Raw genomic sequence first — 57,671 nt, 5'->3', positions numbered from 1 at the left:
AATGTGCAACAACAGGTGGCAATATCTGTTGTTAAAACGCAGCCCGCTAAAATGCCGGGCTGCCACACTATTGTTGTCAACCCCACCAGCAAAATGTGTTTTGCCGCTGTGTTATGGCCGCAAAATCATTTTCACACTCAGCATGCCTTGTCTGGCGCGCTAAAGCATGCAGTAAAAGCTAGCAGCGTGACCCGTTAAATAGCATACAAACTGTGGGTTATTGCACATGAAAAATAGTAAAAACACTCCGGCACAGCGCTACACGCTATGGCCGTCTTTTTCCACTTTACTGGCACTTTGTTGCCTTGGTGCGCCGCACACGGCACTGGCAGATGTTACTAACCCTGTTATTGGTAACCTGTTGTTTGAGGACAACTTCAACACCTTTAATACGGCCACATGGAATGAAATTGAAGGCGATGGCTGCCAGGTCGGTTTATGTGGCTGGGGCAACCAGGAACTGCAGTGGTATAGCGCAGACAATCTGAGCATTGAAGATGTACCGGGCGAGCCGGGTAATAAAGCGCTGGTGTTGCAGGCGCGTAACGACGCTATAGGCGGCCGCGCTTTTAGTTCTGGCAAAATTGACAGTGAGCAAAAACTGGCCGTGCAGTACGGCATGATAGAGGTGCGTGTGCGGGTGCCGGATCTGGCCACCGGCTTATGGCCTGCCGCCTGGATGTTGGGCACCAGTACCGCCAGTTGGCCGGCCAAGGGCGAAATTGACATGATGGAAATGGGCCACAGTGCTCAGGGCAGGGCTGAGGCCGGCCACCCCGGTGCCGATATCAACAGCTATGTAGGTGCTAATGCGATTTTTTACGCTGATGCGGCTTGCGTACCTGAAAACCCAACCTGTGCCGCCATGACGGCCTGGCAAACCGACAACGCCTATGTAGCGGCCCAGCCACTGAGCAACCGCTTTGTAACTTACCGCACTTACTGGACAGACAGCCAGCTGCGTTTCACTGTCATAGATAACGGCGTTGAGTACGATATGTACGATGCGCCGATCAGCATTACCGAAGAATCCAGTGAACTACAACAACCTTTCTACCTGCTGTTTAATATGGCGGTAGGCGGCAATTTTACCGACGCCGCAACGAATGCTCAGGTTAGCGCACCCTTGCCGGCCAAAATGTATATCGATTATGTGCGGGTGTACCAGTTAAACGGTATGGGGCAGGTATTTAGCGGCAATGTTAACCCACCGGAAACGGGGAGCTTTGGCGTTTTTACTGATACCACCCCGACAACTAACCAACTGCAGGCTGGCGTCAGCTCGGATATTTATATCTGGAATCAGGCATCGGTAGTGGCGGGCAACACTGCACCACTGGAAGGCGGTAATGTGATTGCCTGGAACTATATCAGCCCGGGGCAATGGTTTGGTGGCGGCATTCAAACCCGTCAGGTACGCGATATGAGCAACTTTGCCAGCGGCAATATGACGTTCAGTATCAAAATTCCGGCTAATGTGGGCTTTAAAATTGGCATTGCCGACTCCTACACTAATGAAAACTGGCTGAATTTCCCTGCCAATCAAAGCCGCTATGGTTTGGTACGCAACGGTGAGTGGGGCGAAGTCAGTATTCCGGTAGCCGATTTACGTGGCGAGCTAATTGCGCTGCAGGCGTTAACCGGCATGTTTTATATTGCCAGTATCGATGGCCAGTTACCCGGCAGCAGCTTTGAATTTGCCATTGATGATATTGTCTGGCAAGGCGGCGGTGGCACAGCATTGGCCGACAGCGATGGTGATGGTGTACCTGACAACCTGGACCAATGCGCTAATACTGCCAGCGGCACAGTAGTAAACGCTAACGGTTGCCCGGTAGCTGCCGGGGCTTTTGGTGTAGCGCAAACCGGTGCTGACAGTGTGCGGTTTTTTGTTAACAGTACAGGCTGGGCGGATGTGCATCACCGCGTAAATAACGGCGGCCAGATTAATGTCGCCATGCAACAGGCAAGTGGAGTAAACAGCTATCAGGTGTCGGGTTTAGCACCCGGCACTGTGCTGACATACTTTTTTACCTACTGGGATACAGCAAATGGCTATGCCATTGATACGGCCGAGCAAAGTTTTACCTTGAGTGGTAATGGCGGTGGTAGTAACCCGGATCCGGGCGGGACGAACCCAGATCCGGGCCAGGACAGTGACGGCGACGGTGTGCCTGATGCGCTGGATAACTGCCCCGGCACACCGGCCGGTACGCCGGTCAATGCTAATGGCTGCCCGCTGACAGCACTGAATGTAGTGCCGCTGTATAATGCCGCGACAGCGCTGGAAAGCGCTATTCAGTATGATCGCGGCGATGCGCTGGTTACCCGTTTTTCTGATCGCGCCCGCGACAGACATGCCAAAGAAAACCATTTTCAGGCTTATGATCATTACCTGACGTTTTACTGGGAAGACAGAACTGCTGCCATTGAAATAGTCGATTACGTTGCCAAAGGCGGCAGCAGTATTCGGATGAATGTGGTGACGCAGAATAAACTGCATGATACCGAAGCAGAAAATCGCTGGTGGTATATCGGTATGAATACGCTGGCCGAGTTTTGCGGTAATGGTGTTATGAACATGGTAGACAACACCCATTACTGGAAAGAAGAAAGCTACAACTGCCGCGAAGGCCGGCCAATTCAGGTCGGCGATAAGCTGGAGTTTGAAGTCAGCCAGTTTCTCGATGGGTCCACGTTGCCGCGTGGCCGGGCTAACTATTACGGCACCACCTTTTTATATATTGTCGGCCAGGGCATAGTGCCGTGGGATGTTACCGACAAAGAGATTTTTCAGCCCGGCCGCTATTTACAGCGTGACTCTGTGCCGCTGCCTGCCAGCGCCCGTTTAGGCGGCGACACCACCTTGCATGTACAAATGACCGCCGAGCCAGACGGTCATTTTCAGCAAATGGCCACCAATTTAGGTTATGACAATGGTCAGCCTTTTGTACTGGGGCGGCGTTTGCACCACACCTCTTTTGTTGATGGCAGCCATGACGAAAACGCCGAAAACGGTATTTTTGCCGGCATGGCAGGGTTAGCCGGTTCGAACTATATCAACCAGCGCTGCTCCGGCTGCCATGTGCGTAATGGCCGGGCACCGGTTGGCGCTGTTGGCACGCCGCTGGACAAATGGGTATTTCGGGTGGGTAATGCTGAGGGTTTATCACATGCCGAATTAGGCCGGGTACTGCAGCCGCGGCGCAATGGCATCAGCAGCAATGAAAGTATGCCATCTATTGCTTCGTTTACTGAAAGTAACGGCCTGCGCACGGCCAACTACCAATTCAGCGGCACCGTGCCTGATACTTTCTCGGCCCGTATTGCGCCACAGTTAAACGGCATCGGCTTGCTGGAGGCCATACCTGAAGCGGCAATATTAGCGCTGGAAGATATTGATGATGCCAACGGCGATGGCATTTCCGGCCGCGCCCATCGCGTGATTGACCCGGTTACCGGTGAAGCGCGTTTAGGCCGCTTTGGTTATAAAGCGGCAACTGCCAGCGTAAGACATCAGGTAGCAGCAGCGCTTAATGCCGATATGGGCGTAATGACTACAATACTCCCAACGCCCGATTGCGGTGCCAACCAGAGTAACTGCGGCGGTGGGGCACCGCTGGCGGATCAGCATCTGGATAATCTGGTGAAGTACATCTCATTGCTGGGGGTTCGGCCGCAGCGTGATTACAACGACCCGCAGGTACTACAGGGTAAAGCCGTTTTCAATGCTACCGGCTGTAACGGTTGCCATATTGAGAGCTTTCAAACCAGCGAATATCACCCGCTGGCAGAGTTACGTAACCAGACTATCTATCCGTACACTGACTTGCTGCTGCATGATATGGGGCCGGGCCTGGCGGATAATTTAGCCGAAGGTGAGGCCGGCGGTTCAGAGTGGCGCACTGCACCACTGTGGGGCCTGGGGTTATCCGCCTGTGTTACCGGTGGGGTAGCCGGCAATGTAGGTTGGGACGCCTTTGGTTTGGATGGCCATGAATACTGCACACCAGACGCTAACTATTTGCACGATGGCCGCGCCCGCACTATTGATGAAGCCATTCGCTGGCACGGCGGTGAGGCAGAAATAAGCCGGGTGAACTACCAAAATCTGTCAGCAACAGACAGAGCAGCCTTACTGGCGTTTTTAAACAGTTTATAAGTAACAGCCGGCTACAGCCTAACGGCTGTCAGCCGGGTTTGCTCTGATACCTTGCCAGAAACAGCGCTATAGCTTCATCAATAATATGCGCCTGCTGTGCCGGGGTTTGTTGCTCCAGGCCAAACAGGCTGGGGTAAAACACAAAGGACTTTAGCTGGTAAATAAACTGCTTACCGGCAAAGGGGATATCGGCAATGTGAAGCACCCCGGCTGTGCAGGCGTCAGTTAAAAAGTTGTCTATATAGCGCTTGCAACCCAGGCTGCTATTGTTCATGTGTTGTGCCAGTTCCGGGCGTTGCATAACCTGCATAATGGCAATTTTAGCTACCCGCAAAAAAGCAGCAGAGCTAAGCAGCGCAACTTCATCTTGTGCTATACGGCGCAGCTGCTGCTCAATCGGTTGTGTAGCGTCAAAACGTACTTCGCCGCCCTCTGCCAGTTTGTCGAACATACGCTGCAGTATCGCCTGAAATAGCGCATCCTTAGTGGCGAAATGGTTGTATACCGTGCGTTTTGATACTTTAGCCTGCAGGGCCAGTTGGTCCATGCTGGTATGTTCCACACCGCTGCTGTGGAATAGTTCTTCTGCCGCATCAAGTATTTGCATGCGTTTTTTGTCAGTTAGTTTCATTGTTTTCGGCCTTGCATTAATGCAGCCATTGTAGCGCAGTACAGAAAAAACTGCACTAACCAGTTTACTTATGTGTTTTTGCATGTAAACTGCACGGTGTAGTTTATATATGGTGAGCTTATGCGCAAATTAATTAAACCACTAAGCTGGCTGCTGGGCAGCCTGGCACTGATAGGGGCAGGAATAGTGATGCTAAATACCAAGATCGTAGCAAACGTTGATGCAACAACGCTAACTGATGCCAGCCGGTATCAGCATGGTAAGTTTCATAATGTGCATGCCTTTGAACAACCGGGCTTACTGAAAACGCTGGAAATTACCAAACGTTATTTCACTGAGCCGGCAGTAGACAAAGTACCGGCGAAAACCATACCGCTATTGCCACTAAGCCGGCAGCAACTTGATGCCTTGCCGGACAATGACTTGCACTTTGTTAAGCTTGGGCATTCATCGGTACTGCTGAAAGTATATGGTGAATACTGGCTGCTGGACCCGGTATTTTCGCAGCGCGCGTCGCCGTTTTCTTTTTTAGGTCCGAAACGCTTTCACCAAACGCCAATCAGTATTGCTGAGCTGCCAGCCATTGCTAAAGTGCTGATCTCACATAACCACTATGATCATTTAGACAAAGCCAGCATTAAACAACTGGCGGCGAAAACCACGCAGTTTTTGGTGCCGCTGGGGGTAGAAACCGACTTACAAAAATGGGGCGTAGCAGCAGAGAAAATTCAGCGTTTTGACTGGTGGCAGGAGCAGGTCAGCGACAATGCGCTGATTGCCTTTACGCCAACGCAGCATTTCTCTGGCCGTGGTATTGGTGATGGCAATAATACGTTGTGGGGTTCCTGGGTAATTAAAACCCTGGCCGGTGCAGTGTATTTCAGTGGTGATTCCGGTTACTTTGATGGCTTTAAGCAAATAGGCAATAAATATGGCCCCTTTGATGTCAGCTTTATTGAAACCGGCGCTTACGATAACGACTGGGCGCATATTCATATGACGCCGGAGCAAAGCGTACAGGCCCACCTTGATGTAAAAGGCCAGGTTATGGTGCCGGTGCATAACGGCACTTTTGATTTAGCCTTTCATGCCTGGTATGAGCCACTTGAGCGGGTAAGTGCCGCCGCAGAACAAGCGGACACTGCATTGTTAACACCCGAGTTTGGCCGGGTGGTGTCTGTATCACAACTGCATAACACTGTGGCGCAAAACAGCTTTTGGTGGCGGGCGCTGATGCCACAGGCTGAACTGGCTGCTACCGGCGCTACTGCCGCGGCGGCACAATAAATCACGACCCGGCCGTTAAATGTATGCTTACCGGCCGGGCAATAGCGGTTTATCAACTTGCCCTGCGTTAAGATCCACACCCAGTGGCCATCTTTATGCTGCATGCGGCATTCCAGCTCATAATGCGCCAGTTCACCGTCAAAGTGCTGCTGTAACAGACGTTCAGAGCGTACTCTGTCACCGGCATACAGCCGTATGGCAGGATCGCCTGTCACCAGAGGGTTATTAGCAGATATAGCATCAATAAAAAAGCACCTGACATAACGTTAGGTGCTTTAGTATTCACTAACAAGTGTTAGATGTAATGCTTGTTATTTTGTTTAAACAGAATTAAACAGATTTTCTCTTACGACGAGCAGCAAAACCCATTAAGCCTAAAGCGAAAATAGCTAAAGAAGTTGGTTCAGCAACTGTAACCGCAGGAGCTGGAGAAGTTACTGTTGAAGAGAAGCTTTTTACATTAACGCTATCGTTTGTTAAACCTTGAGTAGAAAAGAACCACTCAGTCTCAGTTGTAATAAAATCAGCGTGTGTAACATTACCGATAATGTATAAGCCAGTAGAAGCACCTTGTGTACTATTTTGACGAATGCTTGTACCTGTAAAGGAAAATCCTTCTACAGTCCAAAGTTCAACGCCCACAATATTACTTAAAATTAAAGGGTTTTTTACGCTGAAAATAGAATCACTAGTGAAGTAATCTAAGTAATCGCCAGTAGCAAGAACGGGAAATAAAGTGCTGTTAAGGCTAAAATCAACTTGGGCAATTTCACCGTTTGCATTTAATGTAGTCTGACCAATACCAAACACATCAAAAGAGCCGTTAATACGTGTAATTGGTGTGGCGTTAGCTGTAGCAGTTATAAAAAGTAATAAACCAGCAGCAAACAATTTTTTTAACATGATATTTCCTTATTTCAATAATAATTAAAAAATTTAGTATGCATTCTTTAGTAAATGCTTTAGTTACATATAAAACATTGCTATGAATAGCGCTATATTAAAGCACTATATGTGCCATGTTTGTATGTTACTGTTTTTTTTATTTTTTTATTTTATTTTTCATTTTTGGGGTTGTAGCGTGTTATTTATATGAGAGTTATCTGTAAGAAAAACAGACGGTTAATTAACATACGATATCTAACGAATCCCCGCGAATAACGTAGATAAAACAATAGTTAGAATACGATCAGAGCTATTTTCAGGAAGTAGGGTAAAACGACAAGTCTTTAAAAATGGTGGCTCCGGCTGGGTGGCGCTAGTGTAGTAATAAAGCATAGCTTTATATGAGCAGAACGTGCAGCAGCTTTAGCTGCAAGGGGCAATAGTCCTCTGAGGGGTAACATGAAAGCGCAGCTTGAAATGGTGGCCCCAGCTGGACTCGAACCAGCGACCGATCGATTATGAGTCGAGCGCTCTAACCAACTGAGCTATGGGGCCATGTGAAACTGATTATATGGTTTTCAGGTGCATCCTATTTATATACCTATAGGAAACGGCTGGCAGTATAAGAAGTTTTCTCTGCTTTGTCATCCGGCTTGTGCCGGTTGAGACGATTAACTGCTGGTTTTTTAGACTGATAGAATAAAGGCGCCTGTCGGCGCCTTTATCTTTAGCATTAGCTTACTCGTCCAGGAAGCTTTTTAATACTTCTGAACGTGACGGGTGGCGCAGTTTACGCAGCGCTTTGGCTTCAATCTGACGGATCCGCTCGCGCGTTACGTCAAACTGTTTACCTACTTCTTCCAGCGTGTGGTCTGTATTCATATCAATACCAAAGCGCATCCGCAGTACCTTGGCTTCACGCGCCGTTAAACCGGCCAGCACTTCGTTGGTGGCGTTTTTCAGGCTTTCCATGGTGGCCGAATCCAGCGGTGATTCACCTGTGCTGTCTTCGATAAAGTCACCCAGATGCGAGTCTTCATCATCACCAATCGGCGTTTCCATTGAAATCGGCTCTTTGGCGATTTTCAGCACCTTGCGGATTTTATCTTCCGGCATTTGCATACGCTCGGATAATTCTTCCGGTGATGGCTCGCGGCCCATTTCCTGCAGCATCTGACGGGAAATACGGTTTAACTTGTTGATGGTTTCAATCATATGCACCGGAATACGGATGGTGCGGGCCTGATCCGCGATAGAGCGGGTAATGGCCTGCCGGATCCACCAGGTGGCGTAAGTAGAAAACTTGTAACCACGACGGTATTCAAACTTGTCTACTGCTTTCATCAAACCAATGTTACCTTCCTGAATTAAATCAAGGAACTGCAAACCACGGTTGGTGTATTTTTTCGCGATAGAGATAACCAGACGTAAGTTAGCTTCTACCATTTCTTTCTTGGCGCGGCGGGCTTTGGCTTCGCCAATCGACATACGACGGTTAATATCTTTAATTTTAAAGATACTTAAGCCGGTTTCTTCTTCAACTTTTTTCAGCTTTTCAATGCTGCGAACCAGTTCTTCCTGCATTTCCTGCAGTTTGGCAGAATAAGGTTTGTTAGCCGCAATTTCTGCTGATAACCAAGCAGTAGAAGTTTCAAAGCCGGTAAAGGCTTTAACGAAGTTTTTCTTCGGCATTTTGGCGTATTCAACGCAGTGCTTCATCACAATGCGTTCTTGCACCCGTACACGGTCCATCATTTCGCGCATGTTTTTAACCAGGCGATCGAACTGTTTTGGTACCAGACGGAAGCAGCGGAATACTTCGCTTAATTTTTCAATTTCTACTTTGGTGGTGGCGTGTTCACGGCCGTTTTTCACGATCGAGTTACGGGTAACGTCGTACTGGGTACGCAGTTCACCAAACTTCAGCCGCGCCATTTCCGGATCCGGGCCGCTATCGCCGTCGTCGGCATCAGCGTCGCCGTCTTCATCGTCATCGTCGCTGTCGTCATCGTCCAGCTTATCTTCTGGTACGTCTGAACCAATGTGGCTGCCAACGATAGGCGCCTCGTCGATATCATTCGGGTCAATAAAGGCGGTAACAATGTCGCTTAAGCGAATCTCTTCGGCTTCATATTTATCCCACTGTTCCAGCAGGTAAGTAATGGCTTCAGGATACTCGGCAACAGAGCTTTGTACTGTGTTGATGCCGTCTTCAATCCGCTTGGCAATGTCAATTTCGCCTTCGCGGGTCAGAAGCTCAACGGTGCCCATTTCACGCATGTACATCCGTACCGGGTCGGTAGTGCGGCCCAGTTCTTTGTCCACGCTGACTAAAGCTTGTGCCGCTTCTTCTACGGCGTCTTCATCTGTGGTGGCATCGGTCATGATCAGATCGTCGGCATCCGGTGCTGTTTCAAACACCTGGATCCCCATGTCATTGATCATGCGGATAATGTCTTCTATCTGATCTGAATCGATAATGTCTTGCGGCAGGTGATCATTCACCTCAGCAAAGGTAAGATAACCTTGCTCTTTACCTTTAATGATCAGGAGTTTTAGCTGCGACTGAGGATTTTGCTCCATAGAGACTTATCTTCCACCAATTTGATTAATGTAAAATTGCGAACTAGCGATTATAACAAAGCGCGGCTTTTCTAGCCAGCCGCATTAGTTCGCAAGCTTTGGTTTTTTGCTTTTCAGCGCTTGCAGCAGCAGTTTGTATTCGTGCCATTCGGCTTTACTCAGTTGCTGCAGTTTATCTTTTCGTTCCAGGGCTTCCAGCCGTTGTTGCAAATACTGATCTTCAATTGAGTGAAAAGTATCGACAAATTCCTGTGACAATTGTTCCGGCTCGATCTGGTGATCCCAAGCGGCCAGTGTCATTAAAATGCTGTGTTCGGGCAAATCGCGCCATTGTTCGATCAGCTGCGCCGTGGTTAAGTCCGGCTGTTGTTGCAGCCGTTGTTGCAGTGCCAGTAGCAGCCCAATACCCGGAATATTCGCTTCGCCAAGCTCTGGCGCATCCGGCATGACATTGGCTAAATTGGGGTACTGCAGCAATAAACCAATAGCACGGCGCATTGGTGTTATTTTCATCGCTGCCGGTTTTACCCGGTTTGATGCCCGGTTTACTGCCGCTTTTGTGCGCTCACGCGGCTTACCCAGCAGGTTAGCCAGTTTATCGCTTAAGCTGTCGCGGTAAAATTCGCTAGGTATTTGTTTAATTAGTTCTGCTGCTTTTACCGATAACGCTGATTTACCGGCATCAGTGGCCGGATCAAACTCCTGCACCAGATGCTCAAAAAAGTACTGGTTTAGCGGCATAGCGCTGGCAATACGTTGTAAAAACGCGTCTTTGCCTTCTTTTTGTACTAAAGAATCCGGGTCTTCGCCGTCTGGCAAAAACACGAAATTTAACTCTACGCCGTCTTTTAATTGCGGCAGGGCGCTTTGCAATGCACGCCAGGCGGCATCGCGACCGGCACGGTCACCGTCATAACAACACACTACCTTGGGCGTATAACGAAACAGCGTATGCATATGATCCGATGTAGTAGCTGTGCCCAAACAGGCTACGGCAAAGCGGATATCGTGCTCGGCCAGTGCTACTACATCCATATAACCTTCAACCACCAGTATTTGTTCCACATGGCCTGGTTGCTGGCGTACTTCATATAAGCCATACAGCTCGCGGCCTTTGTGAAACAGGCGGCTTTCCGGTGAATTTAAGTATTTCGGCGTGCCATCACCTAATACGCGACCACCAAAGGCAATAACCCGGCCGCGTTTGTCGCGGATAGGAAACATTAAGCGTTCGCGAAAGAAATCATACTCACGGCCGTTATCGTTGCGGTTTATCAACCGCAGTTCAAACAGCTGATCGCGTAGCGCTTTATGATTAGTCGGGCTTAAGCGTTTTAGCAGGTTATCCCAGCCGTCCGGCGCGTAACCAATGGCAAAATCGGCCAGGGTCTTGGAGCTTAAGCCGCGCTTTGCCACATATTGCTGCACCATACCGGCATTAGGGTGGCTTTGCAGCTGTTGCTGGTAAAACTCGGCCGCCTGCTGCATTAAATGGTAATCATCAGCCTGGGCGGCAGGGCGTTTGGGGCCGGCACCTTGCTCGCGTGGTACTTCCAGGTGGTGTTGCTGTGCCAATTCTTCAATGGCTTCAACAAATTCGAGTTGTTCAAACTCCATCATAAAGCTGATGGCATTACCGTGCGCACCGCAACCGAAGCAATGATAAAACTGCTTGTCGGGGCTAACAGTAAAAGAGGGCGACTTTTCGCTATGGAACGGGCAGCAGGCGGCGTAGTTTCTACCGGCTTTTTTCAGCGGTACGCGCTGGTCAATCAGTTCAACGATGTCGGTGCGGGCCAACAACTCGTCGATAAACTGTCTGGGGATTTGTCCTGCCACCTTTTTCCTTCGGCGTTATTCAGAAAAAGACAAACCGTGCCTTGCGGGCACGGTATGCAGATGTCAACTTTGCGCTGTTACGTCGGGCTTTATTTATGCTAATAAAGCATGCTGTTATTACAGCTGGGCTGGCAAACATAAGGCACAGCCAAAGCACCGGTGTCGCTAAGCAGGTACTATAAGCAGTTAATGCTTAGTACAGCTTGATGCGACGTGCGTTTTCGCGAGACAGCTTCTTAGCGTGACGCTTAACAGCTGCTGCTTTTTTACGCTTACGAATCCAGGTTGGCTTCTCGTAGAATTCTTTAGCGCGTACGTCAGCTAATACACCAGCTTTTTCGCATGAGCGCTTGAAACGACGTAATGCTACGTCAAACGGTTCGTTTTCTTTTACTTTAACAACAGGCATTAAATTCTCACCTCAGGGCCAAATTGGTTATCTGTGAACCAATACGATTAAAAATGGTGCGGCATTTTACGCAAAAAGACAGGGCGATGTAAAGCAGTTCTGCGATCTAAATCCGATCCTCTGGCTCTGAGTGAACTGAGCCGGTACAATGGCCGCCATTTTAGCCGATTTGAGACACAGATGCGAGTTTTAGGTATAGAAACATCCTGCGATGAAACCGGTATTGCCGTTTATGACGACAAGCTGGGGTTGTTAAGCCATGTACTGTACAGCCAGATCCCACTGCATGCCGATTACGGCGGTGTAGTGCCGGAGCTGGCCTCGCGCGATCATATCCGTAAAACCATACCGCTGATACAACAAGCGCTGCGCGAAGCCAATTGCGCTGCCGCCGATATTGATGGCGTAGCCTATACCGCAGGCCCGGGTTTAGCCGGTGCTTTGCTGGTAGGTGCGGCTATTGGCCGCTCTTTAGCAATGGCCTGGGGTAAGCCGGCACTGGCGGTGCATCATATGGAAGGCCATTTATTGGCACCGATGCTGGAAGCGAACCCGCCGCAGTTTCCGTTTCTGGCACTGTTGGTATCCGGTGGCCACACCCAGTTAGTGGCGGTAGAAGGTATTGGCCGCTACGAGCTGTTAGGTGAGTCTATTGATGATGCTGCAGGCGAGGCCTTTGATAAAACCGCCAAACTCATGGGGCTGGATTACCCCGGCGGCCCGTTGTTAGCTAAGCTGGCCGTGCAGGGCGACAGTAAAAAGTACAAGTTCCCGCGGCCAATGACAGACCGGCCGGGGCTCGATTTTAGCTTTAGCGGCTTAAAAACCTCAGCGGCGAACGTAATAGCCAAAGAAGGTAGCAGTGCGCAGGTGCAGGCTGATATCGCCGCATCGTTTCAGCAGGCTGTGGTAGATACCCTGGTAATTAAATGCGAGCGGGCGCTGGTGCAAACCGGTTATAAACGCCTGGTTATTGCCGGTGGTGTGAGTGCCAATACGTCGTTGCGTGAGCAATTAGCGCAGTTACTGAAACGCCATGGTGGCGAAGTGTTTTATCCGCGTAAAGAATTTTGCACCGACAATGGTGCCATGATAGCACTGGCCGGTTACTACCGTTTAGCGGCCGGGCAGCAGCAGGATTTAACAATTGGGGTAACACCGCGCTGGCCAATGCAGGAGTTGCCGGCAGTTTAAACGATGGTGTTAAGCCTGTAGTTTGGCTGAAGGTTGGAATCCCGATTTGGGCGCCACAGAGTGTCTGAGCGAACGCGCAAGCGGTAGCGAGTTGCTGTGGCGAGCCAAGGCGGGAGTTGCAACCGAAAGCGAACACTGAGTTGCCGTTAACTCACTCCTGAATCCGCTTGGACTTATCCCACACCTTACTTTCTTTGCCACGGTACAGCCGTACGATATTCTCGCGGTGGCGTATAATAATCAGAATACTAAGCATTAACACCGGCACGGTATACAACGGTTTAATAAACCAGGTAAAAATTGGTGCTAAGGTAACGGTTAAAATAGCCGCCAGCGATGAATAGCCACTGATTGCCACAATAATCAGCCAACTGGCGATCAGTAAACCGGCTAAATCCAGCCCGATAGGCATCATGGCACCAAAGGCTGTAGCCACAGCTTTACCACCCTGAAAACCAAAAAACAGCGGGAAAATATGCCCCAGGCAGGCACAGATCGCTATCAGCCCCAGATATAGTGGTTCTATTTGCAAAAAGTAGGAACCCCACACCGGAATAGTGCCTTTTAAAATATCAAACAGCAGCACCAGTACGGCTGGCAGCTTGCCGCCTAAACGTAGTACGTTGGTGGCGCCGGGGTTGCCGGAGCCATGTAAGCGGGGATCAGGTAAGCGAAACAGCTTGCTGACCAGCACTGCCGACGAAACGGAGCCACAAAGATAGGCTGCCAGCATCATAATTCCAATCAGCGGGGTCATTAAGGCGGTTCCTCAGCACCAGTTTTTACGTTAAGATTGCAGCCTGATTTAAGGCCAGCAGATTATAGGGTTTTCGCGGTTTTACCTATCCGACCAGCCTACCTGAAACGAGAAATAACGCAATGCGGATGTAACTGAATGGACATAGTTTTTATAAAACAGCTACAAGTAGATACCGTGATTGGCGTTTACGACTGGGAGAAAACCATTCAGCAACGCTTGTTGTTAGATTTGGAGCTGATGACTGATATCAGTAATGCAGCAAAGCAGGATGATATTCGCCAGACACTGGATTACGCCGTTATTGCCCAGCGTGTTATCGGTTTAATTACCGCCCAGCCACTGGAGCTGATTGAAACAGTAGCTGAGCGTGTGGCGCAATTGCTGCTAAATGAATTTGCTACCACTCAGGTTAAAGTGTCAGTGCAAAAGCCGGGCGCACTGGAGCAGGCAGAAACGGTTGGCGTTACTATAGTGCGGAGCCGCAGCTGATGGCGCGGATCTATATCAGTATCGGCAGCAATATCAATCGTAGTTATCATATTCAGGCAGCAGTCAGCGCACTTACGCAACACTTTGGCCCGCTTACGCTGTCATCAGTGTATGAAAGTGAGGCCGTTGGTTTTGCCGGTAGCGCTTTTTACAATATGGTTGTTGCGGTTAACACCACCTTATCTATAGCCGATTGCGTGGGCTTATTTAAGCAAATTGAAGACAGCTATGGCCGTGACAGAACGGCGGCAAAGTTCAGCGGCCGCTCGCTGGATCTGGATTTACTGACTTACGATGATGTGGTGTGTCAGCAACCGGTAGAGTTGCCTCGGGCAGAAATTACAGAAAATGCCTTTGTATTGTTGCCACTGGCTGAAATTGCACCTGATGTAATACACCCGCTTACCGGGCTCAGTTATAGTGAATTGTGGCAACAGTATTCGAAACAACAAAAATTATGGCCGGTGCCATTTAACTGGAGCAAGTAACTGTGAGTACAGTGGAAGTTATTATTCTGGCCATTATTCAGGGCCTGACCGAGTTTTTACCTATTTCCTCTTCTGCCCATCTTATCCTGCCATCAGCGATGTTTGGCTGGGAAGATCAGGGCCTGGTATTTGATGTCGCAGTACATGTCGGCACTTTACTGGCGGTAATGTTGTATTTTCGCCGTGATATCGCCAATTTAACCGTGGGCTGGGTGCAGTCATTGGGTGGTAAACACAGCACTGACAGCAAACTTGCCTGGTGGGTTATTCTGGCAACTATTCCGGCTGGTTTAGCCGGTTTGCTGGCCGCAGATTTAATAGAAACTTTCCTGCGCTCGCCTTATGTTATTGCTATTACCACTATAGTGTTTGGCCTGGCGCTTTGGCTGGCAGACGCGACAGCAAAGCAAATGCAAACTATGGAGCAGTTAACCTGGAAGCAGGCATTGCTGATTGGTATTGCTCAGGCATTGGCATTGATCCCGGGAACCTCACGTTCAGGCGTTACCATGACAGCGGCATTAATGCTGGGGTTGGACAGAGTCAGTGCTGCACGTTTTTCTTTTTTGCTGTCAATTCCCATTATTGTATTAAGTGGCGCTTATCAGGGTACTAAGTTGCTGGCTGAACCCACACACTACGATGTTACCGCTATTTTACTGGGCACAGGGTTGTCTTTTGCCAGTGCTTTTATCTGTATTCACCTGTTTTTAAAAGTGATAGAGCGCATGGGCATGCTGCCGTTTGTGATCTACCGGCTGATCCTGGGTGTGGTGTTACTGGCGGTGCTTAGCAGCACGGCGTAGGGTTGCACACAGCGTCTACGGCGCAGCGGTTTTAAGCTGCGCTTTCGCTGTTTTAATGGCATTTAAACGTGCCCGCTGTAAGCCTTGTTTAATGGCTTCACCCGTCAAGCCCTGCGCTATCAGGTGTTTGGCATTAACGCTGCGGGCAGCATCCGCTAATATAGTTAAGTAAGCCGCTTGCGGATATTCAGCCTGTTCAAAGCCGGTACGGCCGCGTAAGTCTGCGGTGCAGCACAGCAATATTGCCTCCAGCCGCTCTGGCTTGCGCCATAAATCTATTGCATCAAAAAGTTTTAATACCGTGCTGCTTTTCAGTTCGCGGGCGCGGTGCACCAGTTGATGATATTCACACACCAGCAGTGCCAGATCGCGGCAATCATTTGGTACCCGTAAACGTTCGCATAACTGCTTAATTAGCGGTAAACCGGTATGTTCATGGCCATGATGCGCCGGCCAGAGTTCAGGTTTGGTAACGCCTTTGCCCAAATCATGCACCAGCACAGCAAAACGGATATCCAGCCGCGGCGATAACACAGCGGCTTGCTGTAACACCATTAGGGTATGCACGCCGGTATCAATTTCCGGATGCCACTGAGGCGGTTGCGGTACGCCCCACAAAGCAGCCAGTTCCGGCATCAGTGCTTGCAGGGCGCCGGTGTCGTATAATAGCTGAAAATAGGCCTGTGGCGTTTGTTCGCTAAGCGCTTTGGCGGTTTCCTGCCATACCCGCTCGGGTGTCAGCGTAGTAAGCTCGCTGCTTAACTGCTGCATTAAAGTTTGTGTTTCGGTTGCAACGCTAAAGCCCAAATGGGCATAGCGGGCATAAAAGCGCGCTACCCGCAGTACGCGCAGTGGATCTTCGGCAAAAGCGTCTGATACATGGCGTAAGATTTTATGCTGAATGTCGTCGGCACCGCCAAAAGGGTCAACCAGGCTGCCGTCATCAGCCTGCGCAATGGCATTGATAGTGAGATCGCGGCGCAGTAAGTCTTGTTCCAGTGTCACATCGGGTGCGGCATATACGGTAAAGCCGGTATAGCCTTTACCGCTTTTCCGTTCAGTGCGGGCCAGGGCATGCTCTTCTTTAGTTTGCGGGTGCAAAAAAACCGGAAAGTCTTTGCCCACCTGCTGGTAGCCCAGCTCAAGCATTTGTTGGGGGGTAGCGCCCACCACTACCCAGTCCCGCTCGTGAAACGGGTAACCTAGAAGACTGTCACGTACTGCACCACCGACCAGATATCGTTGCACCGGCTTTCCTGTTGGCTGATTTTTTGCCATTATACCTGTCGTCTTTCAAAATGCACGGTCGCAACAAATGGCGGCGCCCTAACCAGCAGGAAGCAGTATGTATACCGGATTTTTCGGCTTAACCAGTGCCCCGTTTTCCATCGCGCCTAACCCGGAGTTTATGTATTTAAGCCCCCGCCATGCCGAAGCGCTGGCGCATCTACGTTTTGGTTTGGGCGAGGCCGGGGGGTTTGTGCTGCTTACCGGTGAAGTGGGTACCGGTAAAACCACGGTATCGCGCTGCTTATTACAGGAACTGGACGAGCGTGCCGAAGTGGCCTTTATTTTAAACCCGACCTTATCGGAGCTGGAGTTATTGGCAGCGATTTGTGATGAGCTGAAAATCCGCTATAAAAAAACCGATGCCAGTTTAAAACTGTTGGGCGATAAAATAAAAGCCCGCTTACTGAAAAACCATGAGGCCGGCAAACATACGTTGCTGATTATCGACGAGGCCCAGCATCTGCAACCGGCGGTGCTGGAGCAATTACGTTTGCTCACCAATCTCGAAACCAATACCCGCAAGTTGCTGCAGGTAATTTTAATTGGCCAGCCAGAGTTGCAGCTACTGTTAAAACGCAACGATTTGCGTCAGTTAGCCCAGCGCATTACCGCGCGCTATCACTTGTTACCGCTGAACCTGGATGAGGTAAGACATTATCTGAAATTCCGCCTGCAGGTTGCCGGGTGCAGCAGACCGGTATTCAGCGATGGTGCAGTAAAGCGTTTGTATCAGCTAAGCGGGGGTATACCGCGGTTAGTTAACCTGATGGCAGACAGGGCACTGCTTGGCGCCTACAGCCAGCAACAAGCTATCGTTAGTGATAAGCTGGTAAGCCGTGCTGCCGGTGAAATTTTGCCGCTGTCAGATCAGGTAGCCAAAGCGGCATTACCGCGCTGGTTCTGGCCTGTATTGGGCGTTTGCGCTATAGTGCTGGGCTTTAGCCTGGCACTGATTATTATGCCGTTGCTGCAAAGCCAATAAAGTGAAGTAGAGAAGCTTATGTCGATTTTAATGGAAGCACTGAAACAGCAGAATCAGCACACGCCCGTTGCTGCTGATAGCGGTGCTTTTTGGCGTAAGCTGGCCCTAATATTGGCGCTGCTACTGGCCGGTTGCGTGGGCGCTGCGGCCGCTTATTGGCTTATGCCACCGGCCCGGCCAGAACCTGTCCCGGCGGCAGACGCTGTTAGCCCGGCACAGCCAGTGAATATTTTTGCAGCACTGAGCGAGGCAGACAGTAAAGCTGCTGCCAGTGCAGCTGCAACGGCTATTGATAGCAAAATTACCCTGGCGATAAAACCGCTGCCAGAGCCGGTAAAGGAAGAATTTACTTCATTGCCGTCAGTGACAACCGTGACGGCAGGTACCGCAGCAGCAGAGCCACAACCCTTAGCTTTGCCTGAGCCGGAAATATCCGGTGAACTGCGCGACAAGTTTGCTTCTGCATTAAAAGCAACTGAAAACACCCGCGCCAACAACACTACACTGCGCAGCCACAATGCCCCGGCTACCGATATTCACAGCCTGGATGCACAGTTGCAGCAACAAATTCCCCCGCTGCGGTTTGATGCCCACGTTTATGCCACCAGCGTCAGCCAGCGCTGGGTTAAGGTAAATGGTAAAACCTTGCAGGAAGGGCAGTGGGTTACTGCGGATATCCGGATTAAAGAAATTACCCCACAGTATGTACTGTTAGAGCTGGGTACGCAGTTATTTAGTGTGGCAGCGTTAACTGAATGGCCTGCGGGCTGATTCAGATATAGTTTTTTACATCCAGGCCGAATTTCTTCAGATCAACGCAGCTGTCTATCTGCTCTTCCTGCTGGCGTGACAAGTCGAGGATTTTAGGCGGAATATGGTGTTGGTGCACACTGTGATAAAACACTTTGACCTTGGGTAATAACGGTTTTTTGGCGTTATTTTCCAGTACCAGCGCCAGCTTGCCGCTGCTCAGTTTAACTACTGATCCCGGTGGATAAATACCAATACATTTAATAAACAGTTGCAACAGTTCGGCATCCAGCTGATGGGGTGTGCGTTCCAATAACTGCCGGGATGCTGCCAGCGGGCCAAGTTTAGGTGCCAGTGATGCGGTCAGTTTCTCGTAAGCGTTAACTATTGCCAGCATCCGGCTGCCTTTTTCTATTTGCCGTGCGGCAATTTTTGGCACGCCGCTGCCATCCAGATGGGCACAATGCTGGCTGATCCATAACGACACTTCGCCAGCCAGTTTCGCCGTTTTCTGCAGGGCATTTAAACTGGCCGGAATTGCCAGATGATCTGCCATTTGCAGATAATCCGGGCTGATGGCTTTACCTATATCATGTAATAAGGCCGCTGTTATCAGTGACTGCACTTTATGTGACGGTAAGTTCAGGTAGCGCGCAAAAGCCGCCATATACACAGCACAGCTGATACTGTGTTGCAGTAAGCTGTCGCTTTGCTCTGCTATGCGGTTAAGGCACAGCAATACATCCTGATTACGGCTGATAGATTCTGCCAGCCCGGCACTGACTTCATGTACCAGTGTCAGATCAATGTGGTTGTCGCTACGCACAGCGTCCAGCATTTGACGTTGTACGCGCTGGGTTTGCAGCAGGGTTTTTTCTGCTCTAGGCCATTCATCGGCAAATAGTACCCGGGGGGCGAAGTCTTCTGCTGGGGCAATTGGCTCGGCAGGTGGTGTAGCGGGGGCAGTGGTTATCGCTTTTTCCGGGTCGATCAGTACTACTTTAACGCCTTTTTTCCGCAGTATTTCTATCGCTTGTCTGGTGCGAACCCAGCCTGCATGTTTGACGACAATATCACCTGACTGTTGTAATACCTGCACAACATAACTGCCCGGTTGTAAATCAGATATATTAACTTCCTGATATGCCATCTATTTTGTAGTCCAAAACCGCCCTTGAGCCCAGCCCGCCATTTTACCTTAAGTAACCTTAACTATAAATTAACAACGAGATGATTTGTCATAATATCGCGATAGCACAAGGTATACCATAGCATAAAGCCCGCAAATGCGGGCTTTATCGTTGTGACAAACTGTAACAGTTAGCCGATGTTGTCTGCCATTGTCATCAGAGACGCATTACCACCTGCCGCTGTAGTGTTAATGGTAATGGTTTTTTCCGTAACCAACCGCTGCAGTAAACGTGGTCCGGCAGGAGCTGTAATCAGCGGCAGTATAGCGCCGGCACGGCTGGCCAACAGCGCAGCACAGAGCGGTTTTACTGCACTGCTGACTTCTACCATAGCGCCCGCCAGATCCGGATGCGCCAGTAACGTAGTCAGGCAATCTAACCGCACCACTGCCAGCAGATGCTGTGGTAAACCGGCCTGCAGCAGTGCTTTAATGCAGGCTTCAGCTTCGGCCAGATCGGCTTCTTCCACTGCGGTAACCACAGCATTACCTGATGCCAGTGCAGTAATAATAGCCAGTAGCCAGTGGCTGAACGAACTGGTTTCATCACGCACCAGCGCCAGAATGCCGCGCGGGTCCAGTACCAGGGTATTGCTTTCGCCGGTTGGGCCGGGCAGAGCAATAGGCTTTTGCAGATCACGCTCAACCCGTTTTAGTTTTTGCTGGGCCAGTGTCAGTACTTGCTCTAAATCGGGTTCCAGCTTATTTACCACGGCATTAGATGCCAGTGATGCCAAAAACTGGCGTAGTACTGAGGTACGCTGGTTAATGTTCAGCAATGCCCATTGCTGTTGAGCCGCTGCTGCTGATGGCATAGCGTAAGCTACAGCACTGCTGGTGGTTTCACTTAGCAGGCGGTGTTGTTTTTGCTCGCTTAGCTCAGCACAGCTGACATCAGTGTTGTCCTTTACCAGCCGGGTTAAATACAAAGGGCCACCCGCTTTAGGGCCGGTACCGGATAAACCACGGCCGCCAAAAGGTTGCACGCCAACGACAGCACCGATCATATTGCGGTTTACATAAATATTGCCGGCTTTAATATCGCGGGCTACCCGGTTAGTAAATTGCTCAATACGGCTGTGTACGCCCATTGTCAGGCCATAGCCGGTAGCATTGATCTGGTTAATAATATTATCAACCTCGTCAGCTTTAAAGCGGATAATGTGTACTACCGGGCCGAACACTTCACGCTCTAACACGGTCAGGTCACTGATTTCATATAAACGCGGTGCAAAGAAGTAATGACGATCGCCTGCGGGAATAGCACACTCGTAATGTAAAGTGGCTTTGTCGGCTAAGTACTGCACATGGCTGTTTAACCGTTCATGCGCTTTAGCATCAATGACCGGGCCCAGATCAGTACTAAGCCACTGCGGGTCGCCCACATGCAGCTCTGCCATCGCGCCTTTTAGCATGGTGATAATTTTATCGGCCACGTCTTCCTGCAAAAACAGTACCCGCAGCGCCGAACAGCGCTGGCCGGCACTTTGGAAGCCGGAAGAAATCACATCGTCTACTACCTGCTCTGGCAGGGCAGTTGAGTCGACTATCATACAGTTCTGGCCGCCGGTTTCGGCAATCAGCGGCACCGGTTCGCCACCACGCTCAGCCAGTTTACGTGCTATCCAGCAACCGGTTTCAGTAGAACCGGTAAACATCACACCCTGAATGCGGCTGTCTGGCACTATGTGCTGGCCAACCTGGCTACCCGGCGCGATAACCAGTTGTACTACATGCTCTGGCATGCCGCACTGGCGCATAATGTCTACAGTACGTACTGCAATTAAACTGGTTTGTTCGGCAGGTTTAGCTACTACGGTATTTCCTACCACTATAGCGGCTGCAACCTGGCCTAAGAAAATCGCCAGCGGGAAATTCCACGGGCTGATACACAGAAATACGCCACGGGCTTGCTCGGGCTGGGCAAACAGCTCTTCAGCTCGGACAGCGTAATAACGGCAGAAGTCGATAGCTTCGCGCACTTCCGCCACACTGTCGCCCAGCGTTTTACCGGCTTCTTTTACACAAAGGGCCAGTAGTTCGTTGCGGTGTGTTTCCAATGCGTCAGCAATGCGGCGTAACAGTGCAGCGCGTTCAGTAATATCTGTTGCTGACCAGCTATGAAAGGCCGTTTCAGCATTGGCCAGAATTTGCTGCATCTTGTCTTTATCGGCATATTGCAGGTAGCCGATAGTTTCATCAAGCTGGGCCGGGTTAGTTACCGGCACGGCGTCAGGCTGCACCGGGATCTGCTTAACCGTTTCAAACCATTGGGTCATGGCCGCTTTTACCGCTTCCAATTGATCAATGTCGGTGAGATCCAAACCATTGGAGTTTTTGCGCTCTGTGCCATATAAATCTGCAGGCAGCGGAATTTGCTGGTTACGTTTTTGCTTCCAGCCGCGCACGGTTTCTACCGCGTCAGTTAGCAGTGATTCTACCGGAATAGTTTCATCAATAATGTTGTTAACAAAGGAGCTGTTAGCGCCATTTTCCAGCAAACGGCGTACTAAGTAAGCCAGCAAATCGGAGTGCTCGCCCACCGGGGCATAAATGCGGCACGGGATCTTATCTTTGATCACTATTTCGTCGTACAGCGCATCACCCATACCGTGCAGGCGCTGGAATTCAAAACCGCTGTAATCTTTGGTCATCTCCATAATAGTGGCCACAGTGTAGGCATTATGGGTGGCAAATTGCGGGTAAATGCTGTCGCGGTAGCTAAGCATTTTTTTCGCACAAGCCTGATAAGACACATCAGTAGACGGTTTACGGCTAAATACCGGGAAGTCACTAAAGCCTTCAAGCTGGCTGAGCTTGATTTCGGTATCCCAGTAGGCACCTTTAACCAGCCGCACCATCATTTTACGGCCAACTTTTAAGGTTAAATCGCGCAGCCATTCAATAACATGAATACCGCGCTTCTGGTAGGCCTGTACTGCCAGGCCGAAACCTTCCCAGTTACCCAAGGCCGGATCGCTGAATACTGCAGCAATAATATCCAGTGAAATATCCAGCCGGTCAGCTTCTTCGGCATCAATGGTAAAGCCAATATCATAGGCTTTAGCTGCCAGTGCCAGCTGTTTTACCCGTGGCACTAACTCTTCGATAACCCGGTCACGGTGGCTGAATTCATAACGCGGATGAATAGCCGACAGCTTTACCGAAATACCGGGGCTGTTAAACGGGCCGCGGCCTTTTGCTGCTTTGCCTATGGTATCAATAGCCCGCATATAACTGTCAAAATAGCGGTTAGCATCGTCCATAGTGCGGGCGCCTTCGCCCAGCATATCGTAAGAATAACGAAAACCTTTTGCTTCCATCTCAGACGCGCGTTCCAGCGCGGCGCCTATAGTGGTGCCCATAACAAACTGCGCGCCCATTATCTGCATGGCATAACGCACTGCCTGGCGGATCACCGGTTCGCCCAGGCGGCCGCAGGTACGCTTTAATAAGCCAAATTGTTGTTTTTTCTGCTCGTCAGAGTAGTTCACCAGCTTGCCGGTTAACAGCAAGCCCCAGGCCGAGGCGTTAACAAACAATGAGCTGCTGTTACCCAGATGCGAGCTCCAGTCACCTTGTGATAATTTGTCGCGGATAAGGCGGTCGGCGGTGGTTTTATCCGGTACACGCAGCAGCGCTTCGGCCAGACACATCAGCACCAGGCCTTCTTCGGTCGACAACGAAAACTCATTTAGCAGCGCATCCACACCACCTTTACCTACCTGAGCCTGGCGGATAGTCAGCACTAACTGGCGTGCCCGTTCCCAAGCCCGGCTGCGGGCATTAACACCAATGTCGGCCAGTGGTAGCAGGTAATCGAGTACCTTATCTTCATCAGCACGATAGAAGTCACGAATAGTTTGACGCAGCGGTTGGTTGGCAACCAGGGAACCGTTATACAACATGGCAGTTAGCTTCCTGACAAGAACAGAGAATGCGGCATTTTAGTGAAAAGTCTGCCGCATAGGGTGGTTATTTTTGCGGTTTAACCCTATATAATTCTGTAAACTTTAACTAAAACCAGAAAACTTACTGCTATGAATACACCTGTGAAGACAAAAGGGCTGGACCGGATTGATATCAGTATTCTGGATACACTGCAGCGCGACGGCCGTATAGCCAATGTTGATTTGGCAAAAAAAGTGAATTTAAGTGCCAGCCCTTGCATTGAACGGGTAAAACGGCTGGAAAAAGAAGGCTATATCGACGGCTTTGGCGCGCGGTTAAATGCTGCCAAGCTGGGTTTTGGTACGGCGGCTTTTATTCAGGTCACGCTGGACAGGACCACCAGCGAGGTGTTTGATAAATTCCGTGATGCGGTAGTACAAATTCCGCAGGTGGCCGAGTGTCATATGGTGGCGGGTGGTTTTGACTATTTGTTGAAACTGCGCCTGCCTAATATGGACGCCTATCGCAGCATACTATCATTAATTGTCGATTTACCCGGCGTGGCGCAAACGCATACCTACGTGGTGATAGAGCAGGTTAAGAGCGACACAGGTTTACCGCTTAAAGCAACAGATAGCCCGCCGTTAGCGGGCTAAACTAATAATAGTTACCAGCGCTCGCTGTTGCGGCGCTTGGGCATTAACAGTGGCAACAGTAAGCCAAAAATTAACCCTGCCAGCAGGATTAATGAACCCAGCACCATCGGTTTTTCCCAGATCGAGCTTTGGGTATTTTCCAGTTGCACTTTTAGTTGCTCGTAGGCGCGGTTGGCCTGCTCCAGTTGCTCGACGGCTTTTTGCCGCTCCGATACGGCTTCATTGAGCTGGCTGTTTAACTGATCCCGTTGTTGCTCCAGTGCATTCACTGTTTCGTTATATTGGGCATATTCAGCTTTAAGCTTTTCTAACTGGGTAACCAATCCTGGCGTGTAGGTAACATGTTCTTTTGGTAGCCAGCCGGTTTTACCGTCAACCTGAATTTCGGCATAGCCGGTGGCGCTGTCTTCCCGCAGAAAAGTAACACTCTGGCCAGCGTTAACGGTGCCTATGATACGGTACTGGTTGTTAGGGCCAGAATGCAAAAAGACAAATAAGGCATCACTGATAAATGCAGGCTTAGAGCCTTCTTGCGCACTGGCCTGAACGGAAAGCGCCACCAACCAGGCTGAAAATAATACCAGCAGGGTGCTTTTAATTAATCTGAACATAGGTATCCTGAGCTTATTTAAATGAAACCGCTTTGCAGCCAATATCTTGGATGATAGGGAGTTGTGCTGCAATTGACAAGGGTTAAAAGCAGCTGCGCGGCCTCTGGCCGTCAGTGCGACGCACAGAGTAACCAATGAGTACTGAACTTGAGCTGAAGTATCTGCTGCCGCCCGCCGGGCTCGGCAGTTTAGTGCAGTTGATTCCGCAACTGGGAGAGCTGCAGCATGCCGGGCATAACAGCTTATTAAATGCCTATTTTGATACTGCCGACAACTGGTTCCGCCGCCATGATATGGGGCTGCGTAGCCGGTTAAAGCAGGGACGTTATGAACAAACTATTAAGTTAGCAGGTAGTCAGCACGGCGCTATGCAAATGCGGCCGGAATATAATGTTCCCTGCGACGGCGTTGTGCCAAAGCTGGATGCTTTTCCTGCAGAAATCTGGCCAGAGCAGACCGATGTACCACAGTTACAGCAGCAATTGATCGAACTGTTCTGTACCGATTTTAACCGGCAGAGCTGGTTGCTGCGCTGTGCCGATGGCAGCGAAGTTGAACTGGCGTATGATCAGGGCGAAATTCGCGCCGGCAGCCACAGCCAGCCTATTGCCGAGCTGGAACTGGAGCTGATTAGCGGTAACGCCCTGCAGTTATTTGCACTGGCCAAAATCTTACTACAACAATTGCCACTGCGCACCGGCTGGCAGAGTAAAGCTGCGCGGGGATACAGCCTGCGTACGCAGCAACCACTGGCATTACCACAGCATGCGGGTACTACTTTACTGGCGCAAATCCGTGCGTTGCAGCAAGCTGAGGCAAGCTACGGGCAAACACAGCAGGCGGCAGCACTTAATATAGCCAGCCAGGCTTTAACTGCGTTGTCATTGTCTTTGGTCCAGCAAGCACAAATACCGCACTTAGCCGGGGAAGCCGCTGCTTTGGCTGACGCCGTGCTGCAAAATGCAGAAGTGTTTGGCTGGCGCCGTTACAATGAGTTACTGCTGGCTGTGTCTGAATATCTGTATCAAAGCGTGTAAAGCGGGGAGCATATGGCGGCTGAAACGGTGTTGCAAAGTTATCTAAACCAGATGTTAAGCCGGTTTGAACTTGACGGCCTTAATGCAGATGCACAGACAGTGTTGCGCAGGTTGTTAAGTGGCAGCAGTTTTATTGGCCGAACCTTGCAACAACAACCTGTATTGCTGGCCGAGCTGACCGACAGCACTATACTGTTGCAACAATTACAGCAGCCGGTGGTAGCACTGCCACAAGAGCAGATATTGGATGATGCCGCTGCTTTTGCCGCACTGCGCCGTTGCCGTAATGCGCAGCTATGCCGCATTCTTGCCGCTGATATGCTTAAATTGCAAACCGTTAGCCGCAGCCTGCAGTTGGTATCACAACTGGCAGATACCTTAATTAATGCCGCTTACCATTGGGCGTACCAGCAGTTGAGTTCGCAGTGGGGTACACCAAAGGATGAACACGGCAATGCTATGCCTTTACTGGTATTGGGCATGGGTAAGCTGGGTGGTGCTGAGCTGAACTTTTCGTCTGATATTGATCTTATTTTTACTTATCCGGCCAATGGTGAAACGTCGGGTGGGCGGCGCAGTTGTGAAAACCAGCAATTTTTTACCCGGCTGGGGCAAAAATTGATCGCTGCTTTGCATCAGGTGACGGCCGATGGCTTTGTTTATCGGGTAGATATGCGGCTGCGGCCTTTTGGTGACAGTGGCCCGCTTGCGCTGAGCTTTGCCGCCATGGAAGATTATTATCAGGAGCAAGGGCGCGAGTGGGAACGCTACGCCATGTTAAAAGCCCGTATTCTTAACCCCGACGGTTACTACAGTACCGAGTTGCAGCAGTTGCTTAAGCCTTTTATTTACCGGCGTTATATTGATTTTTCTGCCATTGAATCGCTGCGGCGGATGAAACAGCAAATTGAGCAGGAAAACCGCCGGCTGAACCGGCGCAACAATATTAAACTGGGTGTGGGAGGCATTCGCGAAGTTGAGTTTATTGTACAAACCCTGCAGTTAATCCGCGGTGGCCGGATCCCAGCGATGCAACAGCCGGCCTTATTAAAGGCGCTGCCGGTGCTGGCAGATGAAGAGGTATTAACCTGGCAACAGGTTACCGAACTGCAGGACGATTATTTGTTGCTGCGTACTGTAGAGCAAGCTTTGCAGGGTATTGATGATCAGCAAACCCAAACTTTACCGCAAGACGGGCTGACGCAGGCCCAGTTGCTGGTGTCTTTAGGGCTGGATAACTGGGAGCAGTTGCAACAACAGATCGACAGCGCTATGGCCAGAGTGCACCGGCAATTTAAACTGGTTATTGATAACGGTGAAGAGCTGGAGCAGCAGGAAATTACCCTGGGCCGGTTGATCTGGGACAGCGAACAACCGGCAGAAGAACTGGCAACTCAACTGGAATGGCTAACTGCACCGGACGCTATTGAACTGATTAATTTGTTGCAGCAATTTAAGCTGGATTGCCAAAAACGTAGTGTTGGCCCGCGTGGCCGTGATTTTCTGGCCAAGCTTATCCCATTGTTGTTGCATATGCTGCAACAGCAGCGCTCGTCGCCAACGGTGCTAAGCCGGGTATTAGGGGTATTCCGTCAGATTGTTACCCGTACCGCCTACCTTGAACTACTGTTTGAAAACCCGGCTGCCCTGCAGCAATTGGTACTGTTATGTACCCAAAGCGGTTGGCTGGCAGAGCAATTGTCGCGTTATCCTATGCTGCTGGACGAACTGATCGACCCGGCGCAGTTGTATCAGGTTGCTACTCAGGCCGATTACCAGGACCGGCTGCGCCAGCACATGCTGCGGGTGTCGTCTGATGATCTGGAACTGTTAATGGAAACCTTGCGTCAATATAAGCAAGCACAGCAATTACGCATTGCTGCGGCTGATATCAGCGGTGTGCTGCCGCTGATGAAAGTCAGCGATCATCTGACCTGGCTGGCAGAAGTATTGCTGGCGCAGGTGGTAGAGCTGGCCTGGCAGCAGATGACAGAACGCTATGGTGTGCCTGCCGGCCTAACCGACGGCGACAAAGGTTTTGCCGTCATTGCTTATGGCAAACTGGGCGGGCTGGAGCTGGGTTATGGCTCGGATCTGGATTTAGTTTTTGTGCATCAGTGCGATACGCAGCAAGCCACGTCGGGCGAGCGGGCCATTGACTCGCGCCAGTTTTATTTAAAGCTGGTACAACGGGTGCTGCACCTGTGTACCACCCGCACCAACAGCGGTGTGTTGTATGACATAGATACCCGGTTGCGGCCATCCGGGAACTCGGGGTTACTGGCGATCCATATTCAAACCTATGCCGAGTATATGCGCCAGGAAGCCTGGACCTGGGAGCATCAGGCGCTGGTGCGAGCGCGGGCTATTTATGGCAGCACTGCCATACGGCAGAAGTTTGAACATATCCGCCAGCAGATAGTAAGCCAACCACGTGATCTGGCTAAATTGCGTGAAGAAGTACTGCAAATGCGCGAAAAGTTGCGCCAGCATCATGGCGTAGCATCGGCAGATCCTAAACACAGCACAGGTGGGATCGTTGATCTGGAGTTTATCAGCCAGTATCTGGTGCTGGGCTATGCCGCGAAGCACGCGCAACTATACCGCTACAGCGACAATATCCGTATTCTGGATGCCGCAGCAGAATGTGGTTTATTACCACCACAACAAGTGCAGCAGTTGCAACAGGCTTATCAGTTATTACGTGGTGCGGGCCATCGCCAGACGTTGGCTCCGGCAACGTTGCCAGAACAAGACAGCCTGGCGCAGGCAAAGCAGACGGTAGAACAATGCTGGCGGCAGCTGTTTAATCAGCCTTAGGCTTAGTATTGGCCGGGATACAATGTTCGCTCAGGTGCTCATTGGCTTTGTCTGTGATAACAGCGGCCCGTTCGCGTGGGCAGTAAAAGCTGATTACCGGTGATTGAAAATCCGGCGCTATTGCCTGCGCTACCTGATACACGGTGTCAATAAGGCTGCTATCGACCTGAAAATACTGCTTTACCACATAATCGCGTGGCAAGGTCCAGAACAGCTCTATGTTTTCAGCTCTGGCATACTCGCTTAGTTTGGTTTTAACGGTGTCACCTTCACGAAACCGGCGGTCAATTACCTGGCCGCGCCAGTTTGGGGCGCCCGGCACCACCACTTTAGCCCGTTGTTGTAACTGCAGTGTCAGCTTATCGCTGGTGTCGGGCAGGTCTAACTTGAATTTAGATAATTCTCTGGCGCCATCTGCGATAGAGCCTCGGATTTTACTATAAAACTGGCTGAAGCCGTCAGCGGCCTGATTGACAGAGTCTTTACGGATCAAAAAATCTGGCTTGGTCATTAACAAATAGCCTATACCACCCAACACCAGCAGCAACACTATGCTACGAAACCAAAACCACATAATTCAGCTTCCTTTATACAATGACGGTGCATCAGGATCCGGTCGGGTTTTAAAACGCCGGTGTAACCACATATACTGCTCAGGCGCGCGCAGTACCACCTGCTCTACCCACTGATTTACCCGGGTAACATCAGCTTTATCATCGCCGGTAGGAAACGGTTCCAGCGCAGGTTGTACTTCTATTTCATAGCCCTGGCTGCCTGGCAGACGGCGGGTAATGACCGGTATTACAGCACAATTGGCAACATTGGCAAATAGCAAAGTACCGGTGGTTGACGCGGTATCCTTAACAGCAAAAAACGGCACAAATTCAGCTTTGGTGCGGCCATAATCCTGATCCGGCAGATAAAAACACACTTCGCCCTGATTCAGCGCCCGGATCAGGCCTTTTACATCGCGCTTGCCTATCATGTATTTATTGCTTTTGCTGCGGCCATGGTAGGTCAGGTAATCCAGCAAGGGGTTATTGTGAGGCCGGTAAAAACCAATACTGGGATGCGTCAGGCCAAAAGCCCGGCACACGCCTTCCAGGTGCAGGACATGGGGGGCAAGTAATAGCACACCTTTACCCTCAGCCCGCGCGGCAGCGATATGTTCATACCCTTTAAACAGGGCAATGCGGCGTATCCGCCATTGCGGCCACCACCAGCCAATCACGGTATCAAACAGTGCTCTGCCGGTTTCGGCAAAATTTCGTTTTACCAGCGCCACTTGCTCATCTGCCGGCATCTGAGGAAAGCACAATTCGATATTACGTAATGCCACCTTACGGCGTGATTTCAGTACTTTATACAACAAGCTGCCCAAGCCTGAACCTAATATCATTAACACCCGGTAAGGTAACCAGCTAAGCAGCCATAACAAAGCAGCACCGAACCAAATTAGCCAGTATTGCGGTAATAAAAAACGCCAGTTGAATCGCGGAGCCTGAACCACGCCATATCCTCAACAAAAAAATAATGCGCTATTGTAACGAAAATTGACGGCGGGAATAGTGAAAACTGGTAAGAGGTTCACCGCGGGCGCGGTGAACCTGAGTCAGATCAGTTAGTCAGAGCCTGATTAATACCTTGCAGATCTTGTTCTGACAGGTTACCAGCGGCTTGTTTCAGTGTAAGGATAGCAAGTACATAATTGTAGCGCGCACCTGACAGGTTACGACGGGCTTCAAACAGGTTACGAGTACTTAGCAGCACGTCTACTATGGTACGGGTACCTACTTCAAAACCGGCTTCAGTAGCATTTAATGCGCTTTCTGCTGAAATAACAGCTTGTTCCAGAGCACGGATAGTAGCGATATTGGCATTAATATCGTTAAATGAGCTACGCACCTGACGAACAGCAGTACGGTAGCTTTGTTCCAGATCCTGGCTGACAGCCACATAGTTAGCGCGTGCTACAGCAGTTTGTGCCGTAGTGCCACCACCGCTATATAGCGGTACACGCAAATTCAAGCCAATTTGCTTACTATCAAAGCGTGGTAAGTTACTGGTTTCTGTTACACCACCTATTGTCGTGTCTGAGGTCGAATCTGAGGTGCCATAAGATGCATCTAAACTTAATGTTGGATAGTGACCTGCTTTAGCATTATCAATATCGTTACTTGCTATCTCGAGCGCCAACTTATTGGCTTTCAAACTCAGGTTCATATCTTCAGCCAGTTTAACCCATTCGTCGGCAGTTGCTGGTGAAGGGGACTGAGTAGAAAATTTGTCGGTGTCAAGTGTAGCCAATTCTGCGTGATACTGTCCGGTGATTTCACGCAGAGCCTCACGAGCTGTTTCTAAAGTATTTTGAGCAGTGATTTCGCGCGCTACTGCACTGTCATATTGAGCCTGGGCTTCATGTACGTCAGTAATCGCCGTTAAGCCGACGGCGAAGCGCTGCTTGGTTTGTTCTAACTGACGCTCAATAGATCTTTTTTCAGCTTCGGCAAAGCCTAAATCATCCACAGCTTTAAGTACGTCGAAATAGCTTTGTGATACCCGTACAATTAACGCCTGCACTGTAGCATCCAGATTAGTCTGGCTTTGCATGGCTAATTTCTCTGCAGTATTCAGATTTTTCCAGTTGGTCCAATCAAAAATTGATTGTGATAACCCAACTTCAGCGCTCCAGCCTTTATTGTCCCTGTCGATAGGTGTCAGAGTTCCATCGATAAACTGCGCACTTTCTGCCATCGACTTGGAGTAGCCTGCGGTTAGATTTACCTGCGGTAACAATCTTGCTTTTGACACGTCAATACTATGTTTGGCTGCATCACGGGTAGCAACAGCTTTGAGCAATTGCGGATCTTTCTGAGTTGCCAGCTGATAAATTTCCTGCAGATCTGCTGCAGTGGCTTGCAGGCTTAGCAAACCGAAAGTGGAGGCTAACAAGGTGCTTATTAAGGTTTTTTTCATTTTTACCAATCCTGGCCAACTAAAAGGAAACTGCACGAATAATACTCTGTTACTGTAAACTAAGTAATCATTAAACCGTAAAGTTACACGCAAGAGTGTAACAGAATGTGAGTGCCGTTATGTCTAAATTCAACTTTGGCGAGTATCCATCATTTGGCCATCAGGATCTGGAGATTCTCGACAAAACCACGGTTTTTCAGGGTTTCTTCCGCTTAGAGCGTTATACCTTACGCCACAGGTTGTTTAACGGTAGCTGGAGCGGGCCGATTCAACGCGAAATTTTTGAGCGTGGTCATGCTGTGGTGGTGTTGCCTTACAATGCCCAAACAGATGAGCTGGTATTGATTGAACAAATTCGTGCCGGTGCTGCAGCTACCAGCCACAGCCCCTGGCTGCTGGAGGCGGTTGCCGGTATGATTGAACCCGGCGAGAGTGCGGAGCAGGTAGCAAAACGTGAAGCCCAGGAAGAAGCAGGGTTAACAATCGAAGAACTTTGGCCTATGCTTAGCTACTTATCCAGCCCGGGTGGCACCACCGAACGTATTCAGCTGTTTTTAGGCCGGATAACGCAACCGGTGCAAACCGGTGTATTCGGCCTGGCAGAAGAGCACGAAGATATTAAAGTGCATCTGGTACCGCGCACGGCCGCTATGCAGCTATTGGCTGAGCAAAAAATTGATAACGCTGCCAGTGTCATTGCTCTGCAATGGCTGGCACTTAATCTGAACAAAGTAAAACAAGCCTGGGGAGGCTAGGGTGTGGTTTAAACGCCAGAAATATGTACCAAAATTACCGGATTTTCTGGCACTGTGCGAACGTAACTATGCTCAGTTGAACCGCTATCTGGCTGAGGATACAAAAACAGGCCAGGCTACGGTCATTCAGGTCTCGGATCTGCATTGCTATCGTATTAGCGTTACTGATGTGGCGCGTTTTACTACCACATTACAAATTGAACTGACCGACGAGCGGGACCTTTATTTCCGCCCCAGCTTTGTGGTGCGGCTATACCATGATGCGCGGGTGGCTGAAGTGCTGGCCTGTCAGCAGATCAGTGGCTTTAAAGCCCGTTATGACTACCCTAATCTGGATATGCTGCTGCCGGACGAAAAACGTCAGATTAACCTGCTGCTGCGCGACTGGCTGAAATTATGTGCCGGCCAGGGTTATATAAACCGCGAGTTAGCGTTCGCCTGATGCAGTACCACTTTAGCCCGAAAGCTTCATACCATCTTGCCCAGCTTAGCGATTGCCATTTGCTGGCTGCCTTTGATGATCGCTATCAACAGATACAGCCTGCTGCCCATCTGGCAGCTATTGTCGATACGCTGATAGCAGAACAACCCGATGCGGTATTGCTAACCGGCGACGTTACTCAGGATCACAGTACAGAATCTTACCAGCTACTGGCCCGATTGCTGGCGCCGCTTGATTGCCCGGTATTTTGTTTGCCCGGTAATCATGATGATATTGCCCAGCTTGAGGTATTATGTCAGCAAGCGCCGTTTCGGCCTGAACGTAATCTGCTCCTGGCGCAGTGGCAATTGCTGCTGCTTAATACCAAGGGGCCGACTCCGGCTGGTGTTTTTCCACCCGAGCAGCAGCTTTGGCTGGCAGAGCAATGCCAGCAAAGTAGTGCGCAGGCAGTTTGGCTGTTTTGCCATCATCACCCGCGGCCGCTTAACTGTTTTATTGATAAACATGGCCAGTCAGATCAAACCAGGCTGTGGCAGGCTATAGCGGCGCAGCCACATATCAGAGGCATTGCCCATGGCCATGCACACTATGCTTATCAGCGCCGTGAGCATGATATTGATATTGTCGGCTGTCCGGCCAGCTCAGTGCAGTTTTTGCCAACGCCCGACTGGCAAACTGTCAACGGCGGGCCACAGTGGTGTGACTGGTTTTTTTCTGCCACGGGCGATGTACGCTGGCAGTTCCGCCAACTGAATTTAACCGCGAAGACGTAAAAATGAATAAAAAAGTAGTGTATTTACATGGTTTTGCCAGCTCTTCCTTGTCAGACAAAGCGGTACAGACAAAAGCATTTTTTCAGCAGCATTACCCACACACCGATTTTAGCGCACTGGATTTACCTTATGAGCCGGCAGCGGCACTGGCGCTTATTCAGCAACATATTGGTCAGCAGCGTGATGTAGCGTTAATTGGCAGTTCGCTGGGGGGCTTTCTGGCTACCTGCATTGCCGAGCAAATTAGTTGCCGCGCCTGCCTGATTAACCCGGCGGTGGCACCGCACACTGTATTAAATCAGCATTTGGGTCGCTATTATCATCCGGTACTGCAGCAGCATTACGATGTAACTGCGGCACATATGGCCGCACTGGAGCAATTAATGCCGGTGACGTTACAGCAACCGCACAATTACCTGGTGCTGTTGCAAAGCGGTGATGAAGTGTTAGATTACCGCTTAGCGCTTGATTACTATCAGGGCGCTGAAATAAAACTGAGCGAAGGTGGCGATCACAGTTATGTCGGCTATGCCGCGCAGCTTGCGACTATTGCCAATTTTTGCCAACTCGCGTAAAACGCGCTTAATCCTATCAGCCAGTGACCGAGACTATGACATCACAACAGTACAACGCCGATTCGATTGAAGTGCTGACCGGGCTTGAGCCTGTGCAGCGTCGCCCCGGAATGTATACCGACACCACCCGGCCTAATCACCTTGGCCAGGAAGTTATTGATAACAGTGTCGATGAAGCATTGGCAGGCCATGCCGATACCGTGCAGGTGATACTGCATGACGATCAGTCGCTGGAAGTAATAGATAACGGCCGTGGTATGCCGGTAGATATTCACCCTGAAGAGGGCGTTACCGGCGTAGAGCTGATTTTCTGCCGCCTGCATGCCGGGGGTAAATTCTCCAATAAGAACTATCAATTCTCCGGTGGTTTACACGGGGTAGGTATCTCGGTAGTGAATGCATTGTCCAGCCGGGTAGACGTTACTGTGCGTCGTGACGGCAATATTTATGAAATGGCGTTTGAGCATGGTAACAAGGTTTCTGAGCTCAGCATTACCGGTACTGTAGGTAAGCGTAACACCGGCAGCCGGGTGCGGTTTTGGCCCACACCTTCTTACTTTGACTCGCCAAAGTTTTCTGTCAGCCGCATGCTACATGTATTAAAAGCCAAGGCGGTATTGTGCCCTGGTTTAACGGTGAGCTTTGATGACAAAGTAAACCAGCAGCAATATCAGTGGTGTTATCAGAACGGCATTAAAGATTATCTGGCCGAATCGGTAAAAGACTATATCTGTCTGCCAGAGCAGCCGTTTACCGGCAGTTTTAGTGCCAGCACCGAAGCGGTGGAATGGGCATTGTTGTGGTTGCCTGAAGGCGGCGAGCTGGTAACCGAAAGCTATGTAAACCTTATTCCTACTGCCCAGGGCGGCACCCATGTTAATGGTTTACGTCAGGGCTTGCTGGAGGCGCTGCGCGAGTTTTGCGAGTTTCGTAACCTGTTGCCGCGCGGTATTAAGCTGTCGCCGGAAGATATCTGGGATCGCTGTGCTTACATTCTGTCGCTGAAAATGCAGGACCCACAGTTTGCCGGTCAAACCAAAGAGCGTTTATCGTCGCGCCAGTCGGTGGCTTTTGTCTCGGGTATTGTTAAAGATGCCTTTAGCTTATGGCTGAACGAGCACACCGACATTGCCGAAAGCCTGGCCGATTTTTGTATTAACAATGCACAAAAGCGGCTGAAAGCGGCAAAAAAGGTGGTGCGCAAAAAGATTACCTCCGGCCCGGCCTTACCCGGCAAGCTGGCAGATTGCTCAGCACAGGATCTTAACCGCACAGAGCTGTTTCTGGTCGAGGGGGATTCGGCCGGCGGTAGTGCCAAGCAGGCGCGTGATCGTCAGTTTCAGGCGGTAATGCCGCTACGCGGTAAAATTCTTAATACCTGGGAAGTAGAGTCGGGCCAGATCCTGGCATCGCAGGAAGTGCATGATATCTCTGTTGCCATAGGCATGGACCCGGATAGTGCCGATTTAACCGCATTACGGTATGGCAAAATTTGTATTTTAGCTGATGCCGACTCCGATGGTTTACACATTGCCACCTTATTATGCGCCTTGTTTATGCGTCACTTTAGCAGCCTGGTGGCAGCTGGCCACGTGTATGTAGCCATGCCGCCGCTGTATCGCATTGATATTGGTAAAGATGTGTATTACGCGCTGGACGAAGATGAAAAAAATGGCGTGCTGGACCGGATAGAAGCTGAGAAAAAACGCGGCAAAGTTAATGTGCAACGTTTTAAAGGTCTGGGTGAAATGAACCCGTTGCAGTTGCGTGAAACCACCATGGACCCGAATACCCGGCGTTTAGTGCAGCTTACTGTAGATGATGTGGCACAAACGATGGAGCTGATGGATATGTTGCTGGCGAAAAAACGCGCTACAGACCGGCGCGACTGGCTGGAATTAAAAGGCGATAAAGCCGCCATTACTGTGTAGGCTGCTGTAACAATAATAAGGCGCTATAACGGTGACAAAACACATTACAGTAATACTCCTGGGCAGCGCTCTGTTGTTTAGTCAGGGCTTGTATAGTGCACAACTCCCTGCCTGGCTGCAGCAAGTAACTGAGCAGAAACGGCAACAGCCAGAGGAAATGCTGGCTTTGCTGCAACAGCATCAGGCTGCTTTGCCTGGCTTGCCAGAGCCGGTACAGGCGCAGTGGTACGCTGAACAAGCTGTGCTGTTTGGCACACTGGGGCGGCATCAGGAGCAACAACAAGCGGCAGAGCAGGGGCTGGCCTTGTTAGGCGAACTGCAATCATTGTCTAAAGTGGAGCTGTTATATGGGCTGGGCTTTGCCAGAGAAATGCAGGCCGATGACGTTAGCGCTTTACAGCATTACGAACAGGGTATAGCACTGGCAACCTTGCTGGATGATGAAAGGCTGATTTTACTCGGCCAGATTAACCAGGCTGCAGTGTTTAGCAACCGTAACCAGAATCAGCAGGCGCTGGCATTGTTAAAAGATACCTATCAGCGGGCGCAGCGGTTAAACGATACCGAGGTACTGGCGGAGGTTAATGCTGAGCTGGGTTTACTTTATGCTTCGCTGGCTTACGAAAAAGACGGCATTGCGTTACTGCAAACCGCGCTGACATTATATGAACAGCTGGGCTGGCAGAAAAACCAAATCACCGTATTGTTTAATCTGGCCCGAACCTACGGCTTTTTAGAGCAATACGAATTATCACTGCAACACTACAATAAAATGCTGCAAAAAAGTCAGCAGTCGCAAGACAAGGTGAATTTGTATCATGCTTATCTTGGCCTGGCGATCACCAGTAGCCAGAATAACCGCGGGGATGCGGCCCTAAGTTATATTGCCAAAGCAGAGGAGTATCTGCCGCAGTTGCAGTCCACAACACATATTTCTACCCACTACTACGAAAAAGCGCTTATTTATCAGCGGTTAAAGCAAAGCTCGCTGGCTATGCAGCAGTTAATGTTATCTGAGCAAAGCCTTAACAGCGAAGGGGTTGAAGATGATAGCCCAATCCGGCTTAGCATTATGTACCTAAAAGCAGAGCTTCAGGCCGAGCAGGGCCAGTTTGACCGGGCTTACCGGCAACTGCATGAATTTGTTTTACTGTTTCAGGACGTGCGCAATAAAGAAAACGAGCTGGCCATAGAGCAAATGCGGCTTAGCTTTGATCACGAACAACAACAGCAACGCAACCGCTTACTGGTGCAGGATAATGAACTAAAAGCGCTGCGGCTAAGCCAGGCTGAGCGCGAGCGCCAGGTGCAATTGCTATGGCTCAGTATTTTGGGCTGTTCAACCGTAATATTACTGATTTTATTGCTGTGGCAACTAAACCGGCATAAAGCGAAAAACCGCTCTGCAGCCAGTAAAACCTCAGAGCAGACAGGATAAGCTATGACAGAAACCGTAATTTCACAAGATGGTATTGAGCAGTTACCACTGCGTCGTTTTACCGAAGAAGCCTATTTAAATTACTCCATGTACGTCATTATGGACCGCGCCTTGCCACATATTGGCGATGGGCTTAAACCGGTACAGCGGCGTATTATTTACGCTATGTCTGAGCTGGGTTTGTCGCATCTGGCTAAATACAAAAAATCCGCCCGTACTGTCGGTGACGTCTTGGGTAAATTTCACCCGCACGGCGACAGCGCCTGTTACGAAGCCATGGTGTTAATGGCGCAGCCGTTCTCTTACCGTTACCCGCTGGTAGATGGCCAGGGCAACTGGGGTGCACCGGACGATCCGAAATCTTTTGCGGCTATGCGTTACACCGAAGCCAAATTATCACGCTTTTCGGAAGTGCTGTTGTCTGAGCTCGGCGCCGGCACCACCGACTGGCTACCCAACTTTGACGGCACGCTGGAAGAGCCAAAAGTACTACCGGCGCGCTTGCCGCACATATTGCTTAATGGCATTACCGGTATTGCTGTGGGGATGGCGACCGATATACCGCCACATAATGCGCGTGAAGTGGCGCATGCCTGTGCCGCCTTACTGGACAACCCGCACAGCAGCGTAACGGACTTAATGCAGTACGTAAAAGGCCCGGACTATCCAACCGACGCCGAAATTATCAGTCCGGCGCATGAGCTGGCAGCCATTTATGAAACCGGCCGCGGCAGCGTAAAAATGCGCGCAGTGTACAGCCAGGAAGATGGCGATATTGTGATTACTGCCTTGCCGCATCAAACGTCCGGTTCTAAGGTGCTGGAACAGATAGCCGCGCAGATGCAGGCGAAAAAACTGCCAATGGTTAGCGACTTGCGTGATGAGTCGGATCATGAAAACCCAACCCGCATTGTCATAGTGCCGCGCTCTAACCGCATTGATGTTGAGCAGTTAATGCAGCATCTGTTCGCTACCACTGATCTGGAAAAAAGCTACCGGGTTAATATTAATATTCTTGGCCTGGACCAGCGGCCACGGGTAAAAAACCTGCTGGAAATTCTGACTGAATGGTTAACGTTCCGCCGTGACACTGTACGCCGGCGTTTGCAGTACCGGCTGGATAAAGTGCTGGATCGCATGCACGTATTGGAAGGTTTATTAATTGCCTTTTTAAATATTGATGATGTGATCCGCATTATCCGTACTTTTGATGATCCTAAAGCCGAACTGATCGCCTTTTTTGGCGTAACTGAACGCCAGGCCGAAGCGATTTTAGAGCTGAAGTTACGCCATTTAGCCAAGCTGGAAGAGATGAAAATCCGTGGCGAGCAGGATGAGCTGGCCAAAGAGCGCGACAAATTGCAGGGCATTTTAGGCTCAGAGAAAAAGCTGACCAAGCTTATCCGTGATGAGTTGCTGGCCGATGCCGAAAAGTACGGTGATGAGCGGCGCAGCCCTATCGTTATGCGCGGTGAAGCCAAAGCGTTAAGTGAAAAAGAGCTGTTACCCAGTGAACCGGTTACCGTAGTGTTGTCGGAAAAAGGTTGGGTACGCTGTGCCAAAGGCCATGATGTCGATGGCAATGCATTAAGCTACAAAGCCGGTGATGCCTTCAAAGCGCTGGCCAGTGGGCGGTCAAACCAGCTGGCGGTATTTATTGATTCATCCGGCCGTAGTTTTGCCACCGAAGCGCACGAACTGCCCTCTGCCCGTGGCCAGGGCGAGCCGTTAAGTGGCCGCTTTGCTGTGGTGGCAGGTGAGAGTTTTGATCATGTGCTGCTGGGCGATGAAAAGCAGGCGTTATTACTGGCCTCTGATGCCGGTTATGGTTTTGTTGCCGAATACAGTGATTTACTCAGTCGTAATAAAGCCGGTAAAGCGGTATTAAGTTTGCCGGTGGGGGCCAAAGTGCTGCCACCATTAGTGGTAAAACAGCCTGAAACTGATTTGGTGCTGTGTATCTCCAACGAAGGCCGCATGCTGGTGTTCCCGGTAGCCGACTTACCTAAATTAAGTAAAGGTAAAGGCAATAAGCTGATGTCTATACCGTCTGCCCGTGCCGCCAGCCGTGAAGAGTATGTTTGCCAATTGGCAATAGTGCCGGCTGATGGCAGCGTAACCTTAGTGGCCGGTAAGCGTAAATTGGGCTTAAAAGCAGACGATTTAGCACATTACCATGGTGAACGTGGCCGGCGTGGCAACAAATTACCGCGTGGCTTGCAGCGTATTGATGAAGTGCTGGTTAACCACGGTGCCGATATCAGCAGTGATCAAACCAGCAGTACCGAATAAAGCCGCTATACTGGGCGCCTTTTTTACGGCGCCTTTTTTGTGCCGGCGACAACAGCCGCCTGTGGCGGCGAAGCGGAGATAGCAGTGATAGCGGTAGTAAGGTTAATTTTATTGGTGCTGTTTTTTATTATCAGTACGCTGGCGGGGTTGTTAATTTGTCTGGTACGGCCATTTCACCCGAATAATGTCTATATTTTTTCGCATTGGTATGGCTGGATGTCGCATATTTTCGGTATTAGCGTTGAAGTTCGCCGCCATGAAGCTATCGACCCGGGTAAACCTTATGTTTATATAGCTAACCATCAGAATAACCTGGATTTATTTACCATCAGTAATGGTGTGCAGCCCCGTACCGTAACCATTGGTAAAAAAAGCCTGAAGTACATCCCGTTTTTTGGCCAGTTGTACTGGCTTAGCGGCAATATTCTGATTGACCGGCAAAATAAAAGCCGCGCTTTGGGGGCCATGCTCGGCGCTGCCGAACGTATCAGCCGCGATAATATCTCGGTATGGATGTTCCCGGAGGGCACGCGTAGCTATGGCCGTGGCTTACTGCCGTTTAAAGCCGGTGCTTTTCATATAGCGCTGGAGGCAAAGGTGCCTTTGGTGCCGGTATGTATGAGCAGCACCCACAGCCAGTTTAAGCTAAACCGCTGGAACAACGGCAAAGTTATTATTGAACTGATGGCGCCGCTGGAACTGCCAAAAGAGCAACTGAATATCCGCCAGTTTGCCGAAAATACCCACCTACAGATGCTACAGAAAATCGCTTTACTTGATAGCGAACTGGGCAACGACTACACTGCCAGAAATATTGCAGCTAAAGAGTAATTTTATGGAAAACTGGCAGGAATTTACCGAAGACACCATCGCCGCTTTGTTAGAAGACGGCAGCGATCCGGATGCGCTTTACACCATTGAGCACCACTTTTACGACAAAGACTTTGCCAAGCTGGAAAAGCTGGCGGTAGAACTGTTTAAATTGGGCTATGAAGTAACTGACGCCGAAGAAGTCGAGTTTGAAGAGGGGGGCAGCGCCTGGGTGTTTGACGCCATTCGTGAGCAGTCTCTGGATGCCGATAGTATTGTTACTGATGCCATTAAATTAGAAGAGCTGGCGCATAAACATAAAGTAGAGTACGACGGCTGGGGCACCTACTTTGAAGGTGACGAAGATGAACTGGATCTGGACGATGACGAAGAGTAACAGTTAACGCCTGACAAAAAGCCGCTGCCAAGCGGCTTTTTGCATTTAGGCTAGTTCGCGCTGAGGGTTTCTGCTAATCAAGCGCTGTTAAAGCAAAAAGCTTTACCGGCTGGTTTGCCCAGGATCTTGTCGCTGTGCATTACCAGCTGGCCGCCGATAATAGTGGCAATGGGCCAGCCGGTAACGGTTTTGCCATGGTAGGGGCTCCAGAGTGCTTTGCTGGCGATCCAGCTGTTATCTATAGTGCGGCTTGCTTTGGTATCTACCAGCGTTAAATCCGCGTCGTAACCCACTGCCAGCCGGCCTTTACCGTTCAGGCCAAAAATACGCGCCGGGTTGCTGCTGGTTAAATCAACCAGCCGCTGCAGGCTGAGCCGGCCGGCGGCAACATGATCGAGCATTACCGGCAGCAAGGTTTGTACACCTGTCATGCCGCTGGGCGAGGCCGGATAAGGCCGGGTTTTTTCCTCCAGAGTGTGCGGCGCATGATCGCTGCCAATCACATCAACAGTACCATCATTAATACCCTGCCATAACGCCTGTTGGTGGTTGGCATCGCGCACCGGCGGGTTCATTTGCGCCAGGCTGCCCAAACGCTCGTAGCAGTCGGGTGAGTGTAATGTTAAATGGTGTGGTGTCACTTCTACCGTCACACGGTGTTTAAACGCCGCCAGATAGGCCATTTCTTCAGCGCTAGAAATATGCAGTAAATGCAGCGGCCGGCCGGTTTGTTCCGCTAACGCGATAATACGTTGGGTTGCCAGCAGCGCGCTTTGCGCATCGCGCCAAACAGGGTGGTTGTGCACATCATTGGCAGTTAGCGGCTGGCGCTGGCGCAAACGCGCTTCATCTTCGGCATGAATAGCCACCCGCCGTTTACCGTTTTGCAGAATTTGCCGCAGTAAATCGTCCTGTTCGGCCAGCAAATCGCCAAAAGAGCTGCCCATAAACACCTTGATACCAGCACAACCTGGCAGGGTTTCCAACTGCGCCAGTTGCTGCAGGTTTGCCGCGCTGCCACCGATATAAAACGCATAGTTGCAATAACTGCTGGTGCGGCAATATTCAGCTTCGCTTGCAGATCAGCATGCGTTAACGTTAGCGGGTTAGTATTGGGCATTTCAAAAAAGCCGGTTACACCGCCCAGTATTGCGCCCTTGCTACCGTGGCTAATATCTTCTTTGTGTGTCAGGCCGGGTTCACGAAAGTGCACCTGCGTATCAATTACGCCGGGCAGAACATACAAACCGGTAGCGTCCAGTGTTTCATCAGCGTGCCAGCCGTTGCAACCAATGGCAGCAATTTTACCGTATAGCAGAGCGATATCGGCCTGAACAATGCCTGCCGGGGTGACCAGGCCGCCGTTGCGGATCAGCTTGCAGGCGTGTTTGCGCTGGATCTGCTGCAAAAATTCATTGTTATCCATTGGAGTTAGCCGCAAAGGTAACGTTAGCAACCGCATCATGCGGATGCAGGCTTTCATGGTGGGCAACAGCAATGCTAAAAGCGTCATAATGCTGGCTCAGGGCCGCATGTAATCGCCTGGCCGCATCTTCGACAAACATCAGGTTGGCGCCGTTAAGGCGGGCAAATTCCTGTTCGTCGGCGCGTTTTACCGCGGTTTGCAGCGGCGTGGCCAATGCCTGCTCGGCGCGGTCAATCAGGGGGAGGATGCCAAAATCATGCTGGGCCGGATTAAGTTTAATGCGAAGCTGCGCGGTGCTGCGCTGGCTATGCGGTGTGGCCAGGCTGGCATGTTGCAACAGCCACTGGCTGGCCAGGGCAGTGTCAACGACAGGCTGGCCAGCAAACTGCTGCTGAAACTGCTCGCTCAGCAACTGGCGGCTTAGCGACGCCGAGCAGGGGCAGGTAGAGGAATAACCAATAACCACACTGAGCTCAATGTTCAGTTCGTTGTTTATCAAGGTTGCACTAATGGTTAGCGGATAGGCTTTAAAGCCGGCCAGTGCCGGGGTTTTTAATGCCGGCCGGCGCAATAAGAGCTGAGCGCTAAGGTGCAAGCTGGCACTGGCACTGGCGCACTCTTGCTGGCTTTGCAGCAGTATCGTCAACAAATCGTGCAGCGTTGCCGGGCTGACAGACTGCACTTGTACCCATTGATACAAATGCTGGTACAGCCGGGACATATGAATACCTTTTTTATCCGGTTGGGGCAGGTTAACGCTAACATCTGCTTTTACAGCAAGGGGGTGTTGCGGTAAATCAGATAGTGTCAGGATTAAATCAATATGTTGCATACCGACGTTATCCAGCGCAACGGCGAAAGCCGGGCTGGCAGCGTGGGCAGTATCTGCAAGAGCAGGGAAATGCATTGGAGGGGTCCTTAATTCAGGTGTGGGGCACATCACAGCAGTTTTTGCACAGTCCATGCAGTTCAATATGCAGATCTTTGGTTTGAAAAGCCGAACCGGTGTGTTGCAGCATTGGCCGTGCGATGGTGGCCGGTAAGGGATATTTTTCTATCTGCCGGCAGTTATCACAGATAAAAACCTGCCAGAAACAGTGCTGCTGGCCATCGATATACAGAAACTTATTTATCGTGCGCAGATGCAGCACGCAGTGCATTTGCAGTAAAAAATCCAGAGCGCGGTAGGCGGCCATCGGGTGCAGGTTAACATCGTATTCCTGCTGCATAGCAGCAATGACCTCATAAGCCGACATGGCGGTGTTTTTTGTCTGCAGCAACGCCATTACCTGTTTACGGTTTTTCGTCATTGACGGCCGCCGTTGCAAAGCAGACTGGGCTACACAGTAATTTGTTTTCATCGGCTGCTTACATCGGGTCCAGGGTCAGCAATACCCGGGGCAAGCCAGACGCCGGAGAACGGTGCACTATAGCTTGCTGCTCATTGCCTTCCCAGCCGGAGCCTTTGAGTAAGGTAACGGCAAAAGATGAGGCGTGAGCCATGTTACCGGCAGCATCCAGCCATTCAGTGCCAGGGCCCAGATAAGTACAGACCAGGCGGCATACCAGATGATCAGTATGAAATTTCGGGCACATGGGGCGCTGCAGTGTTTCTAAGCGCAGGCCAAGTTGCTGGCAGTCCATCAGGCAGCTAAACATCTGACACAGCAGGGCAATATCTGCCAGTAACGCGGCTTTGCCTGGCGCGTCCGGCAATGCGGCGGCAATATCGGTTGATACGGTATCTGCGCCGACAATACGCTTTAACGGCATTGCCAGCGTAAGCCCGGCACAGTAGGCGCTAATCAGCGGATCTGCCGCACGTTGCCAGCTAACCAGGTTAACGTCAGGTGCAAATATTTGTGGTAATACATCGCTGCTGGTATCGCTAAGCTGACGAGTTGTTGTATGACTTAGCGGGCTGAATTCTGTAAATGCCAGCGCACTCATGCAGCGTGTTCCTGTATAAATGGGCTGGGTAGTTGTTGCCATTGCTGTTCGCCCAGCGCCAGCTCGTCAGCGGTGAGCAGACAGGCTTCTAACTGCGCCAACATACCGGTTTTATCCAACTGCTGGCCAATAAACACCAGTTCCTGGCGTCTGTCACCGTAGGGCTCTGTCCAGCTTTGCATAATAGCTTCTTGTAGCTCCGGCTCTTGCGGCCATTGCTCTGCCGGTACGGCCTGCCAGAATAAGCCCGCCATATTATAACGGGCAATGCCGCCAGCCTGATGCCACAGCCAGGCATATTCGGGGGTACTGGCCAGCCAAAAGTAACCTTTAGAGCGTAGTAGGCGGCCGCTGGGCCAGTCCTGGTGTAAAAAGGCATGAAAGCGCTGTGGGTGAAACGGAGCGCGGGCGGTAAAGGCAAAGCTGCTGATACCGTATTCTTCAGTTTCGGGTTTATGCTCGCCACGTAACTCCTGTAGCCAGCCGGGGGCTTGTTGTGCCTGCTCGAAATTAAACAGCCCGGTATTAAGGATTTGCGCTGGCTCGACCTTGCCCTGCTGCGCCTGAATGATGCGGGCACGGCTGTTTAAGCTGCGTAGCACCGCGCTAAGACGTTGCAGCTGTAATTCTGTTACCAGATCGGCTTTGCTTATAACTAACACATCGCAAAACTCGATCTGCTCAATCAGTAAGTCTGCTACGCTGCGCTCATCGTCTTCGCCCAGGCTTTCGCCACGCTCGGCTAAATCCTGGGCAGCCTCAAAGTCGGCCATAAAGTTAACCGCATCAACTACCGTTACCAGTGTGTCCAGCCGGGCAATATCGGCCAGGCTCTGGCCGTCTTCGTGCTCAAAGGTGAAGGTTTCGGCAATCGGCAACGGCTCAGAAATACCGGTTGATTCAATCAGCAAATAGTCAAAGCGGCCGGCTTTGGCCAGTTTGCCTACTTCTAACAGCAAATCTTCGCGCAACGTACAGCAAATGCAGCCATTGCTCATTTCCACCAGTTTCTCTTCAGCGCGGTTTAAGCTGATATCAGTATTAAGCTCTCTGGCATCAATATTGATATCGCTCATATCGTTAACAATAACCGCGACGCGTAAGCCAGCGCGGTTGTGCAGTATATGGTTGAGCAAAGTGGTTTTGCCGGCACCAAGAAAGCCGGATAACACGGTAACCGGCAAGCGTTTATCCGTAAGCGGGTTAGTGTGTAGCATGCTGAGCTCCTTGCAGATTGTGCAGCAGTTTACGGTTATACAAATGGGCACCAATTAACAACAAGCCACCAATAACCGCCAATACAGCCTCGGCATCGTGGCCGGCAAACAGCGAGGCAATTAATAGTAAAAAGCCACTCAGCCCGAGTACAAAAGGGGTTTTACTGCGGTGAATGCACCAGCCACCGGGCAAGCTCCAGGCCAGCATGGCGCTGATGGGCAGTAACATCAGGTAATGAAACCATTCTGAACTAAATACACCCAGCAGTAAGCCTGAACTGCCCAGTGCCAGCAATAATGGCGTGGCGATACAGTGCACCACGCACAAGCCTGATAAGGCGGCGGCAATAAGATCTTTCATAAGCTTCCTCTGGTAAGTCGTGATGACGAAGTGACGTTATTTGCCCGCTGGCGTTGCATTGAAGGTAAATAATGTTATAACATCACAAAAGTTGAAAGATGTTATAACATAACAATTGAGCCGTCAAATGCTGTGGCTAGCTGTTGCTGCAGTGGTGCGAGTGTATTTATGGGGAATAAGATGTTTAAGAAAACCATATTGGCCTGTCTGGTAGCTGGCAGCCTGTTATCCGGCCAGGTAAGTGCTGAGTCTATTTCCGGTGTGGTAACCGACAGCGCTGGCAAGCCTGTGGCTGGTGCTAAAGTTACAGTGGTTGGTGAAAATCAGCATGCCATTACTGACGAGGCTGGCCGCTTCAGTGTAGGCCAATTACTAATGCAGGATGCAGAGCTGCATATTGAAGCGTCGCGCTATGCTCACCGTAATTTTCATTTCACTGTGCCGCAGCAGGGGCTAAGCGATGTCAGCCTGGTGTTGCTCAGCAGCACAATAGAAGTAATAGATGTAAAAGCCAGCCCGTTTCATGCCTCTGCCACCGAGTCGGCTATACCGGTCAGTGTACTGGCCGGAGATGCACTGAAAATGCGCCAGGCCGGAACCTTGGGCGATACGTTGAAAAACGAAGTGGGCGTGCATTCTAATTTCTACGGTGGCGTGGCCAGCAGCCCTATTATCCGTGGCCTGGACGGCCCACGGGTATTAATTACCCAAAATGGTTTAGACGCCGGTGACGCTTCACGAGTTGGCCCTGATCACAGTGTAGCGGCCGAAGCCAGTACCGCCACCCAGATTGAAGTGCTGCGTGGCCCGGCTACGTTGTTTTACGGCAGCGGTGCCATTGGTGGGGTAGTTAACGTGGTAGATGAGCGTATTCCTACCGACAACAGCACCCGCGCCGAGTGGATGCTGCAGCGTGAGTCAGTCAATAATGAAAAGCTGGCTGCAGGCTCTTTGGTTACCGGTGTAGATAACATTGGCCTCTATGTTGACGGTTTCTGGCGCGACAGCGACGATTACCGTATTCCGGGCTTTGCAGAAGCACAACCGGACGACGACGCAGTAAAAGGCCGGGTAGCCAGCAGTGCAGCTACTGCTAAAGGTTTTACGCTCGGTGGGAGTTATTTGCTGGACAATGGCTATGTGGGTGTTTCTTACGGCCGTTTAGAGCGTGAATATGGTATTCCCGGCCACTCGCATGGTGGCCATGAAGAAGAAGGCGATGATCACGCGGCCGAAGAGCAGGTTTATGCCGATTTAACGCAAAACCGTTATCAGTTGCTAAGTGAGCTGAATTTTTCCTCCGGCCTTATTCGTACAGTTAATACCCGGTTGGCGTTTACTGACTATGAGCACAGCGAAATTGAAGGCGGAGCAGTAGGTACCACGTTTAAAAACCGCAGCCAGGAAGCCCGGTTGGAGCTGTTACACCGGCCTTATCAGGACTGGCGTGGTGGCTTAAGCCTGCACTACAAGTTTAGCGATTTTGAAGCCGTAGGCGAAGAGGCGTTTACGCCGCCATCAGAAACGCAAATGCTGGCACTGGGCTGGATGGAAGAGCGGCATTTTGGCCCCTGGTTAGTACAAGTAGGCGCACGGGTAGAGCGGGTGACTATTGACGCTACCGATGTGTTGCTGCCTGATATTGGTGCCCATAGCCATGATGGCGATGACCACGGACATGATCATGACCATGGTGCTGAGTTTATCCGCGTGTTTGATGTCAGCCAGCGTTTTACGCCTTACAGTGTGTCTGCCGGCACAGTGTGGGATTTTACGGAAGGCTATAACCTTGGTTTGTCGGTGTCACGCTCACAGCGGGCGCCTGCTGCGTCAGAATTATTGTCGTTTGGTGCGCATATCGGCACTGCTTCTTACGAAGTAGGGGCGTTGTTTGTGCTGGATGACGACGAGTTTGTGCTGAACACTCAGCCCATCGAAATGGAAGTGGCGAACAACCTGGATATTACGCTGCGTAAATTCAGCGGCAATACCGGTTTTGTGCTGAATGCCTTTTACAACCGCATAGACAACTACTATTACCAGCAGAATACCGGCTTGTTTGCTGAATCTGGTCATAATCACGGGGGCCACGACCACGGTGACGATGATCACGGTCACAGCCACGACGCAGAACTGCCGGTGTATCTGTTTACCACTGCCGATGTCACCTTACATGGTCTGGAAGCGCAGTTTAGCTGGCAAATTAATGATCCATTTAAGCTAACCCTACAGGGGGATTATATCCGCGCCCGAATTAAGGGCGGCGGCGATTTACCCCGCACACCACCACTGCGGTTTGCCGCAGAGCTGGCTTACGAGCTGGATGCACTGAGCGCCGATGTACGCGCTACCCGTTATTTTAAACAAGACAAAGTGTCCGAGCTGGAGCAAGCCACAGCAGGTTATACCCTGCTTGATGCCAGCGTCAGTTACCGCTTTGATCTGGGGCCTCAGCAGTTAACGGCCTATATCAAAGGCCAGAACCTGACTGACGAAGAAGCGCGGGTACACACCTCATTTTTAAAAGATTTAACCCCTTTACCCGGCCGCTCGGTAGCAGTGGGCATACGCGGTAGTTTTTGATTTTTTGTGCAGCAGGTTAACTCTGGTTCCTGGCCTGTTGCACCTTTTACTTATAACAAGGAGTGGTAATGTTACAAACAAAATTAAGCCTGGCAGCCTTGCTGATCGGTGCATCTTTACTCAGTGCCTGTGGTGATAGCACAACTAATATTGTCGAAAAAGATCCGATCCCAATTGAAGACGATCACGATCATGACCATGATGATGTCAGCGCCGCAGGCCGGTTGGTTATTTCTGCCAAAGATTCAAACCTGCTGTCTGTATACGAGTTGAGTGACGGTAGCCTGCTGGACAGCTTTGCTGTAGCAGATATTCCGTCAGCACTGGCTGCATCGGCTGCACACCGTTATGCGCTGGCGATACAACGCACCACAGACAGAGTCGAGTTTATTGACGGTGGCCTGTATCAGGAAGATCATGTTGATCACCTGCATGATTACCAGCAAGACCCTGAGTTAGTCAGCTTTGTTTTAAGCAACAGCCGGCCAACGCATATCACCGCCAGTGACAGCCAGTTAGCGGTGTTTTTTGATGGTGATGCCGCCAGTGGTGCTCCTGCTTCGGTAGCAGTTATCAGCGATGCCGATATTACTACCGACAGCAATGGCTATCCGGTACTAAATTACAGCCTGCATATGCATGGCGCTGCTCAGGCCCGCGGAGAGTATTTAATTTCAACTGTGCGTGATGCCAACAGCGCAACCACCTTGCCAGACAAAGTAGCGGTATATGAACAACATGGCGACCATTATCATCAGGAACTGGTGTTTGATGAGCTATGCCCTGGCTTGCATGGCAGCGCGCAAAACGAACATTTTATCAGCTTTGGCTGTACTGACGGCGTGTTGCTGATAGAGCAGGAAGGGACAACCTTTACCGCCAGTAAACTGGCCAATACCGCCGATATTACCGGCACCATGCGCATAGGCACCTTAGTGGGCGCTATGCAGGCCGAACACTTTGTGGGTTTTGCCGGTACCAGTGTTTTTGCTATTCACGCCCACGACGGCGAAATGCAACTAATAGACTGGCAAGCGACAGCTGGTGCAACACTAACCGGTTATGGTTTTGCCGACAAAGGCAGTAAGTTTGTGCTGCTGGACAGTTTGGGTTATTTAACCATTTTGAACTATCACGGCCATGAGCATGAAGGCACAGACGAAGCTGCGTTTGAGTTTGCGGCCAAAGTTCAGCTAACCACTGCCGATGTTACCGCTATGCCACAAGGCAGCCGGTTTGAACTGGCTATTTCTGCCAGCGATGACAAAGTCTATGTTATTAACCCTATTGACCGGACACTGCTAACGGTAGACACGGCTGATGCCGAGGTTGTGGCAACCAAACAACTTAATTTTATGCCGCATAAGCTGGTGTGGCTGGGTATTGCTGAGCCTGCCGAAGCGCATAATCACTAATACCGCCCGGCGTTAGTTCGTCTTAGTGTTACAAAAGGCCGTTAAAGCATATTTAACGGCCTTTTTTTATCTGTCAGGGCTTTACCTCATTGAGAATAATTCGTATTTATGCTTATATAGCCTGTCTTTTCTACCTCAACACTTTTTGGGAGTGGCAGTATGAAATCAGCTTATGCATTAACTTTACTTGGCGCAGGTATTGCCAGCGCATTAATAAATATGACAGCGGCGCAGGCTGCTGAAGTTAATATCTATTCAGCCCGGCAGGAAGAACTGATTAAGCCGCTGCTGGATAAATTTGCCGCCGATACCGGCATTAAAGTAAACCTGATCACCGGTAAGCCCGACGAGCTGATTAGCCGTATGGTCAGCGAAGGCCGCAACAGCCCGGCTGATGTACTGATTAGCACCGATGTTGGCCGTTTGTACCGTGCCAAGCAACAGGGTGTGTTGCAAAGTGTTGAGTCGGATGTATTAACGCAAAATATTCCAGCGGCGCTGCGTGACCCTGCCGGTTTATGGTTTGGCCTTACCATGCGTGCCCGGCCAATTATGTATGTGCCCGGCAAAGTAAAACCAGAACAGCTGTCAACCTACGAAGATTTAGCTGACCCGAAATGGAAAGGCCGTATTTGTGTGCGCTCGTCTGACAATATTTATAACCAGTCGATGACTGCCAGTTTAATTGCCCACGATGGCGAGGCAACAACAGAGCGATGGGCCAAAGGCCTGGTAGCCAATTTCGCTATGCCACCAAAAGGGGGCGATCGTGATCAGATTAAAGCTGCAGCGGCAGGTGTATGTGATATTGCCATTGCCAACACTTATTATTTAGGTGGTATGCTGGCCGACCCGCGTGATAAAGCTGCAGCAGAGAAAGTAAAAGTGTTCTGGCCAAATCAGGATGGCCGTGGTGCGCATATTAATATCTCCGGCGCCGGTGTGGCCAAATATGCACCGAACAAAGCCGAGGCAATTAAACTGCTTGAATACATGCTGACGCCAGAGTCGCAGCAGTGGTACGCCGAAGCGGATCATGAATACCCTGTGCGCGCAGGTGTTAAAGCCAGTGCTATCTTACAAGGCTTTGGTGAATTTAAAGCAGACCAGTTACAATTGGACAAATTAGGGGAATTAAACGCTGAAGCCATTCGGGTAATGGATCGCGCTGGCTGGAAATAATCTTTGAATTCAATTTGTTGTAAAGTGGTAAGCGCCGGATGAAGCGCAGTTTGCGTGACATCTGGCGTTGGTCGGTATTGCTGCCAGCCTTAGTGCTGGCGCTGCCGGTACTGGTCATTTTTGCCAGTGTTTTTAACCCGCAACCTGATGTCTGGCAGCATTTACGCCAGACCGTGCTGGCCGACTATGTCATAAATTCGTTGTTGCTGGCCGGTGGCACAGGCCTGGGTGCCTTGCTGCTGGGCACCGCATCAGCCTGGATTATCAGCCAATATCAGTTTGCCGGCCGGCGTGTGCTGGAGTGGTTATTATTGCTGCCGCTGGCCATGCCTGCCTATATTATTGCTTACACCTACACTGGCATGCTGGATTTTGCCGGTCCGGTACAAACTGCGCTAAGGGCTCAATTCGACTGGCGCTATGGTGATTACTGGTTCCCGCAAATACGCTCGCTCAGTGGTGCCATTATTATGCTGTCGCTGGTGCTGTATCCTTATGTGTATATGCTGGCGCGCAGTGCCTTTCGTGAGCAATCCGCCTCCTTATTTGAAGCCAGCCGTACCCTGGGGTTAACACCGAGGCAGCATTTCTGGAAAGTTGCATTACCGCTGGCACGCCCGGCTATTTTAACCGGTACCGCGCTGGCGATGATGGAAGCCTTTGCTGACTACGGCACCGTGCAGTATTTTGGTGTCACTACCTTTACCACCGGTATTTTCCGCACCTGGTTTGGTATGGGGAATCAGGTCGCTGCTGCCCAACTGGCGGCCATGTTAACGGGGTTTGTCTTGTTACTGCTGGTGCTGGAACGTTGGTCGCGGCGTAAAATCCGTTATTATCATCAGGGCCAGCGCAGCAATGCTGCGCCAAGGCGTAACATAAGTGTCGGGCGCCAGATGTTACTGCTGCTGTTATGTCTGCTGCCGGTGCTATTTGGTTTTGTTATTCCTGCTGTGCAACTGGTGAGCTGGGCACTTAGCAATTATCAGCAAACCCTGACACCGCAGTTTGGCCAACTGGTATGGAATAGCTTTTCTCTGGCAGCGATGGCTGCGGTTATTTCTGTACTGCTGGCCTTACTGTTTGCCTACGGCAAGCGGCTGCGCCCCGATGTACTGGTGCAGGCACCGGTGCGCGTCGCCGCGCTGGGTTATGCAGTACCCGGTACCGTTATTGCCATTGGCGTAATGTTACCGCTGGCGTATCTGGATGGCCGCATCGATTTGCTGGCTGAGCAATGGTTTGGCATCCGCACCGGGCTTATTTTTTCCGGTACCTTATTTGCGCTGCTGCTGGCCTACAGTGTGCGCTTTTTAGCCGTGTCACTGCACAGTGTTGAAGCCGGGCTGGAGCGGATTAAACCCAGTATGGATAATGCTGCGCGCTCGTTAGGCTATACACCACTGCAAGTATTGCAAAAGGTGCATGTGCCGCTGCTGCGCTCCAGTGTGTTAGCGGCATTATTACTGGTGTTTGTTGATGTATTAAAAGAGCTGCCCGCCACCCTTATTTTACGGCCATTCAACTTTAATACGCTGGCGGTACGCACTTATGAACTGGCATCAGACGAGCGTTTAGCGGATGCAGCACTACCGGCACTGGCCATTGTGCTGGTAAGTTTATTACCGGTGATCCTGCTGGCACGCTCAGTAGATTCAAGTTTAAAAGGAAAGCTTTAATGCTGTATTTACAACAGGTTGCGGTAGCTTACGCTGGCCATACTGTAGTGAAAGATATCAGCTTGTCATTGGCACAGGGCCAGATAGGCTGTTTAGTTGGCCCCTCCGGTTGCGGTAAAACCACATTGCTACGTGCCATTGCCGGTTTTGAGCCGGTAGCCGAAGGCTGTATCAGCCTGCAGCAGCAACCGGTTAGCAACGCAACAGTGCAACTGGCACCAGAACAGCGTCATGTTGGTATGGTATTTCAGGATTTTGCGTTATTTCCTCATCTTAGCGTGGCAGACAATATCAGCTTTGGTTTACTTACAGCATCAAAGGCAACCAAAGCGGCTAAGGTAAAACAGCTGTTGCAACTGGTAGGCTTGCCTGATTTGGGCCAGCGTTATATTCACCAGTTATCCGGTGGCCAGCAACAGCGCGTGGCGCTGGCAAGGGCACTGGCACCAGAACCCAAGGTGCTACTACTCGATGAGCCTTTCTCCAGCCTGGATACCGAACTGCGCGAAGGCCTGGCACGTGAAATACGGCAAATTTTGCAACAGCTGCATATTACCGCTGTAATGGTAACGCATGATCAGAACGAAGCCTTTGCTATGGCCGATATGATAGGTGTAATGGAGCATGGCCTCCTGCAGCAGTGGGCCACGCCTTATGAGTTATATCACAAGCCTCATAATCGCTTTGTTGCTGATTTTATCGGCCGTGGCGTGCTGTTGCCCGGCACCATGCTGGATTCGCAACAGGTGCAAACGAGCCTGGGGCTGTTTCGCCAGCGTTATGTCAGCTCAGCAAAGCCAGGTGATAAAGTAGATGTGCTGATCCGGCCGGATGACATAGTGCATGACGACAGCAGCGGTATTACCGCGCAGGTAACAGATAAAGCCTTTCGCGGCTCGCACATTATGTATCAGCTAAAACTGCAAAGTGGTGAACAGGTGCAATGCTTAGCGCTGAGCCACCATAACCATGCTATTGGCGAACAAATTGGCATCCGGCTTGATTTAGATCACCTGGTGTTATTTCCGCGCAGTTAATGCTGCAGCACTTTATAGTGTTTGGTTAAGTTAATACTAAAATGTCGATTGGAGTTTATTTTTGGCTGTCGGGGCGGGGGAGCAGGTTATCAATAATTTGCTGATACTGGCCCGATTGGCGTAACTGCTGCAAGCCGGTATTAAAACGCTGTATCAGTGCTTCTGAACGTGGGTCTTTTTTCGATAACAACAGGTACATTGGCCGTTGTTCCAGCGCTGGTGTCATCCAGTCTAATTGTCCGGCGTATTGCGGCAATTTTTCGTCAATTAAATAAAGGCCATTAAGTTTGTCTGCCGGTACTAAATCAACCCGGCCCCGCGCCAGCATTTGAAATGCCTGTTCGTCGGTTGCTACCTGCACGGTAGTAATGCCACTTTCCAGTAAACCAGGCAAATGCAGGTAGCCCTGTACCACCGCCATACGTAATTTTTGCTGCACTAAGTCGGCATAATCGTGGTAATTTACTACCATATCCTTGCGTTTAAAAAATACTATCTGGTTAGCATATAAAGGCTGGGAGTAATAAAAATGCTCTGCGCGTTTATCGTCATACCAGGCTGCTACCAGGCCAATATAATTTGCCTGCTGGCTTTCACGGTAAGCCCTGGCAAAGGGCATAAAATCGATTTCAATACTTATGCCTTGCAGTAAAAATGCCTGACGGATTATTTCGCTTACCGCACCCTGTTGCGGCAGGTCTTCGGCATAATGTGGGTAATAATTACTGCTCGACAACAGCACAGTGTCCGTTTGGGCTGGCAGGGGGGAACAAAATACTGCAACCAACAGCAATAACGTAATATAAAACCGGTTCATTAGGCACCTGCGGTACGCATTTGAGTAAATAAGTGTGGCACAGAGTGATAAAAATGCTAACAGAAGTTGCGCAGCATCTGCTGGAAAAACAGAAATTATATGAAGTAAGCTATTGATATATTTGGTGCCTAGGGTCGGACTCGAACCGACACGGAGTTTCCCCCGGCGGATTTTGAACGGTCATTTGCTATAGTAACTTCTATTTATTTCAATAACATGCTACAAACTTTGCAAATTCTTCGCACGAGAACGCTATGGCAAAACAAGTTGAACGTCACCAAATCAGCGAAGGTGTACACATCTTTAAGCAATCTAATAGTAAGTACTGGTATGCCCGTTTTCGGGCCGGTAAAAAGTGGTACTCGCTAGCCACCAAACAGACCGAAAAGCTCAAAGCTGTCGATGTTGCCTTCAGAATGGCGGTAGAGTACCAAACTAGGCACGAAACTGGAACTCTAATTAGCTCCAAGCAATTTAAAGATGTAGCTGAAAAGGCCATTCAGACCATGGAATCCGAGCTCTACCGTGAAACTGGAAAGGTCATTTATAAGGACTATATCCTCGTTTTAAGGCGATACCATATTCCCTTTTTCGACCGTACCCCAATAACCGATATCGATGGAGAGAAATTAAAGGAATTCGATAAGTGGCGTATTGAGAAACTCGGCAGAGTCCCCGCTAAGTCCACCATCCTGAACCACAATGCTGCAATGCAAATGGTGTTTAAAGAGGCTGTCGAGAATAAGTGGATGTTGCACAATCAGATCCCTGGCCTATCTGTTAAGGGTAACCACGCAGTTAGAAGAGCATCTTTAAACCCTGAAGAATTCGAACGAGTAATGGACCACCTTTATCACCTTGAGACAAGTAGCCGCAAAGAGATAACCAAACAAATACGTGAACTCACTCAGGATTATGCTGAATTCGTTATCTACACCGGTATGCGCCCCGGTACTGAAATTGATAATCTTAAGTGGAGCGATCTGCACATAGAGCGTAGTGGAGATAAAGCAACATTCTTTGTTACCGTTCGTAAGGGTAAAACCACAATTCACACTGGTACAAGGGAAGTAGTGTGCAAACGCGCTATTCAAAATACCATTCTGAGGTTGACTGAGCGCTTCCCGAGCCGTAAGCCACAAGACTATATTTTCAGGCTGCCCGATGGTTCAGAGACCAACGAGATAGGCCGAACCTTTAACTCTGCTCTTAAAGATCTTGGCCTAGACAACTCTCCACATGGTAAACGAACTTTATACTCTCTACGCCATTCCTTCATTACATGGGAGTTGATAGCCCAGAGTGTGACTATTGACGTACTTGCCCGGCAATGCGGCACTAGTATTGAAATGATTGAAAAACACTATAGCCATGTCATACCACGAATGTTTAGCCAGCAGCTCTCTGGAGTCGATTTGCCAGCAAAAGAGGAGATAGAACGCAAATGGATGCATTCAGATAAACTCAGCAAGCTATGGGAAAAGAGGTTTATTCAGTGGGAAAAGAACTACAAGAGCCGGGGAAGTATTTAACACACTCATCGCCGGATTAAGATCGATAGTATGTCGGAGTTATTAAAAAAATATTGATAGAACAAATAAATTTATGGCAATAAAAAAGCTTGCCTTACTGTACACCTTTTAAACACATATGTTAACCAGTTAGTAGCTACTAACCGACAAAAATAGCTGTTTAAAAATACAGTTTCCTACCTTGCAATATCTACATAGCCGCACTATCTTGATATGACACCACTATATGTAGTGTTGGTGAAAGTTGATTTGATCTCTGACCGAGTGCGAATCGGTCAGAGACCGTAGTATCAACCTGATTGGTTGCTACCCCTTTAGCAGGATCTGAATTGTAGCAGCCAGACATTAACTTTCAAGTTTGGAGTTTTTAGCATGGCTAAGACGCAAGGCGGTAAGAAGAAGGTTCACGTTCCAGCTCATACCAAGAAAGATGGTACGAAGGTTCCTGAACACTACAGATCTACACCCAATTGATCTGCGCTGAAAGCCCCTCATTTGTGGGGCTTTATTTTAACTACAATTTAGGAGCCTACTATGGCTAGATATATCGTCAATAAAAATGCTCAACCAACAGGTGAGCATGAAGTCCACAACGCAAACACATGTCAGTACTTACCTAATGCCGAGAATCAGGTTTACCTTGGTGAACATGACACTTGTCAATCTGCGGTAAAGGAAGCTTACCGAAAATTTCCGGGTAATAAGTTTGACGGCTGCTATTACTGCAGCCCCACTTGTCATACCAGATAAAGGCGCGGACACGGATGTCCCATATTTAAGGACAACTCAGACAACTGGTTTATTATATTTTTGATACTATTTGAAACGTTGAAGAAATTTTAGAGTATCCACACTTAATAATTTCGGGTAAGCGGATTAAATGGTTGATCTTACCTTTGCATGAGAGTGAGGCAAACCGGCATCTCATCGGATTATCTGGTTGGCACTCCAACCTACTGCTGATGCATGCTTCCCTCGCTAATTCCAGCAAGAACCCCACACGCCTTAACTTCCCGGTCATCGTTGCAACGCGCTCTTAGTGAAACGAGTTGTTTCTCAAGCGCCTGTAGAGCGGTTATCTGCGAGCGCACATGAGAGATGTGATCATCGAGCAAGGCATTGACAGCGGTACAGGACTGATGAGGGTCGTCCTGATAGCGCTTTAGTTCGTGAATTTCTGCCAGTGACAGATCCAGGATGCGGCAGCGACGAATAAAGGCCAGCCGCTCAACGTGTTTCTCGGTATAGACACGGTAACCGTTCTCCTGCCGACCAGGCGGCGGCAACAAGCCCTGCCGTTCGTAGAAGCGGATCGTCTGTGTAT

At 50.2% G+C, this 57,671-nt stretch carries 47 protein-coding genes, 1 tRNA gene and 2 pseudogenes; 26 read left to right on the top strand and 24 right to left on the bottom strand.

What is annotated here, in order from left to right:
* The first annotated feature begins 226 nt into the window (after positions 1–226).
* Positions 227–4,162, top strand: coding sequence for a di-heme oxidoredictase family protein (locus tag BLW68_RS21490; protein ID WP_092796411.1), 3,936 nt, complete (start codon positions 227–229; stop codon positions 4,160–4,162).
* Positions 4,163–4,190: 28 nt separating this feature from the next.
* Here the strand turns inward: BLW68_RS21490 and BLW68_RS18320 are convergent, their stop codons facing one another.
* Positions 4,191–4,793, bottom strand: a complete 603-nt coding sequence (locus BLW68_RS18320) for a TetR/AcrR family transcriptional regulator (protein WP_092796461.1) — start codon at positions 4,791–4,793, stop codon at positions 4,191–4,193.
* A gap of 120 nt (positions 4,794–4,913) precedes the next feature.
* On the opposite strand from BLW68_RS18320, the gene BLW68_RS18315 reads away from it, so the two are divergent.
* Positions 4,914–6,080, top strand: coding sequence for an MBL fold metallo-hydrolase (locus BLW68_RS18315; protein WP_092796409.1), 1,167 nt, complete (start codon positions 4,914–4,916; stop codon positions 6,078–6,080).
* A gap of 62 nt (positions 6,081–6,142) precedes the next feature.
* On the opposite strand, the pseudogene BLW68_RS21695 reads toward BLW68_RS18315, so the two are convergent.
* The 6 genes and pseudogenes from BLW68_RS21695 to rpsU form a co-directional block, all read right to left on the bottom strand.
* Positions 6,143–6,295, bottom strand: a pseudogene (locus tag BLW68_RS21695) (PAS domain-containing protein); the annotation flags it as partial.
* Positions 6,296–6,410: 115 nt separating this feature from the next.
* On the bottom strand, positions 6,411–6,983 hold the full coding sequence (locus BLW68_RS18305) for a PEP-CTERM sorting domain-containing protein (RefSeq protein WP_092796405.1): 573 nt from the start codon (positions 6,981–6,983) through the stop codon (positions 6,411–6,413).
* Positions 6,984–7,443: 460 nt separating this feature from the next.
* Positions 7,444–7,520, bottom strand: a tRNA-Ile gene (locus tag BLW68_RS18300).
* 183 nt (positions 7,521–7,703) lie between these two features.
* The gene (rpoD, locus tag BLW68_RS18295) at positions 7,704–9,548 is read right to left on the bottom strand and encodes an RNA polymerase sigma factor RpoD (RefSeq protein WP_092796403.1); all 1,845 of its coding nucleotides are present in this window, start codon (positions 9,546–9,548) and stop codon (positions 7,704–7,706) included.
* A gap of 84 nt (positions 9,549–9,632) precedes the next feature.
* Complete coding sequence (gene dnaG / locus BLW68_RS18290; RefSeq protein WP_092796401.1) at positions 9,633–11,387, bottom strand: DNA primase; 1,755 nt, start codon at positions 11,385–11,387, stop codon at positions 9,633–9,635.
* 193 nt (positions 11,388–11,580) lie between these two features.
* The gene (gene rpsU, locus BLW68_RS18285; protein ID WP_027671378.1) at positions 11,581–11,796 is read right to left on the bottom strand and encodes a 30S ribosomal protein S21; all 216 of its coding nucleotides are present in this window, start codon (positions 11,794–11,796) and stop codon (positions 11,581–11,583) included.
* A gap of 180 nt (positions 11,797–11,976) precedes the next feature.
* Between rpsU and tsaD the strand changes: the two genes are divergently transcribed.
* Positions 11,977–12,990 (top strand): tRNA (adenosine(37)-N6)-threonylcarbamoyltransferase complex transferase subunit TsaD, encoded by a 1,014-nt coding sequence (tsaD, locus tag BLW68_RS18280; protein WP_092796399.1) that lies wholly within the window; start codon positions 11,977–11,979, stop codon positions 12,988–12,990.
* Between the two features lie 151 nt (positions 12,991–13,141).
* On the opposite strand, the gene plsY is transcribed toward tsaD, so the two are convergent.
* Complete coding sequence (plsY, locus tag BLW68_RS18275) at positions 13,142–13,747, bottom strand: glycerol-3-phosphate 1-O-acyltransferase PlsY (protein ID WP_092796397.1); 606 nt, start codon at positions 13,745–13,747, stop codon at positions 13,142–13,144.
* Positions 13,748–13,885: 138 nt separating this feature from the next.
* On the opposite strand from plsY, the gene folB reads away from it, so the two are divergent.
* The 3 genes from folB to BLW68_RS18260 are packed head-to-tail and all read left to right on the top strand — an operon-like array spanning position 13,886 to position 15,533.
* Positions 13,886–14,239, top strand: coding sequence for a dihydroneopterin aldolase (folB, locus tag BLW68_RS18270; protein ID WP_092796395.1), 354 nt, complete (start codon positions 13,886–13,888; stop codon positions 14,237–14,239).
* Positions 14,239–14,727 carry a 2-amino-4-hydroxy-6-hydroxymethyldihydropteridine diphosphokinase gene (gene folK / locus BLW68_RS18265; RefSeq protein ID WP_092796393.1) on the top strand — a complete coding sequence of 163 codons (489 nt, stop codon included), beginning with the start codon at positions 14,239–14,241 and terminating at the stop codon, positions 14,725–14,727. Before folB ends, folK begins: the two co-directional genes overlap by 1 nt.
* A gap of 2 nt (positions 14,728–14,729) precedes the next feature.
* On the top strand, positions 14,730–15,533 hold the full coding sequence (locus BLW68_RS18260; protein WP_092796391.1) for an undecaprenyl-diphosphate phosphatase: 804 nt from the start codon (positions 14,730–14,732) through the stop codon (positions 15,531–15,533).
* 15 nt (positions 15,534–15,548) lie between these two features.
* Here the strand turns inward: BLW68_RS18260 and BLW68_RS18255 are convergent, their stop codons facing one another.
* Positions 15,549–16,781, bottom strand: a complete 1,233-nt coding sequence (locus BLW68_RS18255; protein WP_177172288.1) for a multifunctional CCA addition/repair protein — start codon at positions 16,779–16,781, stop codon at positions 15,549–15,551.
* Positions 16,782–16,878: 97 nt separating this feature from the next.
* On the opposite strand from BLW68_RS18255, the gene BLW68_RS18250 reads away from it, so the two are divergent.
* Positions 16,879–17,805 carry an ExeA family protein gene (locus BLW68_RS18250; RefSeq protein WP_092796388.1) on the top strand — a complete coding sequence of 309 codons (927 nt, stop codon included), beginning with the start codon at positions 16,879–16,881 and terminating at the stop codon, positions 17,803–17,805.
* Between the two features lie 18 nt (positions 17,806–17,823).
* Complete coding sequence (locus BLW68_RS18245) at positions 17,824–18,576, top strand: general secretion pathway protein GspB (protein ID WP_092796386.1); 753 nt, start codon at positions 17,824–17,826, stop codon at positions 18,574–18,576.
* A 1-nt stretch (position 18,577) separates the two neighbouring features.
* Here the strand turns inward: BLW68_RS18245 and BLW68_RS18240 are convergent, their stop codons facing one another.
* A complete protein-coding gene (locus BLW68_RS18240) occupies positions 18,578–19,705 on the bottom strand; it encodes an HD-GYP domain-containing protein (protein ID WP_092796384.1) in 1,128 nt (375 codons plus the stop codon).
* Positions 19,706–19,875: 170 nt separating this feature from the next.
* Positions 19,876–23,652: a bifunctional proline dehydrogenase/L-glutamate gamma-semialdehyde dehydrogenase PutA gene (gene putA, locus BLW68_RS18235; protein WP_092796382.1), complete on the bottom strand. Its 3,777-nt coding sequence runs from the start codon at positions 23,650–23,652 to the stop codon at positions 19,876–19,878.
* 132 nt (positions 23,653–23,784) lie between these two features.
* On the opposite strand from putA, the gene BLW68_RS18230 reads away from it, so the two are divergent.
* The gene (locus BLW68_RS18230) at positions 23,785–24,291 is read left to right on the top strand and encodes an Lrp/AsnC ligand binding domain-containing protein (RefSeq protein WP_092796380.1); all 507 of its coding nucleotides are present in this window, start codon (positions 23,785–23,787) and stop codon (positions 24,289–24,291) included.
* Between the two features lie 11 nt (positions 24,292–24,302).
* Here BLW68_RS18230 and BLW68_RS18225 read toward each other — a convergent pair whose 3' ends face one another.
* Positions 24,303–24,902 (bottom strand): TIGR04211 family SH3 domain-containing protein, encoded by a 600-nt coding sequence (locus BLW68_RS18225; protein WP_092796378.1) that lies wholly within the window; start codon positions 24,900–24,902, stop codon positions 24,303–24,305.
* 134 nt (positions 24,903–25,036) lie between these two features.
* On the opposite strand from BLW68_RS18225, the gene BLW68_RS18220 reads away from it, so the two are divergent.
* Both BLW68_RS18220 and glnE read left to right on the top strand, forming a co-directional pair.
* Complete coding sequence (locus BLW68_RS18220) at positions 25,037–25,939, top strand: CYTH domain-containing protein (RefSeq protein ID WP_092796376.1); 903 nt, start codon at positions 25,037–25,039, stop codon at positions 25,937–25,939.
* 12 nt (positions 25,940–25,951) lie between these two features.
* A complete protein-coding gene (gene glnE, locus BLW68_RS18215; RefSeq protein WP_092796374.1) occupies positions 25,952–28,759 on the top strand; it encodes a bifunctional [glutamate--ammonia ligase]-adenylyl-L-tyrosine phosphorylase/[glutamate--ammonia-ligase] adenylyltransferase in 2,808 nt (935 codons plus the stop codon).
* Here the strand turns inward: glnE and BLW68_RS18210 are convergent.
* The 3 genes from BLW68_RS18210 to tolC form a co-directional block, all read right to left on the bottom strand.
* A complete protein-coding gene (locus BLW68_RS18210) occupies positions 28,746–29,333 on the bottom strand; it encodes a TcpQ domain-containing protein (protein WP_092796373.1) in 588 nt (195 codons plus the stop codon). The genes glnE and BLW68_RS18210 overlap by 14 nt on opposite strands.
* 3 nt (positions 29,334–29,336) lie before the next feature.
* Positions 29,337–30,269 (bottom strand): LpxL/LpxP family Kdo(2)-lipid IV(A) lauroyl/palmitoleoyl acyltransferase, encoded by a 933-nt coding sequence (gene lpxL / locus BLW68_RS18205; RefSeq protein WP_092796371.1) that lies wholly within the window; start codon positions 30,267–30,269, stop codon positions 29,337–29,339.
* A 107-nt stretch (positions 30,270–30,376) separates the two neighbouring features.
* Positions 30,377–31,735: an outer membrane channel protein TolC gene (gene tolC / locus BLW68_RS18200; protein WP_092796369.1), complete on the bottom strand. Its 1,359-nt coding sequence runs from the start codon at positions 31,733–31,735 to the stop codon at positions 30,377–30,379.
* 119 nt (positions 31,736–31,854) lie between these two features.
* On the opposite strand from tolC, the gene nudF reads away from it, so the two are divergent.
* From nudF to rraB, 9 genes are read left to right on the top strand one after another with little or no spacing between them, the layout of a single operon-like run.
* Positions 31,855–32,490 (top strand): ADP-ribose diphosphatase, encoded by a 636-nt coding sequence (nudF, locus tag BLW68_RS18195; protein ID WP_092796367.1) that lies wholly within the window; start codon positions 31,855–31,857, stop codon positions 32,488–32,490.
* Position 32,491: 1 nt separating this feature from the next.
* On the top strand, positions 32,492–32,932 hold the full coding sequence (locus tag BLW68_RS18190; RefSeq protein WP_092796366.1) for a DUF1249 domain-containing protein: 441 nt from the start codon (positions 32,492–32,494) through the stop codon (positions 32,930–32,932).
* Positions 32,932–33,705: a metallophosphoesterase family protein gene (locus BLW68_RS18185; RefSeq protein WP_092796364.1), complete on the top strand. Its 774-nt coding sequence runs from the start codon at positions 32,932–32,934 to the stop codon at positions 33,703–33,705. Before BLW68_RS18190 ends, BLW68_RS18185 begins: the two co-directional genes overlap by 1 nt.
* Before the next feature lie 2 nt (positions 33,706–33,707).
* Positions 33,708–34,280, top strand: coding sequence for a YqiA/YcfP family alpha/beta fold hydrolase (locus BLW68_RS18180; protein ID WP_092796362.1), 573 nt, complete (start codon positions 33,708–33,710; stop codon positions 34,278–34,280).
* Positions 34,281–34,315: 35 nt separating this feature from the next.
* Positions 34,316–36,211: a DNA topoisomerase IV subunit B gene (gene parE, locus BLW68_RS18175; RefSeq protein ID WP_092796360.1), complete on the top strand. Its 1,896-nt coding sequence runs from the start codon at positions 34,316–34,318 to the stop codon at positions 36,209–36,211.
* Between the two features lie 31 nt (positions 36,212–36,242).
* Positions 36,243–37,649 (top strand): tetratricopeptide repeat protein, encoded by a 1,407-nt coding sequence (locus BLW68_RS18170; RefSeq protein WP_092796359.1) that lies wholly within the window; start codon positions 36,243–36,245, stop codon positions 37,647–37,649.
* A 3-nt stretch (positions 37,650–37,652) separates the two neighbouring features.
* On the top strand, positions 37,653–39,941 hold the full coding sequence (gene parC / locus BLW68_RS18165; RefSeq protein WP_092796357.1) for a DNA topoisomerase IV subunit A: 2,289 nt from the start codon (positions 37,653–37,655) through the stop codon (positions 39,939–39,941).
* A 39-nt stretch (positions 39,942–39,980) separates the two neighbouring features.
* Positions 39,981–40,772, top strand: a complete 792-nt coding sequence (locus BLW68_RS18160; protein WP_245728393.1) for a 1-acylglycerol-3-phosphate O-acyltransferase — start codon at positions 39,981–39,983, stop codon at positions 40,770–40,772.
* A 4-nt stretch (positions 40,773–40,776) separates the two neighbouring features.
* Positions 40,777–41,148, top strand: coding sequence for a ribonuclease E inhibitor RraB (gene rraB, locus BLW68_RS18155; protein WP_092796355.1), 372 nt, complete (start codon positions 40,777–40,779; stop codon positions 41,146–41,148).
* 77 nt (positions 41,149–41,225) lie between these two features.
* Here the strand turns inward: rraB and BLW68_RS18150 are convergent, their stop codons facing one another.
* The 7 genes and pseudogenes from BLW68_RS18150 to BLW68_RS18125 form a co-directional block, all read right to left on the bottom strand.
* Complete coding sequence (locus BLW68_RS18150; RefSeq protein WP_218141408.1) at positions 41,226–42,173, bottom strand: dihydroorotase; 948 nt, start codon at positions 42,171–42,173, stop codon at positions 41,226–41,228.
* Positions 42,174–42,226: 53 nt separating this feature from the next.
* Positions 42,227–42,574: pseudogene (locus BLW68_RS21725) on the bottom strand (hypothetical protein); the annotation flags it as partial.
* Positions 42,567–43,481, bottom strand: a complete 915-nt coding sequence (folE2, locus tag BLW68_RS18145; RefSeq protein ID WP_092796353.1) for a GTP cyclohydrolase FolE2 — start codon at positions 43,479–43,481, stop codon at positions 42,567–42,569. The gene folE2 and the pseudogene BLW68_RS21725, both read right to left, overlap by 8 nt.
* Before the next feature lie 16 nt (positions 43,482–43,497).
* Positions 43,498–43,884 carry a transcriptional repressor gene (locus BLW68_RS18140; protein WP_177172287.1) on the bottom strand — a complete coding sequence of 129 codons (387 nt, stop codon included), beginning with the start codon at positions 43,882–43,884 and terminating at the stop codon, positions 43,498–43,500.
* Positions 43,885–43,942: 58 nt separating this feature from the next.
* Positions 43,943–44,524, bottom strand: coding sequence for a DUF1826 domain-containing protein (locus BLW68_RS18135; protein WP_092796349.1), 582 nt, complete (start codon positions 44,522–44,524; stop codon positions 43,943–43,945).
* Positions 44,521–45,741, bottom strand: coding sequence for a zinc metallochaperone GTPase ZigA (gene zigA, locus BLW68_RS18130; protein WP_092796347.1), 1,221 nt, complete (start codon positions 45,739–45,741; stop codon positions 44,521–44,523). Before zigA ends, BLW68_RS18135 begins: the two co-directional genes overlap by 4 nt.
* Positions 45,728–46,102 (bottom strand): MerC domain-containing protein, encoded by a 375-nt coding sequence (locus BLW68_RS18125; RefSeq protein ID WP_092796345.1) that lies wholly within the window; start codon positions 46,100–46,102, stop codon positions 45,728–45,730. Before BLW68_RS18125 ends, zigA begins: the two co-directional genes overlap by 14 nt.
* A gap of 180 nt (positions 46,103–46,282) precedes the next feature.
* On the opposite strand from BLW68_RS18125, the gene BLW68_RS18120 reads away from it, so the two are divergent.
* The 5 genes from BLW68_RS18120 to BLW68_RS18100 all read left to right on the top strand — a co-directional run bounded on the left by BLW68_RS18120 (position 46,283) and on the right by BLW68_RS18100 (position 53,998).
* Entirely contained in the window at positions 46,283–48,685 is a 2,403-nt protein-coding gene (locus BLW68_RS18120; RefSeq protein ID WP_092796343.1) for a TonB-dependent receptor, read from the top strand.
* 68 nt (positions 48,686–48,753) lie between these two features.
* A complete protein-coding gene (locus BLW68_RS18115) occupies positions 48,754–50,100 on the top strand; it encodes a 5-methyltetrahydrofolate--homocysteine methyltransferase (protein WP_092796341.1) in 1,347 nt (448 codons plus the stop codon).
* Between the two features lie 159 nt (positions 50,101–50,259).
* Positions 50,260–51,282: a Fe(3+) ABC transporter substrate-binding protein gene (locus BLW68_RS18110; protein ID WP_092796339.1), complete on the top strand. Its 1,023-nt coding sequence runs from the start codon at positions 50,260–50,262 to the stop codon at positions 51,280–51,282.
* A gap of 38 nt (positions 51,283–51,320) precedes the next feature.
* Entirely contained in the window at positions 51,321–52,961 is a 1,641-nt protein-coding gene (locus tag BLW68_RS18105) for an ABC transporter permease (RefSeq protein ID WP_092796337.1), read from the top strand.
* The gene (locus BLW68_RS18100; protein ID WP_092796335.1) at positions 52,961–53,998 is read left to right on the top strand and encodes an ABC transporter ATP-binding protein; all 1,038 of its coding nucleotides are present in this window, start codon (positions 52,961–52,963) and stop codon (positions 53,996–53,998) included. The genes BLW68_RS18105 and BLW68_RS18100 overlap by 1 nt, the downstream gene beginning before the upstream one ends.
* A gap of 55 nt (positions 53,999–54,053) precedes the next feature.
* Here BLW68_RS18100 and BLW68_RS18095 read toward each other — a convergent pair whose 3' ends face one another.
* On the bottom strand, positions 54,054–54,815 hold the full coding sequence (locus tag BLW68_RS18095) for a substrate-binding periplasmic protein (protein ID WP_245728392.1): 762 nt from the start codon (positions 54,813–54,815) through the stop codon (positions 54,054–54,056).
* Between the two features lie 254 nt (positions 54,816–55,069).
* Between BLW68_RS18095 and BLW68_RS18090 the strand changes: the two genes are divergently transcribed.
* Entirely contained in the window at positions 55,070–56,347 is a 1,278-nt protein-coding gene (locus BLW68_RS18090; protein ID WP_092796334.1) for a tyrosine-type recombinase/integrase, read from the top strand.
* A gap of 953 nt (positions 56,348–57,300) precedes the next feature.
* On the opposite strand, the gene cadR is transcribed toward BLW68_RS18090, so the two are convergent.
* Positions 57,301–57,671: Cd(II)/Pb(II)-responsive transcriptional regulator (gene cadR / locus BLW68_RS18080; protein WP_143039984.1), on the bottom strand; the 371-nt coding region annotated here is incomplete at its 5' end.

It is taken from the genome of Rheinheimera pacifica (assembly GCF_900108485.1).
In the GTDB taxonomy this organism is placed as follows: Bacteria; Pseudomonadota; Gammaproteobacteria; order Enterobacterales; family Alteromonadaceae; genus Alishewanella; species Alishewanella pacifica.
Note: the sequence above shows the minus strand (reverse complement) of the source record. Positions and strands in the feature narration are given on the sequence as shown.

Excerpts from the sequence above, each read along its gene's own strand:
- BLW68_RS18210 (WP_092796373.1), bottom strand. The coding sequence starts at position 29,333 with ATGTGGTTTTGGTTTCGTAGCATAGTGTTGCTGCTGGTGTTGGGTGGT.
- tsaD (WP_092796399.1), top strand. The coding sequence starts at position 11,977 with ATGCGAGTTTTAGGTATAGAAACATCCTGCGATGAAACCGGTATTGCC.
- parC (WP_092796357.1), top strand. The coding sequence starts at position 37,653 with ATGACAGAAACCGTAATTTCACAAGATGGTATTGAGCAGTTACCACTG.
- BLW68_RS18140 (WP_177172287.1), bottom strand. The coding sequence starts at position 43,884 with ATGACGAAAAACCGTAAACAGGTAATGGCGTTGCTGCAGACAAAAAAC.
- BLW68_RS18135 (WP_092796349.1), bottom strand. The coding sequence starts at position 44,524 with ATGAGTGCGCTGGCATTTACAGAATTCAGCCCGCTAAGTCATACAACA.
- BLW68_RS18250 (WP_092796388.1), top strand. The coding sequence starts at position 16,879 with ATGTATACCGGATTTTTCGGCTTAACCAGTGCCCCGTTTTCCATCGCG.
- rraB (WP_092796355.1), top strand. The coding sequence starts at position 40,777 with ATGGAAAACTGGCAGGAATTTACCGAAGACACCATCGCCGCTTTGTTA.
- BLW68_RS18240 (WP_092796384.1), bottom strand. The coding sequence starts at position 19,705 with ATGGCATATCAGGAAGTTAATATATCTGATTTACAACCGGGCAGTTAT.
- folB (WP_092796395.1), top strand. The coding sequence starts at position 13,886 with ATGGACATAGTTTTTATAAAACAGCTACAAGTAGATACCGTGATTGGC.
- BLW68_RS18105 (WP_092796337.1), top strand. The coding sequence starts at position 51,321 with ATGAAGCGCAGTTTGCGTGACATCTGGCGTTGGTCGGTATTGCTGCCA.
- BLW68_RS18125 (WP_092796345.1), bottom strand. The coding sequence starts at position 46,102 with ATGAAAGATCTTATTGCCGCCGCCTTATCAGGCTTGTGCGTGGTGCAC.
- parE (WP_092796360.1), top strand. The coding sequence starts at position 34,316 with ATGACATCACAACAGTACAACGCCGATTCGATTGAAGTGCTGACCGGG.
- glnE (WP_092796374.1), top strand. The coding sequence starts at position 25,952 with ATGGCGGCTGAAACGGTGTTGCAAAGTTATCTAAACCAGATGTTAAGC.
- BLW68_RS18320 (WP_092796461.1), bottom strand. The coding sequence starts at position 4,793 with ATGAAACTAACTGACAAAAAACGCATGCAAATACTTGATGCGGCAGAA.
- plsY (WP_092796397.1), bottom strand. The coding sequence starts at position 13,747 with ATGACCCCGCTGATTGGAATTATGATGCTGGCAGCCTATCTTTGTGGC.
- BLW68_RS18230 (WP_092796380.1), top strand. The coding sequence starts at position 23,785 with ATGAATACACCTGTGAAGACAAAAGGGCTGGACCGGATTGATATCAGT.
- folE2 (WP_092796353.1), bottom strand. The coding sequence starts at position 43,481 with ATGCATTTCCCTGCTCTTGCAGATACTGCCCACGCTGCCAGCCCGGCT.
- folK (WP_092796393.1), top strand. The coding sequence starts at position 14,239 with ATGGCGCGGATCTATATCAGTATCGGCAGCAATATCAATCGTAGTTAT.
- BLW68_RS18100 (WP_092796335.1), top strand. The coding sequence starts at position 52,961 with ATGCTGTATTTACAACAGGTTGCGGTAGCTTACGCTGGCCATACTGTA.
- BLW68_RS18315 (WP_092796409.1), top strand. The coding sequence starts at position 4,914 with ATGCGCAAATTAATTAAACCACTAAGCTGGCTGCTGGGCAGCCTGGCA.
- BLW68_RS18220 (WP_092796376.1), top strand. The coding sequence starts at position 25,037 with ATGAGTACTGAACTTGAGCTGAAGTATCTGCTGCCGCCCGCCGGGCTC.
- BLW68_RS18305 (WP_092796405.1), bottom strand. The coding sequence starts at position 6,983 with ATGTTAAAAAAATTGTTTGCTGCTGGTTTATTACTTTTTATAACTGCT.
- BLW68_RS18115 (WP_092796341.1), top strand. The coding sequence starts at position 48,754 with ATGTTACAAACAAAATTAAGCCTGGCAGCCTTGCTGATCGGTGCATCT.
- rpsU (WP_027671378.1), bottom strand. The coding sequence starts at position 11,796 with ATGCCTGTTGTTAAAGTAAAAGAAAACGAACCGTTTGACGTAGCATTA.
- BLW68_RS18225 (WP_092796378.1), bottom strand. The coding sequence starts at position 24,902 with ATGTTCAGATTAATTAAAAGCACCCTGCTGGTATTATTTTCAGCCTGG.
- BLW68_RS18120 (WP_092796343.1), top strand. The coding sequence starts at position 46,283 with ATGTTTAAGAAAACCATATTGGCCTGTCTGGTAGCTGGCAGCCTGTTA.
- putA (WP_092796382.1), bottom strand. The coding sequence starts at position 23,652 with ATGTTGTATAACGGTTCCCTGGTTGCCAACCAACCGCTGCGTCAAACT.
- BLW68_RS18180 (WP_092796362.1), top strand. The coding sequence starts at position 33,708 with ATGAATAAAAAAGTAGTGTATTTACATGGTTTTGCCAGCTCTTCCTTG.
- BLW68_RS18110 (WP_092796339.1), top strand. The coding sequence starts at position 50,260 with ATGAAATCAGCTTATGCATTAACTTTACTTGGCGCAGGTATTGCCAGC.
- rpoD (WP_092796403.1), bottom strand. The coding sequence starts at position 9,548 with ATGGAGCAAAATCCTCAGTCGCAGCTAAAACTCCTGATCATTAAAGGT.
- nudF (WP_092796367.1), top strand. The coding sequence starts at position 31,855 with ATGTCTAAATTCAACTTTGGCGAGTATCCATCATTTGGCCATCAGGAT.
- BLW68_RS18090 (WP_092796334.1), top strand. The coding sequence starts at position 55,070 with ATGGCAAAACAAGTTGAACGTCACCAAATCAGCGAAGGTGTACACATC.
- tolC (WP_092796369.1), bottom strand. The coding sequence starts at position 31,735 with ATGAAAAAAACCTTAATAAGCACCTTGTTAGCCTCCACTTTCGGTTTG.
- BLW68_RS18245 (WP_092796386.1), top strand. The coding sequence starts at position 17,824 with ATGTCGATTTTAATGGAAGCACTGAAACAGCAGAATCAGCACACGCCC.
- zigA (WP_092796347.1), bottom strand. The coding sequence starts at position 45,741 with ATGCTACACACTAACCCGCTTACGGATAAACGCTTGCCGGTTACCGTG.
- BLW68_RS21490 (WP_092796411.1), top strand. The coding sequence starts at position 227 with ATGAAAAATAGTAAAAACACTCCGGCACAGCGCTACACGCTATGGCCG.
- BLW68_RS18185 (WP_092796364.1), top strand. The coding sequence starts at position 32,932 with ATGCAGTACCACTTTAGCCCGAAAGCTTCATACCATCTTGCCCAGCTT.
- BLW68_RS18095 (WP_245728392.1), bottom strand. The coding sequence starts at position 54,815 with ATGAACCGGTTTTATATTACGTTATTGCTGTTGGTTGCAGTATTTTGT.